At 72.6% G+C, this 41,438-nt stretch carries 39 protein-coding genes (1 of these 39 only partly in view); 29 read left to right on the forward strand and 10 right to left on the reverse strand.

The genetic code is table 11. From position 1 onward, the window contains the following. From FZC61_RS12610 to FZC61_RS12620, 3 genes are all read left to right on the forward strand, one after another. Positions 1-335 carry the 3' portion of a proline--tRNA ligase gene (locus FZC61_RS12610; protein ID WP_148614541.1) on the forward strand. It extends 1,435 nt beyond the left edge of the window, so only the last 335 of its 1,770 coding nucleotides appear in the window; the start codon falls outside the window, past its left edge; the stop codon is at positions 333-335. A 1-nt stretch (position 336) separates the two neighbouring features. Continuing rightward, positions 337-1,047, forward strand: coding sequence for an HAD family hydrolase (locus FZC61_RS12615; protein WP_148614542.1), 711 nt, complete (start codon positions 337-339; stop codon positions 1,045-1,047). A gap of 228 nt (positions 1,048-1,275) precedes the next feature. Further along, positions 1,276-2,223, forward strand: coding sequence for a zinc metalloprotease (locus FZC61_RS12620; protein WP_211357231.1), 948 nt, complete (start codon positions 1,276-1,278; stop codon positions 2,221-2,223). A 351-nt stretch (positions 2,224-2,574) separates the two neighbouring features. Here FZC61_RS12620 and FZC61_RS23085 read toward each other — a convergent pair whose 3' ends face one another. Further along, positions 2,575-2,994 (reverse strand): ferritin-like domain-containing protein, encoded by a 420-nt coding sequence (locus tag FZC61_RS23085; RefSeq protein ID WP_170286095.1) that lies wholly within the window; start codon positions 2,992-2,994, stop codon positions 2,575-2,577. Further along, on the reverse strand, positions 2,991-3,509 hold the full coding sequence (locus tag FZC61_RS23090) for a hypothetical protein (protein ID WP_170286096.1): 519 nt from the start codon (positions 3,507-3,509) through the stop codon (positions 2,991-2,993). Before FZC61_RS23090 ends, FZC61_RS23085 begins: the two co-directional genes overlap by 4 nt. Positions 3,510-3,610: 101 nt before the next feature. Here FZC61_RS23090 and rimP point away from each other — a divergent pair, with 101 nt between their 5' ends. From rimP to FZC61_RS12680, 11 genes are all read left to right on the forward strand, one after another. Next, positions 3,611-4,150 carry a ribosome maturation factor RimP gene (rimP, locus tag FZC61_RS12630; RefSeq protein ID WP_148614544.1) on the forward strand — a complete coding sequence of 180 codons (540 nt, stop codon included), beginning with the start codon at positions 3,611-3,613 and terminating at the stop codon, positions 4,148-4,150. Continuing rightward, complete coding sequence (gene nusA / locus FZC61_RS12635) at positions 4,150-5,130, forward strand: transcription termination factor NusA (protein WP_148614545.1); 981 nt, start codon at positions 4,150-4,152, stop codon at positions 5,128-5,130. The genes rimP and nusA overlap by 1 nt, the downstream gene beginning before the upstream one ends. Next, the gene (locus FZC61_RS23095) at positions 5,127-5,924 is read left to right on the forward strand and encodes an acyl-CoA thioester hydrolase/BAAT C-terminal domain-containing protein (protein ID WP_170286097.1); all 798 of its coding nucleotides are present in this window, start codon (positions 5,127-5,129) and stop codon (positions 5,922-5,924) included. Before nusA ends, FZC61_RS23095 begins: the two co-directional genes overlap by 4 nt. Positions 5,925-5,931: 7 nt before the next feature. Beyond that, on the forward strand, positions 5,932-6,285 hold the full coding sequence (locus tag FZC61_RS12645) for a YlxR family protein (protein WP_148614547.1): 354 nt from the start codon (positions 5,932-5,934) through the stop codon (positions 6,283-6,285). Between the two features lie 112 nt (positions 6,286-6,397). After that, positions 6,398-9,193 (forward strand): translation initiation factor IF-2, encoded by a 2,796-nt coding sequence (gene infB / locus FZC61_RS12650; protein WP_148614548.1) that lies wholly within the window; start codon positions 6,398-6,400, stop codon positions 9,191-9,193. 117 nt (positions 9,194-9,310) lie between these two features. Continuing rightward, entirely contained in the window at positions 9,311-9,775 is a 465-nt protein-coding gene (rbfA, locus tag FZC61_RS12655) for a 30S ribosome-binding factor RbfA (protein WP_148614549.1), read from the forward strand. Beyond that, positions 9,772-10,632 carry a tRNA pseudouridine(55) synthase TruB gene (gene truB / locus FZC61_RS12660; RefSeq protein ID WP_148614550.1) on the forward strand — a complete coding sequence of 287 codons (861 nt, stop codon included), beginning with the start codon at positions 9,772-9,774 and terminating at the stop codon, positions 10,630-10,632. The genes rbfA and truB overlap by 4 nt, the downstream gene beginning before the upstream one ends. Positions 10,633-10,874: 242 nt before the next feature. Beyond that, the gene (locus FZC61_RS12665) at positions 10,875-11,669 is read left to right on the forward strand and encodes a sensor histidine kinase (protein WP_170286098.1); all 795 of its coding nucleotides are present in this window, start codon (positions 10,875-10,877) and stop codon (positions 11,667-11,669) included. A 32-nt stretch (positions 11,670-11,701) separates the two neighbouring features. Further along, entirely contained in the window at positions 11,702-11,884 is a 183-nt protein-coding gene (locus tag FZC61_RS12670) for a DUF1059 domain-containing protein (RefSeq protein WP_148614552.1), read from the forward strand. 42 nt (positions 11,885-11,926) lie between these two features. Next, positions 11,927-12,868 carry a bifunctional riboflavin kinase/FAD synthetase gene (locus tag FZC61_RS12675; protein ID WP_148614553.1) on the forward strand — a complete coding sequence of 314 codons (942 nt, stop codon included), beginning with the start codon at positions 11,927-11,929 and terminating at the stop codon, positions 12,866-12,868. Further along, entirely contained in the window at positions 12,861-13,865 is a 1,005-nt protein-coding gene (locus tag FZC61_RS12680) for a hypothetical protein (protein WP_148614554.1), read from the forward strand. The genes FZC61_RS12675 and FZC61_RS12680 overlap by 8 nt, the downstream gene beginning before the upstream one ends. A 28-nt stretch (positions 13,866-13,893) precedes the next feature. Here the strand turns inward: FZC61_RS12680 and FZC61_RS12685 are convergent, their stop codons facing one another. The 5 genes from FZC61_RS12685 to FZC61_RS12705 all read right to left on the reverse strand — a co-directional run bounded on the left by FZC61_RS12685 (position 13,894) and on the right by FZC61_RS12705 (position 18,842). Then, entirely contained in the window at positions 13,894-14,598 is a 705-nt protein-coding gene (locus tag FZC61_RS12685; protein WP_148614555.1) for a class E sortase, read from the reverse strand. 30 nt (positions 14,599-14,628) lie between these two features. Further along, positions 14,629-14,889: an HPr family phosphocarrier protein gene (locus tag FZC61_RS12690; protein ID WP_148614556.1), complete on the reverse strand. Its 261-nt coding sequence runs from the start codon at positions 14,887-14,889 to the stop codon at positions 14,629-14,631. A gap of 67 nt (positions 14,890-14,956) precedes the next feature. Further along, entirely contained in the window at positions 14,957-17,095 is a 2,139-nt protein-coding gene (locus tag FZC61_RS12695) for a PTS fructose transporter subunit IIABC (RefSeq protein ID WP_148614557.1), read from the reverse strand. Beyond that, a complete protein-coding gene (locus FZC61_RS12700) occupies positions 17,092-18,057 on the reverse strand; it encodes a 1-phosphofructokinase family hexose kinase (RefSeq protein ID WP_148614584.1) in 966 nt (321 codons plus the stop codon). The genes FZC61_RS12695 and FZC61_RS12700 overlap by 4 nt, the downstream gene beginning before the upstream one ends. Positions 18,058-18,074: 17 nt before the next feature. Beyond that, a complete protein-coding gene (locus tag FZC61_RS12705) occupies positions 18,075-18,842 on the reverse strand; it encodes a DeoR/GlpR family DNA-binding transcription regulator (protein WP_148614558.1) in 768 nt (255 codons plus the stop codon). A gap of 86 nt (positions 18,843-18,928) precedes the next feature. Between FZC61_RS12705 and ptsP the strand changes: the two genes are divergently transcribed. Together ptsP and FZC61_RS12715 are read left to right on the forward strand one after the other, a co-directional pair. After that, a complete protein-coding gene (gene ptsP, locus FZC61_RS12710; protein WP_148614559.1) occupies positions 18,929-20,626 on the forward strand; it encodes a phosphoenolpyruvate--protein phosphotransferase in 1,698 nt (565 codons plus the stop codon). Between the two features lie 52 nt (positions 20,627-20,678). Further along, positions 20,679-21,905 (forward strand): molybdopterin-dependent oxidoreductase, encoded by a 1,227-nt coding sequence (locus FZC61_RS12715; protein WP_148614560.1) that lies wholly within the window; start codon positions 20,679-20,681, stop codon positions 21,903-21,905. Positions 21,906-21,917: 12 nt separating this feature from the next. Here FZC61_RS12715 and FZC61_RS12720 read toward each other — a convergent pair whose 3' ends face one another. Further along, complete coding sequence (locus tag FZC61_RS12720) at positions 21,918-24,080, reverse strand: molybdopterin-dependent oxidoreductase (protein ID WP_148614561.1); 2,163 nt, start codon at positions 24,078-24,080, stop codon at positions 21,918-21,920. Between the two features lie 148 nt (positions 24,081-24,228). Between FZC61_RS12720 and FZC61_RS12725 the strand changes: the two genes are divergently transcribed. From FZC61_RS12725 to FZC61_RS12735, 3 genes are all read left to right on the forward strand, one after another. Next, positions 24,229-24,810 (forward strand): TerD family protein, encoded by a 582-nt coding sequence (locus tag FZC61_RS12725; RefSeq protein ID WP_148614562.1) that lies wholly within the window; start codon positions 24,229-24,231, stop codon positions 24,808-24,810. Between the two features lie 71 nt (positions 24,811-24,881). Continuing rightward, a complete protein-coding gene (locus FZC61_RS12730; RefSeq protein ID WP_148614563.1) occupies positions 24,882-25,970 on the forward strand; it encodes a DUF475 domain-containing protein in 1,089 nt (362 codons plus the stop codon). An 87-nt stretch (positions 25,971-26,057) separates the two neighbouring features. After that, positions 26,058-27,272 (forward strand): hypothetical protein, encoded by a 1,215-nt coding sequence (locus tag FZC61_RS12735; RefSeq protein WP_148614564.1) that lies wholly within the window; start codon positions 26,058-26,060, stop codon positions 27,270-27,272. Between the two features lie 149 nt (positions 27,273-27,421). Here the strand turns inward: FZC61_RS12735 and FZC61_RS12740 are convergent, their stop codons facing one another. Next, positions 27,422-27,997 (reverse strand): TerD family protein, encoded by a 576-nt coding sequence (locus tag FZC61_RS12740; protein ID WP_148614565.1) that lies wholly within the window; start codon positions 27,995-27,997, stop codon positions 27,422-27,424. Positions 27,998-28,155: 158 nt separating this feature from the next. On the opposite strand from FZC61_RS12740, the gene FZC61_RS12745 reads away from it, so the two are divergent. From FZC61_RS12745 to FZC61_RS12775, 8 genes are all read left to right on the forward strand, one after another. Beyond that, positions 28,156-29,325, forward strand: coding sequence for an HpcH/HpaI aldolase/citrate lyase family protein (locus tag FZC61_RS12745; RefSeq protein ID WP_148614566.1), 1,170 nt, complete (start codon positions 28,156-28,158; stop codon positions 29,323-29,325). Further along, positions 29,322-30,563, forward strand: coding sequence for a phosphoribosyltransferase family protein (locus tag FZC61_RS23420; RefSeq protein WP_211357232.1), 1,242 nt, complete (start codon positions 29,322-29,324; stop codon positions 30,561-30,563). Before FZC61_RS12745 ends, FZC61_RS23420 begins: the two co-directional genes overlap by 4 nt. Further along, on the forward strand, positions 30,563-31,717 hold the full coding sequence (locus FZC61_RS23425) for a cysteine protease StiP family protein (RefSeq protein WP_211357233.1): 1,155 nt from the start codon (positions 30,563-30,565) through the stop codon (positions 31,715-31,717). The genes FZC61_RS23420 and FZC61_RS23425 overlap by 1 nt, the downstream gene beginning before the upstream one ends. Next, on the forward strand, positions 31,714-32,496 hold the full coding sequence (locus tag FZC61_RS12755) for a Cof-type HAD-IIB family hydrolase (protein WP_148614567.1): 783 nt from the start codon (positions 31,714-31,716) through the stop codon (positions 32,494-32,496). The genes FZC61_RS23425 and FZC61_RS12755 overlap by 4 nt, the downstream gene beginning before the upstream one ends. A gap of 83 nt (positions 32,497-32,579) precedes the next feature. Next, positions 32,580-33,662, forward strand: a complete 1,083-nt coding sequence (locus FZC61_RS12760) for a WD40/YVTN/BNR-like repeat-containing protein (protein WP_148614568.1) — start codon at positions 32,580-32,582, stop codon at positions 33,660-33,662. Between the two features lie 150 nt (positions 33,663-33,812). Then, positions 33,813-34,088 (forward strand): 30S ribosomal protein S15, encoded by a 276-nt coding sequence (gene rpsO / locus FZC61_RS12765; protein WP_148614569.1) that lies wholly within the window; start codon positions 33,813-33,815, stop codon positions 34,086-34,088. A gap of 264 nt (positions 34,089-34,352) precedes the next feature. Beyond that, entirely contained in the window at positions 34,353-36,575 is a 2,223-nt protein-coding gene (locus FZC61_RS12770; protein WP_148614570.1) for a polyribonucleotide nucleotidyltransferase, read from the forward strand. A 75-nt stretch (positions 36,576-36,650) separates the two neighbouring features. Beyond that, positions 36,651-37,967: an insulinase family protein gene (locus tag FZC61_RS12775; protein ID WP_148614571.1), complete on the forward strand. Its 1,317-nt coding sequence runs from the start codon at positions 36,651-36,653 to the stop codon at positions 37,965-37,967. A 66-nt stretch (positions 37,968-38,033) separates the two neighbouring features. On the opposite strand, the gene FZC61_RS12780 is transcribed toward FZC61_RS12775, so the two are convergent. Next, positions 38,034-38,549, reverse strand: coding sequence for a class I SAM-dependent methyltransferase (locus tag FZC61_RS12780; RefSeq protein ID WP_148614572.1), 516 nt, complete (start codon positions 38,547-38,549; stop codon positions 38,034-38,036). A 67-nt stretch (positions 38,550-38,616) separates the two neighbouring features. Between FZC61_RS12780 and dapB the strand changes: the two genes are divergently transcribed. Together dapB and FZC61_RS12790 are read left to right on the forward strand one after the other, a co-directional pair. After that, positions 38,617-39,363 (forward strand): 4-hydroxy-tetrahydrodipicolinate reductase, encoded by a 747-nt coding sequence (dapB, locus tag FZC61_RS12785; protein ID WP_148614585.1) that lies wholly within the window; start codon positions 38,617-38,619, stop codon positions 39,361-39,363. Between the two features lie 165 nt (positions 39,364-39,528). Continuing rightward, complete coding sequence (locus tag FZC61_RS12790) at positions 39,529-41,190, forward strand: M4 family metallopeptidase (RefSeq protein ID WP_148614573.1); 1,662 nt, start codon at positions 39,529-39,531, stop codon at positions 41,188-41,190. The last annotated feature ends 248 nt before the right edge of the window (positions 41,191-41,438 follow it).

Consider the following 41,438-nt stretch of genomic DNA (forward strand, 5'->3'; position numbering starts at 1 on the left):
ACGACGTCGGGCTGTGCTGGCCCCGCAACGTCGCGCCCGCCGACGTGCACCTGGTGGCCGCCGGCAAGGAGGACGCCCTGTACGCCACGGCCGAGGAGATCGCCCGCGAGCTCGACGCCGCCGGCGTCCGGGTCCTCTACGACGACCGCCGCGGCAAGACCAGCCCCGGCGTGAAGTTCAAGGACGCCGAGCTCATCGGCATCCCGACCATCGTCGTGGTCGGCAAGGGCTTCGCCGACGGCACGATCGAGGTCAAGGACCGGCGTACCGGCGAGCGCGAGGACGTCGCCACCTCCGCGGTCGTCGACCACCTGGTCGCCCTGGTGAGGTCCTGACGTGCCGGGTGGCGGTGTCGACGCCGTCATCTTCGACTGGGGCGGCACCCTCACCCAGTGGCACGACATCGACTTCCACGCCGAGTCGCTCGCGCTCGCGCAGGCCGTGACCGGCGTCGACCACGACGTCCACGTCTCCGCCGAGCGGCTGCACCGCGCCGGTGAGGTCGTCTGGGGGCGCAGCCGCGACCACCAGCAGAGCTCGACGGTGGCCGACCTGTTCACCGTGGCCGGCCTCGACCACGACCCCGACCTGCTCGAGGGCTACTACGCCTTCTGGGAGCCGCACACCCTCACCGACCCCGAGGTCGGGCCGCTGTGGGAGGCGCTGCGCGAGCGCGGCCTCAAGGTCGGCGTGCTGTCCAACACGATCTGGCCCCGCTCGGTGCACGAGGGCATCTTCGAGCGCGACGGGGTGCGCCACCTGATCGACGGCGACGTCTACTCCAGCGAGATCCCCTGGACCAAGCCGTCACCCCAGGCCTTCCGGGCCGCGATGGACGCCGTCGGCGCGACCGACCCGAGCCGTTGCGTCTACGTCGGGGACCGGCTCTTCGACGACGTGTGGGGTGCCCGCAACGCCGGCCTGCGCGCCGTCCACGTGCCCCACAGCGACATCCCGCCCAGCCAGGTGGGCCACACCGAGGGCGACCCCGACGCCGTCATCACCACGCTCGCCGAGATCGTCGACGTCGTCGACGCCTGGCGCTGACGCCGCGGCCCACCGTCACCACACGGTGGTCGAGGAGGTTGCGCCCCTCGACCACCGTGGGGTGGCGGTCGGTGGTGGTCTCGTGACGGCTGCCCGGCCGATTGCGAGATCGTGCAGAGCACGAACGTGAAGGGCCCGGGGGGCTGGTGCGGGCGGGCCCCGACCCGCGACACTCCGCTCAGCCGGCACGGACGACCGTCGCAGCCGGACGCTCGAAAGGAACCCCTCGTGCGCTCACCTCGCCACGTCACGCTCCGTCTCCTCGCGCTCGCTGCGGCCTCCGTCACCGCGGCGGCCTTCCTGCCGGCCCCGTCGGCCTCGGCGGCGATCCCCGTCGAGCGGCGCGCGAGCGTCGAGCAGGAGTGCTTCGAGCCCGGGCCCGACCTGGCCACCTCGGCCCGCGGTGGCCAGGCGACCGACCACCGCGACATCACGCGCGCCGAGCAGCGGGCGATCGAGCGGCGTACCGACCGGATCCTGTCGCGCACCTCGGCGCGTCAGCGCCGTGCCGCGGTCGCCGCCCCGGTGCCCGTCTACGTCCACGTGATGGCGGCCAAGAACGGCGCCGGCGACGTCACCGACGCCCAGATCACGCAGCAGATCGCGGTGCTCAACACCGACTTCGCCGGGCAGGAGTCGACGGCGGCCGCCAACACCGGGTTCACCTTCACCCTGGCCGGCACCGACCGGTTCTACAACGACACCTGGCACCGTGACGGGTCCAGCACGACCTACCGCAAGCGGACCCGTCAGGGGGGCGCCAACGCCCTCAACATCTGGCTCGTCGACTTCAACTACCTCGGCATCGCCACGTTCCCGTGGGACTACGCCAAGAACCCCGGCATCGACGGCATCCGCGTGCAGTACTCCTCGCTGCCGGGCGGGTCGATCGCCAACTACGACCTCGGCAAGACCGCCACCCACGAGGCCGGTCACTGGTTCGGGCTCTACCACACCTTCCAGGGCGGCTGCGTCGCCACCAACGACGAGGTGGGCGACACCCCGGCCCAGTCCAGTGCCACCAGCGGGTGCCCCGAGGGCCGCGACTCGTGCACGCTCCCGGGCCTCGACCCGATCCACAACTACATGGACTACAGCTACGACGCCTGCTACGACCAGTTCACCCCCGGCCAGAGCACCCGCGCCAACCAGATGTTCGCCGCCTACCGCGCCTGACCGGCGCCACCGACGCGACCCGCGCCGGCCGCGACCACGCCTCCCGGGGCGCGGTCGCGGCCGGTTCGCGTTGCGGCGGGGACCCGATCACGGACCGCTGCGGCCCGGTGCAGGTCCTTGCAGGATCTTGCAGGTTTCTGCATTGCAGACTTGTGATGGATTGGCTCGGTGTCCCCGGAGGGTCCCCTGTTGCAGACTTCTGCACGAAGGGATGTCCCCCCGGCCCACCCGGTTCCCTTCACCTGGCCTCTGTCCCAGGCCATCAGCGGTCCGCGTACTCGTCCCTCCGGGGAGCATCTCGGGAGTTCCCCGGAGGATGAGTTCGCGGACCGCTCTGTTTTTCTCCCGCCCTCAGCGGCCCGGGAACGCCCGCGGGCTGCCGCCCAGGGCGAGCTCACGCACCGCCGAGTCGAGCACCGCGTCGATCGCCCAGGTGCGCTGCGACCCGGTCGCGCTCGCGACCAGGAAGCCGTACGTCGCCCCGCACGCCTGCTCGACGGCCAGGGCGGCGGCCGACAGGGAAGCAGTCTCGTCGGGCCGCACCGCGGGCAGGTCGTACGACGCCGCCGCGGCGACCGGCTCGCCGCCGGCCTCGCCGACCAGCTCGACGAGCTGGTCGCGCCGGTCGCGGTGGGTCGTGTAGGACTCGCGCAGGGCGTCGTAGAGCCGTGGTGCGCCGGACTGCGACGTCTGCGCCCCGACGTAGCCGACGACGAAGAGGGCCGCGTGCTCGGCGGCCAGGGTGGTCTGCAGTGCGTCGAGGTAGCTCACAGGGTGGTCCGCAGCTGGGCGACGGCCCCGGCCATCGACGCGAGGGTCTGGGCCAGCGCCCCGCTCCCGGCCGAGGTGGCGGCCTCGACGAGGGTGCGCTGCAGCCGCTCCTCGCGCCGACCCAGGCGCGCCAGGGCCTGCGCGGGGGACGCCGAAGGCCCGACCCCGTTCGTGCTGCGGGGCAGGTCGCCGAGCTCGCGGGCGTGCACGAGGTGCAGCCGCTCGAAGGGGCGCAACGTCGCTGCGACCTCCTGGTGCGCCCGGGCGTCGGCGCGGGCCGAGCGATGCGCCACCGCGAGCGCGGCCAGCACGGCGCCGACCAGGGCGGTGTCGTCGACGGCCGCGGGCTCGCCGTCGGCCGACGGGCTGCTGGTGGGGGTGATCGTCGGGTCGTCCGACGTGGGGTCGAGCGAGGACGCCGAGCACCCGGCCGCTGCGACGACCACCGCGCCCACGGCGGCGCCGAGCACGACCCGTCGGCTCAGGGTCGGGGCGGTGGGCGGGGGCGACGGCACCGGGCGACGATATCCGGTCGGACCCGGTCGATGCCCTAGGGTGGGCAGGCACCACTGCACCACCACTGACACAGCTGACACAACTGCACAGGAGGTCGAGGATGTCCGCCACCGAGGCGTTGACCAGCCGCATCCAGGCAGCGCTCACCGACCCCCTGGCCGAGCTCGGGCTCGACCTCGAGGCCGTCGAGGTGAGCGCCGCCGGCAAGCGGAGCGTCGTCCGCGTCGCCGTCGACCAGGACGGCGGCGTCACCATGGACGACGTGGCCGAGGCGACCCGCGTCGTCGGCGACGTGCTCGACACCGACCCGTCGGTGGCGATGGGGCAGCAGCCCTACACCCTCGAGGTCACCTCGCGTGGCGTCGACCGCCCGCTCACCCTGCCGCGCCACTGGCGGCGCAACGCCGACCGCCTGGTCAAGGTCACCCTCGGCGACGACACCACGCTGACCGGGCGCATCGGCGACAGCGACGACACCGGTGTCGAGGTCGACGTCGACGGCGCCGTGCGCCGCCTCGACTACGCCGACGTGCGCAAGGCCCTGGTGCAGATCGAGTTCAACCGCAGGAACGCACCCGCAGAGCCAGCAGCGCTGGACGAAGAAGACGAGGCCGACGAGGCCGAAGGAGACGACGACTGATGGACATCGACCTCAACATCCTGCGACAGCTGGAGCGCGAGAAGGAGATCAAGTTCGACGTCCTCGTCGAGGCGATCGAGCAGGCCCTGCTGACGGCGTACCACAAGTCGCCCGGCGCGATCGACGACGCGCGCGTGACCCTCGACCGCAAGACCGGCCACGTGAGCGTGATGGCGGCCGAGGTCGACGAGGACGGCGTCAAGATCGGCGAGTTCGACGACACCCCGGCCGGGTTCGGGCGGATCGCCGCGACGACGGCCAAGCAGATCATGATGCAGCGGCTGCGCGACGCCGAGGACGAGATCAAGTACGGCGAGTTCTCCGGCAAGGAGGGCGACCTGATCTCGGGCATCATCCAGCAGGGCCGCAACCCCGACGACGTGCTGGTCGACCTCGGCAAGGTCGAGGGCCTGCTCCCGGTCAGCGAGCGCGTGCCGGGCGAGGACTACAGCCACGGCACCCGGATCCGGTGCCTGGTGCTGTCGGTCCGCAAGGGCATGCGCGGCCCGCAGATCACCTTGACCCGCTCACACCCCAACCTGGTCAAGAAGCTCTTCGCGCTCGAGGTCCCCGAGATCGCCTCCGGCGAGGTCGAGATCGCCGCGATCGCCCGCGAGGCCGGCCACCGCACCAAGATCGCGGTCAAGGCCACCGTGCCGGGCGTCAACCCCAAGGGCGCCTGCATCGGCCCGATGGGCCAGCGGGTGCGCGCCGTCATGCACGCGCTCAACGAGGAGAAGATCGACATCGTCGACTACTCCGACGACCCGGCCACGTTCGTCGCTCACGCGCTGTCGCCCTCACAGGTCAAGAGCGTCGAGGTCGTCGACCTCGCCGCCCGCTCGGCCCGCGTCGTCGTGCCGTCGTTCCAGCTGTCGCTGGCGATCGGCAAGGAGGGCCAGAACGCCCGCCTCGCCGCCCGGCTGACCGGCTGGCGCATCGACATCCACGGCGACGAGGAGCAGGCCCCGCGCCGGTGAGCCCGGCCGCGGAGCCGTACGTCGTCGGCGACGGTCCCACCGGAGTGCTGGTGCTCTCCGGCTCGAGCGGCCGCGTCGAGACCGACCGGTGCGACGTGCTGGCAGGGCTGGGGGGCGTGGTCGCGTCGTCGTACCGCTGGTTCGGCGACGCCGTCGACCTGGTGCCGCTGGAGTCCTTCGACGAACCCCTCGCCTCGCTCCACGGACGTTGCGAGCGGCTGGTCGTGCTCGGCACGTCGCGTGGGGCGGAGGCGGCGCTGCTGCTCGGGGCGCTGCACCCGGAGATCGACGCGGTGGTCGGCATCTCGCCCAGCGACGTGGTGTGGGCAGCGCTGAGCACCGACCGGCCGCAGCGCTCGTCGTGGACGCGCGGCGGTGAGCCGCTGCCCTTCGTGCCGTACGACGACGACTGGGTGTCGACGACCGACCCGGTCGAGCACCACGACCACTACCTGAGCGCGCTGGCTCGCTTCGCCGACCGTGTGCCGGCGGCGCGGCTGCCGGTCGAGCGCATCGCCGGCGAGGTCGTGCTGACCGCCGGCGGCGACGACCGCCTGTGGCCGAGCATCCACTTCTGCGACGAGATCGCCCTGCGTCGCGAGGCGGCGGGCCTGACCACCACCGTCATCACGCACCCGGCAGCCGGTCACCGGGTCCTGCTTCCCGGCGAGAGCCCGCCCACGACCTCGCACCTGGTCCACGGCGGCAGCGACGCCGCCGATGCCGAGCTGGGCGTCCTGCTCTGGATGCACCTCGCGCGGGTGCTGGGCGCAGATCCTCCGTCGCCCGGCTGAGTCCCTCATGGTCGTGGCGCATTCGGTGTTGGGCCCGGCGAGGGCTAGACTGGCCACGGTGGTCCAGCAACCGTCTCCCTGTGTGCGTGTCGATCCTGTCCGCACGTGCATCGGGTGTCGCGAGCGGGCCGCCAAGAGCGAGTTGTTGCGGGTGACCGCCGGCTCGGACGCAGACGGCCGCCCGGCCGTGGTGCCCGATCCGACAGCCACCGCACCCGGACGGGGCGCACACGTGCACCCCACCACCAGGTGTTACGACCTCGCGGTGCGCCGAAGGGCGTTCGGACGGGCCCTGCGGTCCGACCCGGGCCTCTCCAGCACGCCGGTGGGCGACTACCTCGCCAGCGCGATCACCAGATGACGACCAGGAACTGGAGCAGCAGCTCATGAGCACTCGATGAGTACTTCCCGATGAGTTTGCAACACCACTAGGTCCGATCACGCTCCCGCGGGTCGGGCCACTAAGGAGAATTGTGGCTAAGACCCGCGTGCACGAACTCGCGAAGGAGTTCGGCGTCGAGAGCAAGTTCGTTCTCGAGAAGTTCAAGGAGATGGGCGAGTTCGTCAAGTCGGCGAGCTCCACCGTCGAGCTGCCTGCGGAGATGCGTTTCCGCAAGGAGGTGGGTGCGTCGCTGAAGGCGGCCGCCCCCGCCGAGGACAAGCCGGCCGCTGCGGCGCCGGCCAAGCCGACCGGCAAGCCCGGCCCCAAGCCCGGCCCCAAGGCCGCGCCGGCCCCCGAGCCGACGCCCGAGCCCACCCCGGCCCCGGTCGCTGCGGCCCCGGTGACCCCGGTGGCCGAGCCGGCCCCGGCCGCCGCGGCCACGCCCTCGGCTCCGGCCGCTGCGGCGCCCGCGGCCCCGGCCGCGGCTGCGCCGTCGGCCACCCCGAAGGCCCCGACCCCGGCCCCGCGCCCGGTCGGTCGCCCCGGTGCCCCGCGTCCGGGCAACAACCCGTTCTCGTCCAACCAGGGCATGGGCCGTCGCCCCGCGGCGCCCCGCCCCGAGCCCAGCGTCGAGGACGGCGACAACCGTCCGCCGCGTCCGCCCGCCGCCCGTGAGGGTGGCGCCGCGCCGCGTCCCGGCATGCCGCGCCCCAACCCGGCGATGATGCCCAAGAACCCCGCCGCCTTCGGCCGTGGCCCCGGTGGTCCCGGTGCCGGCGGTCCAGGTCGTCCCGGCGGTCCCGGTCGCCCCGGTGGTGCTCCGGGTCGTCCCGGTGCCCCCGGTCGCGGTGCGCCCGGTGGTGGCCCCGGTGGTGCCGGAGCCGGTGCGCCCGGTCGTCCCGGTGGCTTCGCCGGTGGCGGTCGCCCCGGTGGCGGCAACCGACCCGGTCAGCGCGGTCAGACCCAGGGTGCCTTCGGGCGCGCCGGTGGTCCGTCGCGTCGTGGTCGCAAGTCGAAGCGCGCTCGTCGTCAAGAGTTCGAGGCCATGGAGGCCCCGACGCTGGGTGGCATGCGCGTCCGCAAGGGCAGCGGCGAGACCGTCCGGCTGGCTCGTGGCGCCTCGCTGACCGACTTCGCCGAGAAGGCCGGTGTCGACGCAGCCCAGCTGGTGCAGATGCTGTTCCACCTCGGTGAGATGGTCACCGCGACCGAGTCGGTCAACGACGCCACGCTCGAGCTGCTCGGTGAGGAGCTCAACTACGTCATCGAGATCATCTCGCCCGAGGACGAGGACCGCGAGCTGCTCGAGTCCTTCGACATCGAGTTCGGCTCCGACGAGGGCGACGAGTCCGACCTGGTGGTGCGGCCCCCGGTCGTCACCGTCATGGGTCACGTCGACCACGGAAAGACCAAGCTCCTCGACGCGCTGCGCAACGCCAACGTCGTCGACAAGGAGGCCGGTGGCATCACCCAGCACATCGGTGCCTACCAGGTCGCGACCGAGGTCGACGGCACTGAGCGTCGGATCACCCTCATCGACACCCCGGGTCACGAGGCGTTCACCGCCATGCGTGCGCGTGGTGCGCAGGCGACCGACATCGCGATCCTCGTGGTCGCGGCCGACGACGGCGTCATGCCGCAGACGGTCGAGGCGCTCAACCACGCCCGCGCCGCCGGCGTCCCGATCGTGGTCGCGGTCAACAAGATCGACAAGCCCGACGCCGACCCGACCAAGGTCCGCGGCCAGCTCACCGAGTACGGCCTGGTGCCCGAGGAGTACGGCGGCGACTCGATGTTCGTCGACGTCTCGGCCAAGTCCGAGCTCAACCTCGACAAGCTGCTCGAGGCCGTCGTCCTGACCGCCGACGCGTCGCTCGACCTGCGGGCCAACCCGACCCAGGACGCCCAGGGTCTGGTCGTCGAGGCCCACCTCGACCGCGGTCGTGGCCCGGTGGCCACGGTCCTGGTCCAGCGCGGCACGCTGCGCGTCGGTGACTCGATCGTCGCCGGTGCGGCCCACGGCCGCGTGCGCGCCATGATCGACGAGCACGGTGACGAGATCACCGAGGCCCTGCCGGCCCGTCCGGCCATGGTCCTCGGCCTCAGCTCGGTGCCCGGTGCGGGTCAGAACTTCCTGGTCGTCGACGACGACCGGATGGCCCGCCAGATCGCCGAGAAGCGCGAGGCCCGCCAGCGCGCGGCCATGCAGGCCAAGAGCCGCGGACGTCGCACGCTCGAGGACTTCATGGCGTCCATGGAGAAGGGTGCGAGCCAGGAGCTCAACCTCATCCTCAAGGGCGACGTGTCCGGCTCGGTCGAGGCGCTCGAGGACGCCCTGTCGCAGATCGACGTCGGCGACGAGGTCAGCATCCGCGTCATCGACCGCGGTGTCGGTGCGATCACCGAGACCAACGTCGACCTGGCTGCTGCCTCCGACGCGATCATCATCGGCTTCAACGTCCGCCCGCAGGGCAAGGCGACCGAGATGGCCGACAAGGAGGGCGTGGAGATCCGTTACTACACGGTCATCTACCAGGCCATCGACGAGATCGAGGCCGCCCTCAAGGGCATGCTCAAGCCCGAGTACGAGGAGTCGACCCTGGGCCAGGCGGAGATCCGTGCGATCTTCTCCAGCTCCAAGATCGGCAAGATCGCGGGTTGCATGGTCACCAGCGGCACCATCCGCCGCAACGCCAAGGTCCGCATCCTGCGCGACAGCAAGGTGGTGGCCGACAACCTCGACCTCGCCTCGCTCAAGCGCGAGAAGGACGACGCCTCCGAGGTCCGCGAGGGCTTTGAGTGCGGTCTGGTGCTGCGCAACTTCCAGGACATCAAGGAAGGCGATGTCGTGGAGGCCTTCGAGATGCGCGAGATCCCCCGGAGCTGATGCTCCCCACCACAGGCGGCCCTCGCTTCGCGGGGGCCGCCTGCGGCGTACCAGGCGTGACGCGGCCCCGCCGTGCTCCTCGTCGTTCGTCCGAACCGGTCTGAGAGAGTAGGAACCATGGCCAGCCCCCGCGTGCGCAAGATCGCCGACCGGATCCAGGTGATCGTGGCCGAGATGCTCGAGCGACGGATCAAGGACCCCCGGCTGGGTTTCGTGACCATCACCGACGTGCGCCTGACCGGCGACGGGCAGCAGGCCTCGATCTTCTACACCGTGCTGGGCGGCGAGGACGAGATGGCCGGCACCGCCGCGGCGCTGGAGTCCGCGAAGGGCATCCTGCGCTCGGAGGTGGCCAAGCAGCTCGGCACCCGCATCGTCCCGACCCTCACGTTCTTCCACGACGCCCTGCCCGAGGAGGCGCGCGCGCTCGACGAGGTGCTCGCCCGGGCCCGGGCGATCGACGAGGCGGCCGCGGCCGCCCGTGGCTCGTCCTACGCCGGCGACGAGGACCCCTACAAGAAGCCGCGCGAGATCTCCGACGCCGACGACACCGGCGACGACGACGAGGCCGAGCGGGAGTGACCGCTCCGGGGCTCGTCGTGGTCGACAAGCCGGGCGGCATCACCTCCCACGACGTGGTGGCGCGCGTACGACGCCTCGCGGGCACCCGCAAGGTCGGCCACGCCGGCACCCTCGACCCCATGGCGACCGGGGTGCTGGTGCTCGGGGTCGACCGGGCCACCCGGCTGCTCGGTCACCTGATGGTCACCGAGAAGCAGTACGACGCCACGATCCGCCTCGGGGTGACGACCACCACCGACGACGCCGAGGGCGAGGTGGTCGCGACGGCGGCGGCCGGCGACCTCGCGGCCGTGACCGAGGAACGGGTGCGCGCCGCGCTCACGTCCTACGTCGGCGAGATCGCGCAAGTGCCCACCGCGGTGTCGGCGATCAAGGTCGACGGCAAGCGCGCCTACCAGCGCGTCCGCGACGGCGAGGAGGTCGATCTGCCGGCGCGCCGGGTGACGGTCCACGACCTGGCGGTGCACGCGGTCGAGGGCGACCTGGTGCGGGTCTCGGTGCGCTGCTCCAGCGGCACCTACATCCGCGCGATCGCGCGCGACGTCGGCCGCGACCTCGGCGTCGGGGGACACCTGACGGCGCTGCGGCGCACCGCGGTGGGGGCCTTCGACCTCGCCTCGGCGCGGACCCTGGAGGAGCTGGCCGACGACTTCGGCGTCGTGCCGATCGCCGCAGCCGCGCGGGCGACGTTCCCGGCCGTCGAGCTCGACGAGGACGAGGCGGCCGACGTCCGGGTCGGACGGCGGCTCGCCCGCCCCGTCGGCGCCCTGAGCGCAGTGTTCGCACCCGACGGGGAGTTCCTGGCGCTCTACGAACCGGCCGAATCCGGGTCGCGGCCGGTGGCCGTCTTCGTCTGACCGATGGCCTGACCGACCCCCGATTCCGCGCCCTGAGACGGGTTCGGCGACGGATTGCTCCTCGATCTTGGCCACAAGCGGAGGAATCGCACCGAACGACATGACTTGTTCACCCGTTACCCCTATCCTCCCCCGCAGGGGAAGGGGCCAAAGCCATGGGTGAGCCGGACGGCAAGCACCCGCGTGTGGGGCGCGTGATCGCAAACAGTCATGACGATGCTCGGGTCCGTGCCGTCCTCGAAGTGCTCGCCGGGGACGACCCCGACGCCGTCGCGGGCCGCTGGGCCGTCGAGCGCGTCCTGCTCGACCGGTGGCTGAGCGCCTTCGTCGAGGCCGGCACCGCCCAGGTCACCCATCGGCCGGTCGGCGACGTCGCCCGCTACCGCGACCGCTTCCTGTCGGTCTTCATGCACGGGTTGCGCAACCCGTTGGCCGTGGCCCAGATGTGGGTCGGTCTGCTGCACGACTCCGCCGTCGACCGTGGCACCGAGGGCGTCGTCGAGGTCGCCACGCACCTCCAGGGCGCGCTCGACGAGCTCGCCGACCAGGCCCGCGACGTCGAGCTGCTGACCGCCGCGATGCTCGGCCGGCTCTCGCTCGACGCCACCTGGGTCACCCTCGGTGAGCTCGTCGCCGCACTCAGCCCGGCGCCCGTGGTCGGTGGGGAGGGGGCCGGCGTCGACGTGCTGGTCGACCCGACGCTGTTGCGACGCGTCCTGCGTGACCTGTGGGTCGCGGCCGGCGCCGGACCCACCGTGCCGGGTGCCGTCGAGGTGTGCGTCGAGGTCGAGACCGTGCCCCCGTGGGTCGAGGTCCGCGTCGTGCGGCTCGGGGAGCCCCTCGACCCGGTGGCCCTGCAGGTGATGTTCGAGCCGTTCGACCGCGACGAGACCCACGAGCGGGTGACGGTGGGTCTCTACCTCGCCCGGGCGCTCACCGTCGTCCACGGTGGCACGATCGGCGTCGAGCAGGACGACCACCGCACGACGTTCCACGTGCGCATCCCCGACGCGCGGCGGGCCACCGTGCCATCCTGAGGCGGCACCCCCCACCTCCCGAGGAGCCCGACATGACCTTCAAGCTGGCCTGTGGCGACGTGATGCCCGGTTGTGCGCAGTCGTTCGACGCCGAGAGCCGGGAGGTGCTGCTGGGTCAGGTCGCCGAGCACGCTGCCGCGCACCACGCGATCACCGAGATCACCCCCGAGGTGCTCGCTGCGGTGTCGAGCAAGATCCGCGTCACGCCGGCGTGACCTGCGATCGGTCGTCGTGGCGGACTCTCTAGGCTGACGGGCGTGACGATCTGGCGCTCCTTCACCGACGTACCGACCGACCTGGTCGCGGCAGGCACCGCGGTGACCGTCGGCAACTTCGACGGGGTCCACCGGGGGCACCGGGCCGTGGTGGCCCGGGCCCGCCAACGCGCCGACGAGCTCGGCTGCCCCCTGGTGACGGTGACGTTCGACCCCCACCCGATGGCGGTCCTGCGTCCTGAGCACGCACCGTCGATGTTGACCACGCTCGAGGAGCGGGCGGCGCTGCTGGCCGAGGTCGGTGTCGACCACGTGTTCGCGCTGCCGTTCGACATGGACGTCGCGTCGTGGACCCCCCAGGAGTTCGTCGACCGGGTGCTGGTCTCGGCGCTGCACGCGCGCGCCGTGGTCGTGGGCGCCAACTTCCGCTTCGGTCACCGGGCCGGCGGTGACGTGGCCTTCCTCGCGGCGGCCGGGGCGGTGGCGGGCTTCGCGGCCGAGGGCGTCCTGCTCGACGGCGGGCCGCAGGTCTGGTCGTCGACCTACATCCGCACCTGCCTGGCCGCGGGCGACGTCGCCGGCGCCGCCGAGGCGCTCGGGCGCCCGTTCGCCGTGCGGGGCGAGGTGGTCCAGGGCGACCAGCGCGGCCGGGAGCTGGGCTACCCGACGGCCAACGTGCCGACCGACGGCCTCACCGCTGCTCCCGCCGACGGTGTCTACGCCGGGTGGCTGCGTCGGCTCGACACCGCCGAGACCTACCCCGCCGCCATCAGCGTCGGCACCAACCCGACCTTCGACGGTGCGCGCTACCGCCGGATCGAGAGCTACGTGCTCGACCGCACCGACCTCGACCTCTACGGCGTCGAGGTCGAGGTCGAGTTCGTCGAGCGGCTGCGCGGCATGGTCACGTTCGACGGCATCGACCCGCTGCTGGAGCAGATGGCCGACGACGTACGCCGCACCCGCGAGCTCCTCGGTGCGTGACCGCGAGGCCCTCGCCCTCGCGGAGGCCTGGTTCGAGCGGCACGGGCTGCCCTACTTCGTCGACGAGACGCGGTCGGTCGTCGCCGACCGGTTGAGCCGGCCCCGGATCGTGTCGGTGGTCCTGGTCGCCCTGCTCCTGGGGGTGACCAGCGGTGTGGCGGTCGGCCTCGCGGCCGGCGACGGCACGCTGGGCCCGCCCACCGGGGCCAGCGTGGCAGTCGTGGTCCTCGTGCTCTACGGCCTGCGTGCGTTGCAGGCCTCGACGATCGCGGCGTGGGCGCTGCGGCGGGCGTTCGGGAGCCTCGGGCTGCTGCTGCCGCTGGCCACCCGGGCGCTGCCGATGCTGCTGCTGTTCATCACGTTCCTGTTCATCAACACCGAGGTCTGGCAGGTGGCCTCCGCGCTGCGCGGCGGCGTGCTGTGGGGCTCGGTGCTGTTCTTCGCCGCGGCCGCCGTGGGGTTCCTCGTGCCGCGGCTGGCCGAGGAGCTCGACGCCTTCGACGACCACGTCCAGGCCGACGACGTGCTGCGTGCGACCGAGGGCACCCCGCTGGCGCAGGTCGCCCACGAGGTGGTCGACTCCGACGTCGACCTGCCCGAGGAGGCCCAGGTCCACGGCCTGCAGATGGTCAACCTCGTGCTGGTGCTCGTGGTGGCCCAGGCCGTGCAGGTCCTCATGCTCGCGCTCGCGGTGTTCGTCTTCTTCATCGTCTTCGGGGCCGTCGCCATCGACGACAGCGTGATCACCACCTGGCTGGGCCCCGACCACCACCCCGAGTACTTCCTGCCCGGGCCCCACCTGGTCAGCCGCGAGCTCGCCCACGTCGCGGTCTTCCTCGCGGGGTTCTCCGGCCTGTACTTCACCGTCGTGGCGATCACCGACGACCTCTACCGCAAGGAGTTCTTCACCACGGTGATGGACGAGCTCGCGCGGGCCGTCGGGGTGCGCGTGGTCTACCGCGAGCTGCGCCGGCGTACGACGGTCGCCCCGGACTGACCGGCACCGCCCCGGCGCGCGACCGACGTCAGCGTGCGACCGCCGAGCGCAGGTGCCCGAAGGCCACCAGGCGGTCGTCGGTGTGGAAGAGCTCGGCGCAGGTGGTGAGCGTGATCAGCCGGTCCTCGCCACCGCGCGGGCCGACCCCGCCGTCGGGGTTGACCGGCTGCGCGTCGACGACCCACCCGGCCGTGAACGGCACCCGCAGCTGAGCGCCGCCGGTGTCGAGGACGTAGGTGTAGACGGTGTCGCGGGTCTCGACGACGACCTCGTCGCCCGCGGCGAGCGCCGGCAGGTCGCGCAGCGGCTCGCCGTGGGTGATCCGGTGGCCGGCGAGGGCGTAGTTGCCGACGTCGCCGGGCCCGGCGGACGACTCGAAGTGACCCACGCCCGCGGCCAGGGCCTCGTCGGCCACGCCCTCGAGCACCGGGACGGCGTAGTCGTCGCCGAAGGCGGGGATCCGCAGGATCGCGGTGGCCGTGCCCTGGGCGGTCTCGACCGTGGCTCGGGCCTGCGGCCCGGGCCCGTCCCACTCCTGCTCGAGCCGGTCGACGGTCTGCTCGTGGCGTCGCTGGGAGACCAGGTTGGTGCCGTAGAGCTGCCAGCCGACCCACGCGAGGACCGCCAGCCCGACGAGCACGAGGGCCAGGCCCGACCAGAGGGTCCAGCGACGACGGCGACGGCGCCCGGCCGGTCGGCCGGACGCCGTCGCGCTCTCGTCCTGGCCGGCCATGGCGCCCAGTCTGGCAGTCGCTCTTCGGCGCTACTCGGCGTCGAGGTCCTTCTCGATCAGGGCGGCGATCAGGTCGACGTCGGCCTGGCTCTCGCCGGACACCTCGACCGTGGCGCCGTTCTCGGCACCCAGGGTCATGATCAGCAGCGACGACCCGGCGTCGACCGGCTCGTCGCCGGGCAGGCCGATCAGCACCTCGGTGTCGAGGTCGCCGGCGGCCTCGCTGATGATCGCGGCGGGGCGGGCGTGCAGGCCGACGGCCGAGCCGACGACGACGTTCCTGGTGGGCATGGGATCTCCTGGTGGTCGCAGGTGGGAGGTGGCGGAGGGTGTGAGGACGGTGTGAGGAGGGTCGAGGTCAGACCGTAGCGAGGTCGGCGGCGACGGGGGTGCGGCTCGACGACTTCAGGGTCACGACGCAGGCCGTCGCGACGGCGACGCCGGCGAGGAGCGCGACGAGGAAGCCGAGGATGTTGCCGACGGCGAACAGCACGAAGATCCCGCCGTGCGGGGCCCGCAGGGTGACGTCGAGCGCCTCGGCCAGGCCGCCGGTGACCGCGCTGCCGAGCATGATCGAGGGGATCACCCGCAGCGGGTCGGCCGCGGCGAACGGGATGGCGCCCTCGGTGATGAACGAGGCGCCCAGCAGCCAGGCGGCCTTGCCGTTCTCCTTCTCGGCGGGGTTGAACAGCGCGGGGCGTACGACGGTGGCCAGCGCCATGGCCAGCGGCGGCACCATACCCGCGAGCATCACGGCCGCCATGATCTTCAGCTGCGGGGCGTCGCCCGTGGCGGTCGCGGCGGCGCTGAGGCCGGTGGTGGCGAAGACGTAGGCGGTCTTGTTGAGAGGGCCACCCATGTCGAAGGCCATCATCAGGCCGAGCACGACACCCAGCACGACGGCGGAGCCACCGTTGAGGCTGTTGAGGCCGTCGGCGAGGCCGTCGGTGAGGGCCGAGAGCGGCTTGGCCAGCACGATCATCATGATCAGACCGCCGACCAGCGTCGAGACGAGCGGGATGATGACCACGGGCATCAGGCCGCGCACGAACGACGGGACCTGGCGCATCGCGATCCAGTGGGCGATGACGCCGGCCAGCACACCGCCGACGATGCCGCCCAGGAACCCGGCGCCGAGCACGGAGTTGGCGAGGTAGCCCATCACGAAGCCGGGGGCGATGCCCGGGCGGTCGGCGATCGCGTAGGCGATGTAGCCGGCCAGGGCCGGGACCAGGAACGAGAACGCCGCTCCGCCGATGGTGAGCAGCAGGGCCGCGAGGTAGGTCAGCAGCGCCCCGTGGCTCAGCGTCGCCGACCCCGCGAGGTCGAAGGCGCCCGGGTCGGGCAGGTTGAAGAGGTTGGAGCCCGAGACGATCTGACCGGCCACGCCGGCGCCGTCCTCGGTGCTGAGGGCGATCTCGTAGCCACCGAGCAGGAAGGCCAGCGCGATCAACAGGCCGCCGGCGGCGACGAAGGGGATCATGTAGGACACGCCGGTCATCAGGATGCGTCGCGTACGCGAGCCCCACGACTCGCCGGCCCCGGTGCCGACGGCACGGTCGGCGGTGCCGCCGGACGCGCCCTCGACGCGCGGGGCGTGCGGGTCGTCGGCGTACTGCAACGCCTCGGCGATCATCAGGTCGGCCTCGTCGATCGGGCGCTTGACGCCCGAGGAGACCAGCGGCTTGCCCGCGAAGCGGGCGCGGTCGCGCACCCCGACGTCGACGGCGAAGATCACGACGTCGGCCGCGGCGATGGTGGCGGGGGCCAGGGGCGTCGAGCCGGCCGAGCCCTGGGTCTCGACGTCGATCGTGACGCCGGCCCGCGCGGCCGCGGCCTCGAGCGCCTCGGCGGCCATGTAGGTGTGGGCGATGCCGGTGGGGCACGCGGTCACCGCGACCACGCGGCGGGTCGCGACAGCCGTCGCGGCGGGGCCCTCGTGGTGCGAGGAGCCTCCGGCCCCGCTGGAGGTGTCGCTGGTGCCGGTGGTGCCGGTGGTGCCGGCGCTGCTGGCGGCGTGGGTGCTGGCGGGCGCGGTGGCCGGCTCCGGGTCGATGACGCTGACCACGAGCGCGACGACCTCGGAGGGCGTGGTGGCGGCGCGCAGGGCGTCGGTGAACTCCTTCCTGACCAGGGCGCGAGCCAGCTTGGTCAGGATCTGCAGGTGCGTGTTGTCGCCCCCCTCGGGCGCGGTGATCAGGAAGGCGAGGTCGGCCGGCCCGTCCTTGGCGCCGAAGTCGACGGCGGGGGAGAGCCGGGCGAAGACCAGGGTCGGGGCGTCGACCCCGTTGGTGCGGCAGTGCGGGATCGCGATGCCGTCCTTGAGCCCGGTGGCCGACTTGGCCTCGCGGGCCAGGGCGTCCTCGACGATCCGCTCGACGTCGGTCGCCCGGTCGGCGGACCCGACGACGGCCGCCAGGGCCCGGATCACGTCGTGCTTCTCGGTGCCGAGGTCGGCGTCGAGGCGGACCAGGTCCGCGGTGATGAGGTCGGTCATCGCTGGTTCTCCATGGGTGAGTGCAGGGCACGGACGACGACCAGGTCAGGTCGCGCCTGTGCGGGCTGCGGAATGGTGGTGCCGGGAAGACCGGCGGCGGCGCTGCCGTAGGCGACGGCCAGCGCGAGACGGTGGGCGGGGTCCTGGCCCCGCAGGACCCCGAGGAGGTAGCCGAAGAGGCTGGAGTCGCCGGCCCCGACGGTGCTGACGACCTCGGTGGGAGGCGGTGTCGCGTGCCAGGCGCCCTCGGCCGTCACCAGGACGGCGCCGTGGCCGCCCAGGGTGGCCAGGACGTCGGTGACGCCGCGGTCGACCAGGGTGCGCGCGGCGGCGGCCGCGGCGTAGGGGTCGGACTCGAGCTTGGCGGCGTCGCCGCCGGTGAAGGACGCGAGCTCGTCGCCGTTGGGCTTCATCAGGTGGGGTGCGGTGTCGTGGCCGAGCCGGTCGACGAGCGCGACGAGCGGCTCGTCGCTGGTGTCGACGGCGACCTTGGTGAGGGTGCGCAGGTCGGCGACCACGTCGGCGTACCAGTCGACCGGGGCACCGGGCGGCAGGGAGCCGGCGAGCACGACCCAGTCCGCCTCGGCGGCCAGCGAGTGCAGGGTGGCGGCGAGGGCCTCGAGGGTCGCGGGGCTGGCCACGGCACCGGGGCTGTTGAGCTTGGTGGTGGTGCCGTCGGGCTCGCTCACGGTGAGGTTGACCCGCACCGGGCCGTCGGGGGTCACCAGGCGGTGGGCGATGCCGGCGGCCTCGAGGTCGTGGACGAACGGGTCGTCGGCGGCGGCCGGGAGCACGGCGGTCGTGGCGATGCCCGCGGCCAGGCAGGCCCGCGAGATGTTGACGCCCTTGCCGCCGGCCTGGGCGAACGCCGAGGCGGTGCGGTGGACGGTGCCGCGCACCAGCGGTCCGGTGAGCGCGACGGTGCGGTCGATGCTGGGGTTGGGCGTGAGCGTGACGATCAGGCCGGGCGTCGGGGCACTCACGAGACGACCACCTCGACGCCGGCCGCCTCGATCGCGCGGCGGTCGCCGGCCTCGATGCCCGGGTCGGTCACCAGGACGTCGACGTCGCCGAGCCCGGCGAAGCTGGTGGTCGACTCGCGGCCGATCTTGGAGGAGTCGGCCAGCACGACGACCTGACGGGCCGACGCGACCAGGGCGCGCTTGGTGGCGGCCTCGTCTGAGTCGGGTGTCGAGAGTCCGTGGCCCACGGTCAGGGCGTTGGTGCCGAGGAAGACGATGTCGGCGCGCAGCCGAGCCAGGGCGGTGACCGTGTCGGCGCCGACGGCGGCCTGGGTCGCGTTGCGGACCCGGCCGGGCAGCAGGTGCAGCTCGAGGGCCGGCAGGGTGGCCAGCCGTGCGGCCACCGGCACCGAGTGGGTGAAGGCGACGAGCCGGCGGTCGTGGGGGATCAGCGCGGCCAGGCGGGCCGTGGTGCTGCCGGCGTCGAGCAGCATCGTCGAGCCGTCGGGCGGCAGCAGGGCCACCGCGGCCTTGGCGATGAGGTCCTTGAGGTCGGTGTTGGTGTGGTCGCGCTCGCCCAGCGCCGCCTCGACCGAGGTGAGGGCGTCGGCCGGCACCACGCCGCCGTGGACCCGGCGGACCAGGCCGAGGCGCTCGAGCCGGGACAGGTCGCGCCGCACCGTCTCGGTCGTGACGTCGTACTCCTCGGCGAGGGCGGACACCGACACCCGTCGGCGTTGCGCGACGAGCCTGGCCATGGACTGCTGGCGTTCCTCTGCGTACACGGTGACCTCCCTCACAATCTTTGTATGTGTTGTTTTATGCCCGAATGTGTTGACTGTCAAGGGGTGCGGGTGAGTAACTTGTGATCGTGGTCACCGACACCAGCGCTTCCCAGCCCGCCGTCCTCCCACCGCTCGCCGGCACCCCGGTGGTCCCGGGCGTCGCCTACGGGCCCGCCGTCCTGGCGCGCGGGGAGGTCTCGGCTGCCGCGATCGCCGCCTTCGGCGACGGGTCGTACGCCGACCCCGAGGCCGCGCTGGCGGCCTACGACGAGGCGGTGGACCTGGTCGCCGACGGCTTCGCCGCCAAGGCCGCGCAGGCCAGCGGTGCGACGGCGGAGGTGCTCGCGGCCAGTGCCGGCCTGGCCCGCGACCGGGGGCTGCGCGGTGCCGTGCGCAAGAACCTGCGCGGGGGCAGCCCGCCGCTGAGCGCCCTGCACGACGCGATCGAGCAGTTCGTCGGCGCCTTCACCAAGGCGGGAGGACTGATGGCGGAGCGGGTCACCGACCTGCACGACATCGAGAAGCGCCTCGTGGCGCGCCTCGTGGGCGAGCCCGAGCCCGGCGTGCCGATGCCGGACACGCCCGCGGTGCTCGTGGCCGAGGACCTCGCGCCGGCCGACACCGCGGGTCTCGACCCGACGGTCGTCCTGGCCCTGGTGACCGAGCGCGGTGGGCCGACCAGCCACACCGCGATCATCGCCCGCCAGCTCGGCATCCCCTGCGTGGTCGGGGTCGCCGGCGCGCTGCTGCTCGAGCCTGGCGCCCCGGTGCTCGTCGACGGCACCACGGGCGAGGTCATCCGGGGAGCCGACCCCGACGAGGCCCGCCGCCTGGTGGCCGCCGACGCCGAGCAGCGGGCGTCGCTGGCGACCTGGACCGGTCCTGGCGTCACCGCCGACGGACTGGCGGTCAAGGTGCTGGCCAACGTCGCCGACGGCGAGTCGGCCCGCTCCGCCGCGGGCGGACCCGTCGAGGGCGTCGGCCTGTTCCGCACCGAGCTCTGCTTCCTCAACCGCACCGAGGAGCCCAGCGTCGACGACCAGGCCGCGATCTACGCCGAGGTGCTCGAGGCCTTCGCGGGCCGCTACGTCGTCGTCCGCACCCTCGACGCGGGCTCGGACAAGCCCGTGGCCTTCGCGACCCTGCCCGGCGAGGAGAACCCCGCGCTCGGCGTACGCGGGCTGCGGCTGTCGTTCGGCAACCCAGGGCTCCTGACCCGTCAGCTCGACGCAGTCGCCTCCGCGGCGCGCACGACCGGCACCGAGGCCTGGGTGATGGCGCCGATGGTCGCCACGGTGGCCGAGGCCGCGGAGTTCGCCGGCGCGGTGCGCGAGCGCGGGCTCAAGGCCGGGGTGATGGTCGAGGTCCCCTCCGCCGCGCTGCTGGCCCACCGCATGCTCGAGGTCGTCGACTTCCTCTCGATCGGCACCAACGACCTCACGCAGTACACGATGGCGGCCGACCGGATGGCCACCGACCTGGCCCACCTCACCGACCCGTGGCAGCCCGCGGTCCTGCAGCTGGTCGCGATCACCGCCGAGGCCGGTCGCCAGGCCGGCAAGCCGGTCGGTGTGTGCGGCGAGGCTGCGGCCGACCCCCTGCTCGCCTGCGCGCTGGTCGGCATGGGCGTCACCTCGCTGTCCATGGCCGCGGCGGCGGCCCGCCCGGTCGGTGCGCGCCTGGCCTCGGTGACCCACGAGCAGTGCGAGGAGGCCGCCGAGGCCGCCCTGGCCGCCTCCGACCCGGCGGCTGCGCGCGCCGCGGTGCGGGCGCTGCTGACCTGACGACCGCTGCGGGTTATTAAGTTACTTAACTTGGTCGTGTTAAGTTGCGGGCATGACCTCGCGATTGGGCGCGACGCGCCGTACCGTCCTCGCCGCTGCCGCCGTCGGACCGCTGGCGGCGACCGCCGTCCAGGCTGCCCGTCCGGCGGCCGCCGGGGCGCCGTCGATCCTCAAGCCGCTGCCGCCCTCCCGGTTCTACGACTACGGCACCAACGCCGAGATGCGCTGGGACTCGGTCGACCCGCGGCGCTACCTGACCCCGCAGGCCGACCTGTTCGTGCGCAACCACACCGTGACGCCCGCCATCGACCCCGCCACCTATGCGCTGCGGGTCTTCGGTGACGGCCTCGACACGCCGCGCGGCCAGGCCGACGCCGTCTCCCTGAGCCTGCGCGACCTGAAGGACCTGCCGCACACGCGACTGACCTCGGTGCACGAGTGCACCGGCAACGGCCGCAGCTTCTTCGGCAGCCAGCAGGGGCGGTCGGCCAGCGGGACGGCGTGGAAGCTCGGCTCGGTCGGCACGGTGCGGTGGGAGGGCGTCCGGCTGCGCCACGTGCTGCGCCGGCTCGGGCTGTCGCCCGACGCGGTGTCGGTCATGGCGACCGGGCTCGACAACGCCTACGTCGACAAGGGCGTCGACTACGGCCGCGTGCGCCGCCCGTTCCCGATCGACAAGGCGCTCGACGACGCCGTCCTGGCCTGGGGCGCCAACGGCGAGGACCTGCTGCCCGACCACGGGTTCCCGTTGCGGCTGGTGCTGCCGGGCTGGGTCGGCATCGCCAGCATCAAGTGGCTGGGCTCGCTCGAGGTCGCCCGCCGCGAGCTCACGTCGCCCTGGAACACCACGTTCTACCGGCTCACCGGAGGTGACTACCCGGCCGACTCGCCGGCCCTCACCGTCAACCCCGTGCGCTCGGCGTGGGAGCTGCCCTTCGGTGCGACCCTGCCGGCCGGTGTCCCGCAGACCCTGACCGGTCGCTCGTGGAGCGGCGCGGCGGCCATCCGGGAGGTCGCGGTCAGCCTCGACGGCGGCGCCACCTGGCAGCGCGCCGACCTCGACGAGAGCGCCGCCACGGGCGGCGCTCTGGACCCCGGCGACCGCGGCTTCGGCTGGACCCCGTGGTCGGTGCGCTGGCCCCGACCGCGGGCCGGCTCCTACACGCTGCTGGCGCGCGCGACCGACCGCGCCGGCCGCACCCAGCCCGACGTGACGCCGTACAACACGGCGGGGTACTTCTTCGACGCCGTGGTCCGCCACCCCGTCACCGTCGCCTGACCCCGGTCGGGGTCACGCGGGGACGACGGTCACCGGCACCCCGTTGAGCGCGGCGTTGCCCGTGACGGCGTCGAGCAGCTCGGGGTCGGTGAGGTCGTTGATCGACACCCCCGCGACGGTGCTCGCGACGCCGAGGCGGGTGCCGGGCAGCTGGTGGCCGTAGCCGTGGGGGAGTGACACGACGCCCGGCATCATGTCGTCGGCCCCGGCGACCTCCACCTCGACCGAGCCGACGCGCGAGCTCACCACCACGGTGCCGCCGTCGGCGAGGCCGCGCGCGGCGAGGTCGTCGGGGTGCATGAGCAGGTGGTGGCGGGCGCGGCCCTTGGTGAGCCGGGTCGTGTTGTGCAGCCACGAGTTGCAGTCGCGCTGGTGGCGGCGCCCGATCAGCACCAGGTCGTCGTCGGCGACCGGGGTCGCCTCGCGGTCGGCCAGCCAGCCCGACAGCCGGCCGAGGTCGCCCACCACGAGGTCGGGCACGAGGTCGATGCGCTGGTCGTCGGTCTGCAAGCGCCCGGGCATGGTCGGCCGCAGCGGCCCCAGGTCGACGCCCTCGGGGTGCTCGACGAGCTCGGCCGCGGTCGTGCGACCGCCGGTGTCGAGTAGCAGCGCGACCAGGTCCGCGGGGTCGGCGGCCAGCTGGGCCGCCGCGTCGTCGGCCAGCGGGGTGCCGAGGCGCTCGGCGATCCGCGTGGCCAGCCCGGCGAAGATCTCCCAGTCGTGGCGCTGGTCGTCACCGCGGGCGAAGACCGCGGGCGTCCAGCGGGCCGTGTTGCGCACCGCGAAGCCGTGGAACACCAGGTCGTACTGGTCGCGCTCGAGCGCGCTGGTCGGCGGCAGCACGACGTCGGCGTGACGCGTGGTCTCGTTGAGGTGGAGGTCGACGGAGACCATGAAGTCGAGGGTGTCGAATGCGGCCGCGAGCGCCCGCCCGTCGGGCGTCGACAGCACGGGGTTGCCGGCCACCGTGACCATCGCCCGGACCTGGCCGTCGCCGGGCGTCGTGATCTCCTCGGTCATCACCGAGGCCGGCAGCTCCCCGGCGAACTCGGCCCGGCCGCGCACCCGGCTGTGCCACCGGCCGTAACGACCAGGCCCGAGGATGCGACGTCCGACCGTGTCGACGGCCGGCTCGGGGAACATCGCCCCGCCAGGCTGGTCGAAGTGGCCCGAGAGCAGGTTGAGGCAGTTGATCGCCCACTGGCACAGGGTCCCGAAGCCCTGGGTCGACACGCCCATCCGGCCGTAGACCACCGCCGCGTCGGGTCCGGCGACCTCGCGCGCCAGGCGCCGGATCGTGTCGGCGTCGACTCCCGAGACCACCGCGGCGCGCTCCGGCGTGAACGGTGCGACCAGCGCGGCCAGCTGGTCGAGCCCGTCGACGTACGCCGGGGGGCGGGCCAGGCCCTCCTCGAACAGCACCTGCAGCATGGCCAGCAGCACCGGCGCGTCGGTGCCGGGGCGCACGAAGTGGTGCTCGTCGGCGATCTTGGCCGTCTCGGTGCGGCGCGGGTCGAGCACCACCATCCGCCCGCCGCGCCCGGCGAGGTCGCGCACCCGCCGGGGGAAGTCGGGCACCGTCATCAGCGAGCCGTTGGAGGCCATCGGGTTGGCGCCGACGACGACGAAGAGCTGCGTGCGGTCGAGGTCGGGGATCGGGATCATGAGCTGGTGGCCGAAGAGCTGCCAGGCCACGAGCTGGTGCGGCACCTGGTCGACCGTCGAGGCGCTGAACCGGTGGTGGGTGCCCAGGGACCGGACGAACCCCGCGCCGTGGGTGCCGAAGCCCAGGGAGTGCGCGTTGGGGTTGCCGAGGTAGATCCCGACCCCGTCGCCCCCGTGGGCCGTGATCGTCGCGGCCAGCCGGTCGGCCACGAGGTCGAGCGCCTCGTCCCACTCCACCTCGACCCACTCGTCGGGGCGGTCACCCTCGCCGGCCACCCGGCGCACGGGACGGCGCAGCCGGTCGGGGTCGGCGTAGACGTCGGCCAACGAGACGCCCTTGGGGCAGATGTAGCCGCGTGACAGCGGGTCGGCGGGGTTGCCCCGGATGCCGGTGACGGCACCGTCGGTGAGCGTCAGCTCGAGGCCGCAGATGGCCTCGCAGAGGTTGCACACGCCGTGGCGGGTGCCGGTGAACCCGGTGGGGACTGGTGGCTGGCTGAGGACGCCCATGGGTCCATGCAACCAGGTGGGGCGGCCGCGGTGGGGAATTGTTTGTCCGCCCCGAAACTGTCAGGACACCTGGTGCGTTTGTAGGGTTGCCACGCAAGCGGGTGCGCAGCAGCGCGCTCAGCCCCAGATCCCAGTGAAGGAAGTCGACATGGTTGTCAGCTTGTCCAAGGGTGGAAACGTCTCCCTGACCAAGGAGGCCGGTCCCGCCGGGCTCAACAAGGTGCTCGTGGGTCTCGGCTGGGACGTGCGCACCACGACCGGCACCGACTTCGACCTCGACGCGTCCGCGCTGTCGTGCAACGAGGCCGGCAAGGTCGTCACCGACCAGCACTTCGTCTTCTACAACAACCTCTCCTCGCCCGACGGCATGGTCGTCCACCAGGGCGACAACCGCACCGGTGAGGGCGAGGGCGACGACGAGGTCGTCGAGGTCAACCTCGGCGGCATGGGCGCCGACGTCGACAAGGTGGTCTTCACCGTCTCGATCGACCAGGCCGACGCCCGCGGCCAGAACTTCGGCCAGGTGACCGGCGCCTTCATCCGCGTCGTCAACGCCGACGACGGCACCGAGCTCGCGCGCTACGACCTGTCCGAGGACGCCTCGAGCGAGACCGCCATGGTCTTCGGCGAGCTCTACCGCAACTCCGGTGAGTGGAAGTTCCGCGCCATCGGTCAGGGCTACGCCTCGGGCCTCGCGGGCATCGTGCGCGACTACGGCGTCAACCTCTGACGCACCACGCCGCGTGCTCGCCCGCACGCCGCACGACCCCCGCCCTCCCTCCTCGAACGTGAGTTGATCCTGTGCTGCTCAAGACCCTTCGCTGGTCTTTCCTGTTCACCGTCATCGGTCTGTTCGTCGCGTTCCTCTACGACGGCCTGACCGGTGTGAGCATCACGGCGATCCTGATCGTGCTCGAGGTGTCGCTGTCGTTCGACAACGCCGTGGTCAACGCCAAGGTGCTCAACCGGATGTCGGAGTTCTGGGTCCGCATCTTCCTGACCGTCGGCATCATCATCGCCGTCTTCGGCATGCGGCTGCTGTTCCCGTTGGTGGTCGTCTTCGTGACCGCCGACCTGTCGCCGGTCGACGCCTGGCAGCTGGCGCTCGAGAAGGGTGACCCCGACACCCCCGGCACCTACGGCTACATCCTCAACGCCGCCCACCCGCTCATCGCCGCCTTCGGCGGGATGTTCCTGCTGATGATCTTCCTCGACTTCGTCTTCGACGAGGACAAGGACCTGCACTGGGTGGGACCGGTCGAGCGGGCCCTGTCGAAGGCCGCGGCGTTCCCGGCGATCACGTCGCTGGTGGCGCTGGTCTGGCTGTTCACCTTCTCGCGGATCTTCCACGAGGAGGCCAACGACATCCTGCTCGCCGGGGTGTTCGGGATGATCCTCTACCTCGCGGTCAACGGGCTCGGCGACTTCTTCGACGGCGGTCTCGACGACGACGAGGACGGCGACGCCGACGGGCCACCGTCGGCCGGCGTCGGCTCGGCGGTGGCGGCGACGGGCAAGGCGGCGTTCTCGCTGTTCCTCTACCTCGAGCTGCTCGACGCCAGCTTCAGCTTCGACGGGGTCATCGGGGCGTTCGCGATCACCTCCGACCCGATCATCATCGCGCTCGGCCTGGGCGTCGGTGCGTTCTACGTCCGGTCGATCACGATCTACCTGGTCCACCAGGGCACGCTGAGCGAGTACGTCTTCCTCGAGCACGGCGCCCACTGGGCCATCGGGGCCCTGGCGCTGCTGCTGTTCATCAGCGTCGGCCCGGAGATCCCCGAGGTCGTCACCGGCCTCATCGGGGTCGCGTTCATCCTGCTGGCCCTGGCGTCGAGCTTCCGCTACAACAAGCGGCACCGCAGCGAGGAGCACTTCGTCCACGTCTGAGGTGCCTCGCCCCCGCGCCGGCCCGTCGTCCTGCTGGACGGCGGGCCGGTGGCGTCGTGGGGTGCGCGGCGCTCGTACAGTGGCAGCGTGGCGAGCCGTCCCCCCGAGTCGCAGCGTGAGGCGACCCGGGCCGCGCTCGATCAGCTCATGCTCGACTTCCAGCACCTCGACAGCTCCCAGCGCACCCTGCGCGGGATGGTCGAGCGCTTCGAGGCCTACCTGCCCGAGCGGGCCGCGGTCTCGGGCCTGGTGCCGCGCTTCCGCGTGCTCGACCGCGAGGCCGACGAGCTCATCGGCGAGTACCTCGCGACCCTCGACCAGCACCCCTTCGACGAGGGCCTGGACGCACGCGCGCTCGGGGCGGCCCACCGGGCCTACGCCGACGTCGGCCCGCGCCTGGCCAAGCACGCCGACGCCCTCGACCAGGTCCTCCTCGACTACGACAACGAGCTGACCCGGATCGGCCGGCAGGTCCAGCGCGGTCGTGAGCTCAAGGAGGCTGCTGCCGCGCACACCGCCCGGGTCGCCGCCGCGGCCGCGACCCTGCGCGGGACCGGTCTCGAGGTGCCCGAGCTCAACGACCTCCTGGCCCGGACCCGCGCCGCCGCCCTGGCCGCCAACGACTGGCAGCCGGCGTCGGGCTTCCCCGTGCTCGAGCAGGCGCGCGCCGAGCTCGAGGGCCTGGCCTCCGCCGCCGAGAAGCTCGCCGAGGACTACCCGCAGCGCGTCGAGAAGGCCCGCACCCGTCGTACGTCGCTGCGCACGGCGGTCGAGGCCGTCGAGTCACGCCTGGACAAGATGCCGGCCGACCTGGCCGTGCTGCGCCGTGAGTTCAGCATCGGCAACTGGCGCGACCTCGAGCCCGGGGAGCAGGTGGTGCGCGAGCAGGTCGAGATCGCGCGCACCCGGCTGCGTGACTTCGACCGCCTGGTCGAGGCCGGTGCCGACTGGACGTTGCCGCTGCGCCTGCTCGACGAGGCCAGGGCCGCCCTCGACGTCGCGAAGGCCCAGGTCGGTGCGCCCGCGGCACGGCTCGCCGCGCTGCGCGAGGTCAAGGCCGACCCCGAGGCCCTCATGCGCACCGTGCGCTTCCGCCTGCGCGACGCCCAGCTGCTGGTGACCAACACCCCCAAGCCCGGCCGCGAGTCGGTGGCCCGTGAGCTCGACGCGCTCGCCCGCCGTCTCGACGGGCTCCGCTCCGGCCTGCAGGGCCCCCACCCCGACTACTGGGCGCTGCTGCAGGAGGCCGACCGGATCACCGCCGCCGTCAGGGCGCAGGTGGATCGCTACCGGGGACTCTGACCACTCGGACTTCTGCGACAGAACTCCCACTTGTGAGACGAAGGTTCGTCGTAGGAGTGGGAGTTTCACCGCTGGAGCGGTGAAACTCCCACCGCGCTCGGACCCCTACGGGGGAGACCGACCGTACGGCGGGCGCGCCGGTCGTGGCCCTACAGCGTCACGCCGTAGTTGCTGATGATCCCCTGCAGGCCCGAGGCGTAGCCCTGGCCGATGGCGCGGAACTTCCACTCGGCGCCGTTGCGGTAGAGCTCGCCGAAGACCATGGCGGTCTCGGTGGAGGCGTCCTCGGAGAGGTCGTAGCGGGCGAGCTCGGAGTCGTTGCTGGTGTCGACGACGCGGATGTAGGCGTTCTTGACCTGGCCGAAGCTCTGCCCGCGGGTGTCGGCCTCGTGGATGGTGACGTTGAAGACGACCTTGTCGGTCTGCGGGGTCAGGTGCGACAGGTCGACCTCGATGCTCTCGTCGTCACCGGCAGCGGCCCCGTCGCGGATGTCGCCCTTGTGGCGCACGGTGCCCTCGGGGGAGACCAGGTTGTTGTAGAAGATGAAGTGCTGGTCGGAGAGCACCTTGTCGCCCTCGCCGCAGACCAGCGCGGTGGCGTCGAGGTCGAAGTCGGCGCCGTCGGTGCTGCGGGCGTCCCACCCGAGACCCACCCGCACGGACTGCAGGGACGGAGCCATCTTGGTGAGGCTGACGTTGCCACCCTTGGACAGCGAGACGGGCATGTTCTCTCCTCGAGAGCTGGGGGTGTCGGCTGGACAGCCGCTGTTGGAGCGCAGGCTACTCGGCGGAGGTTTACGGTAAACCTCGCCGACCTATCCTGTGCCCGACCAGCGGATGCGTCCCCCACGCGCCCGACCCCCATGAAGAGAGCGGGACGACGGTGCGCCAGTTCCACTTCCTCGACAAGGCCGACCGGGCCACGCTGTTCCACCGTGAGCCGGCCGACCTCGGCCGCGACGAACCGCTGGAGCTGCTCGCCCACGGTCTCGGTGCGACCCTCTACATCCCGGCGACGCGCGACGACCTGGCCGCCGACGTGCTGCGGGTGGCCGGGCTGGGCGTCGCCAGCTGCGTGATCTGCCTCGAGGACGCGATCCCCGACAGTGCCGTCGAGTACGCCGTGACCCACGTCGCCGAGGAGCTCGCCGGGCTGCGTGGGCGCGACGACCTGCCCCTGGTCTTCGTGCGGGTGCGCACCCCCGACCAGCCGGGGCGACTCGCGGCCCTGATGGGCGAGGCCGCCGACGTCGTCGACGGGTTCGTGCTGCCCAAGTTCTCGACGCTGCACGGCCCCGAGTTCCTCGACGCGGTCTCCGACTGCGAGGCGACGGTCGGGCGCCGGCTGCTGGTGATGCCGGTGATCGAGACCCCCGAGATCATGTACCGCGAGACCCGCGTCGACGAGCTGCTCGGCATGCGGGCGCTGCTGGCCAAGCACTCCGAGCGGGTGCTGGCGGTGCGCATCGGTGCGACCGACATGGCCTCGGTGTTCGCGCTGCGTCGCCCGCGCGACCTCACCATCTACGACGTCCGGCTGATCGCGGCGGCCGTCGGCGACGTCGTCAACGTGTTGGGGCGCCCCGGCGGCCACGCGGTCACCGGTCCGGTCTGGGAGTACTTCACCGCGCCCGACCGGCTCTTCAAGCCGCTGCTGCGCGAGACGCCGTTCGCCCGCAACGACGACCGCGAGCTGCGCGCCCGGCTGCTCGCGCGCGACCTCGACGGCCTCATCCGCGAGGTGCTCCTCGACCGCGCCAACGGCCTCATCGGCAAGACCGTCATCCACCCCAGCCACGTGCCGGTCGTGCACGCCCTGTCGGTGGTCTCCCACGAGGAGTACGACGACGCCCTCGGTGTGCTGTCGGCCAAGGAGGACGGCGGGGGAGTGGCGCGGTCGTCGTACCGCAACAAGATGAACGAGGCCAACCCCCACCACGCCTGGGCCCAGCAGCTGCTGCGCCGCGCCGAGGTCTTCGGGGTGGCGGCGCCCGACGTGACGTTCGTCGACCTGCTGGCGGCGGCGACCCACACCGACCAGGCGCTCCTGTGACGCCACGACCTCCCGTCGAGACGGTGTGGAGCGGTGACTGGGTCTGTGCGCACGCTGGCGTCGAGCTGGTCAGCCGCGAAGGCAGCGCGCCCGTCGAGGAGCTCGTCGGCCTCGCCGTACGCCGCAACCCGCGCCGCGTGCACCTGGTCGTGAGCACCGTGCTCGCCAAGCACGTGCCGGTCGCGCCCTCGGTCGCGCGCCGGCACGGCTCGGACCTCGGTGGCCTGGTCGAGGACGCCCTGGACGGCGCCCGCGCCGAGCTCGTGCTGGGCTACGCCGAGACGGCCACCGGGCTCGGCCACCTGGTCGCCGACCGGCTGGCCGCCACCGCCCTGCACTCCACGCGCCGCCCCGGGTGGTCGGCGCTGAGCTTCGAGGAGGAGCACAGCCACGCCACGACCCACCGGCTCCAGCCCCGCGACCTCGGGCTCCTCGACGGGCGCGGTCCGCTGGTCCTCGTCGACGACGAGCTGACCACCGGCCGCACCATCCTCAACACCGTCCGCGAGCTGCACGCGATCTCACCGCGCCCGGCCTACGTCGTGGCCGCCCTGGTCGACCTGCGCCCCGACGCGGCCCGCGCCACCGCGGCCGAGGTCGCCGCCGAGCTCGGCACCTCGATCACCTTCGTCGCCCTGCTCGAGGGCGAGGTGCGCACCGTGCGCGAGCCCGACCACGAGGTCCGCGCCGCGGTGGCGGCCGACCCCGCGCCCGCGACCTCGGCCCCCGAGCGCGCGGTCGAGGTGGCGACGACGTACCGCTGGCCCGCGGGGGTTCCCGACGGCGGCCGTCACGGCCTGGGCCCGGCCGACGCCGACGGCTTCGAGACCGCCGTCGTCGAGCTGGGCGAGGAGGTCGGCCGGCTCGTCGCGGGGTCGGGCTCGGTGCACGTGCTCGGCACCGAGGAGCTGATGTACCTCCCGCACCGCCTCGCCGAGCACCTCGAGGCCACGCGGCCCGCGCTGGCCGTGACCGTCTCGTCGACCACGCGCTCGCCCGTCGTCGTGCGCGACGACCCGGCCTACGCCGTGCGCCACGGCCTCACCTTCCCGGCCCACGACGGCGCCCAGGACGGTCGGCCGCGCTTCGCCTACAACCTCGAGCCCGGCCGCTTCGACACGATCGTGCTCGTCCTCGACGAGGCCACCCCGGTCGACGGGGCCGTCGAGCTGCGCGCCGCGCTGCGCACGATCACCGACCGGCTGGTCGTCGTCCGGGTCGCGGGGGCCGGCGCCTGATGCCGACCCCGCTGCACGGACCCGCCTTCGGGTCCTACCCCGCCGACGACGTCACCTGGCTGCTGAAGGACCTCAGCGACGTCGAGCTCGAGGCCCCGGTCGAGGAGCGCGAGGAGGCGATCCAGGCCGGTCGCGCCCACTACGCCGAGTCGCTGCCGGTCGAGTACCAGCCCGACGACGACTACTACGCGCTGTTCGACAAGGCGCTGGCCGAGCAGTCGCGCCGGGTGGCGCTCGCCGTCGCCACGCTCGTGCACCTCGTCGTCGACCTGCGCGGGCCCGACGCGGTGCTGGTGTCCCTGGCCCGCGCCGGCACGCCGATCGGCATCCTGCTGCGCCGCTACGCGCGTCGCCTCGGCCTCGACCTGCCGCACTACACGATGTCGATCGTGCGGGGGCGGGGCCTCGACGCGGTCGCGCTGGCCCACCTCGCCGGCCACCACCGGCCCGAGGACGTCGTCTTCGTCGACGGCTGGACCGGCAAGGGCGCGATCTCACGCGAGCTGACCGCTGCCTGTGCCGAGATGGAGCAGCGCCTGGGCCTGCGCTTCGACCCGTCCCTGGCGGTGCTGGCCGACCCCGGCTCCAGCACCGACGTCTACGGCACCCGCGACGACTTCCTCATCCCGTCGGCCTGCCTCAACTCCACCGTCTCGGGCCTGGTCTCGCGCACCGTCCTCAACGACCGGCTGATCGGGCCGGACGACTTCCATGGCGCGAAGTTCTACGCCGAGCTCGCGCCCGCCGACGTCTCGATGTCGTACGTCGAGGCCGTCGAGGAGCACTTCGACGGACCCGGTGGCGTGGCCGCCGAGGCCCGCGCCGAGGCGACCCGCCTGCTGGCCACCGACCGGACCCCGACCTGGTCGGGCTGGGCCGCCGTCGAGGAGGTCAGCGCCGCCTACGGCATCGGCGACGTCAACCTCGTCAAGCCGGGGGTCGGCGAGACCACCCGCGTCCTGCTGCGCCGGGTGCCCTGGCGGGTGCTGGTGCGCCCCGACCGGCGCGACGAGCTCGGACACGTCGAGCTGCTCGCCGAGCAGCGCGGCGTGCCCGTCGAGGTCGTCGACGACCTCGCCTTCTCCTGCATGGGCCTGATCCACCCCGGCTTCGCCAGGAGCGGTCCGGGCGGGTCTGAGGGGAGCGCCCCGTGATCGCCAGCGACATCGACCGCACCCTGCTGTGGTCCCACCAGCGGGTCGGCGACGTGCCGCTCGAGCAGCTCGCCTGCCTGGAGGTGCTCGACGGGCGCGACTGGGCCTTCGTGACCAAGCGGGCGTGGGACGTGCTCGCCGGCCTCGCCGCGGACCACCCCGACTCGCTCGTGCTGTGCACGACCCGTACGCCGGCGCAGGTGCTGCGGCTCGCGCTGCCGTCGTACCGCCGGGTGCTCTGCCTCAACGGCGGCGCCCTGCTGGTCGACGGCGTCCCCGACCCCGACCACGCGCGCTCCACGGCCGCGCTCGTGGCGCAGCGCCGCCCGATGGCGGAGTTCGCCGACCGCGTCGCCCATCTGGCGGCGGCCCCGCACGTGCGCGGCCTGCGTGACGCCGACGGGGCCTTCGGCTACTTCCTGCTCACCGGCGACCCGGTGCCCGGCGAGTGGACCGAGGAGCTCGCGGCGATCGCCGCCGACGACGGCTGGCGGCTGACCCACGAGCAGACCAAGGTCTACGCGATGCCCGACACGCTGACCAAGGAGTCCGGCCTGGCGCGGCTGCTCGAGGGCACCGACGACGAGCTCGTCGCCGCGGCGGGCGACTCCCTCCTCGACGAGGGCATGCTGCGCATGGCCCGGCACGCCCTCGTGCCGCAGGGCGCCTACCTCGCGTCCCACGGCTGGGACGGCGACGTCACCGAGGCGTCCGGCGTCCTGGCGGGCGAGGAGATCGCGACGTGGCTCCAGGGCCACCACCACTCGCGTCGTCCGTGAGCCGATGAGTTCCGCCGCGTCCGCCGGTCTACCCGTGCGGTGAGCCGTGCCAGGGCGGTGCCGGCGAGACGAGGGAGAAGCAGATGAGCACGGTGCTGATGATCGGGACCCGCAAGGGGCTGTGGATCGCGACGTCCGACGACGACCGCATGGACTGGTCGCTGACCGGGCCGCACCACGACATGGAGGAGGTCTACTCCTGCCTGGTCGACACCCGCGGGGACAGCCCACGGCTGTTCGCGGGCGCCTCGTCGTCGTGGCTGGGCGCCCGGGTGCGGTGGTCCGACGACCTCGGCGCGACGTGGCAGGAGGACCCGTCCGGCGGCCCGCGCTTCGAGGCCGGCCTCGGTACGTCGGTGGAGCGGGTCTGGCAGCTCGTCGCGGGCAGCGAGGACGGCGTCGTGTGGGCCGGCACCGAGCCGGGCGCGGTGTGGCGCTCGGTCGACCACGGTCGCACCTTCGCCCTCGAGGAGGGCCTGTGGAACCACCCGCACCGCCCGGGGTGGGGAGCCGGCTACGGCGGGCAGGCCTTCCACACGATCCTCCCGCACCCGACCGACCCGGCCTCGGTCACCGTGGCGATCTCCACCGGCGGCGTCTACCAGACCGCCGACGGGGGTGCCTCCTGGAACCCCCGCAACGAGGGGATCCGCGCCATCTTCCTGCCCGAGGGCCAGCAGTACCCCGAGTTCGGGCAGTGCGTGCACAAGGTCGCCCGGCACCCCTCGCGACCCGAGCGGCTCTTCCTGCAGAACCACGGCGGCGTCTACCGTTCCGACGACCACGCCGCCTCCTGGCAGCCGATCCACGACGGGCTCCCGGTCGACTTCGGCTTCCCGGTCGTCGTCGACCCCCACGACCCCGACGCCGTCTACGTCTTCCCGATCGGTGCCGGCGAGAGCCGCTACCCGCCCGAGGCCCGCGCGCGGGTGTGGCGCTCGCCCGACGCCGGGGCCACCTGGGAGGCCCTCGACGACGGCCTGCCCGACCACTTCTACGTCGGGGTCATGCGCGACGCGATGGTCGCCGACGACCACGACCCCGTCGGCCTCTACGTCGGTGCGCGCAACGGCGCCGTGTGGGCCTCGGCCGACCGCGGTGCCTCCTGGCGCCAGGTCGTCGCCAACCTCCCCGACGTGCTGGTCGTCCGCGCGGCGTCGTACTGAGCCGGGCCGAGGCCGGGCCCACGCGTTTTGGGGGTGCGTCTCCCCGGTTGGTAGCGTGACCCAGTTGCCGTACAACGGCCGCGGATCGAGAGTGCCCGGGAGAACAGGCCCCGGCGCGCCGCGCAGCGATCACAGACAAGAAGGAGCCGCATGTCCATCGGGACCGACGCAGCGACGAAGAAGAAGATCATCGCCGAGTACGCCACGACCGAGGGCGACACCGGCTCGCCCGAGGTGCAGATCGCGCTGCTCAGCCACCGCATCGCCCACCTCACCGACCACCTCAAGACGCACAAGCACGACCACCACAGCCGTCGTGGCCTGCTGCTGCTCGTCGGCCAGCGTCGTCGGCTGCTCAACTACCTCAAGAAGACCGACATCGAGCGTTACCGCTCGATCATCGAGCGCCTCGGTCTGCGCCGCTGACCTGTCGTCGGGATCCACCCTCGGGTGGGTCCCGACTACTGTTTCACCAGCACCCCACAGCTCGCACAACTGAAAAGACACCACTCACAGGAGCGATCCGCGCCCACCGTCAGGCCCGGTCCTCGGTAGTGATCTTCAGGAGCACGCACCTCGGTGTCGGCGTCCCTGCGGGTCTCGATCGAAGATCGGCCACCGTCCCCCGCACGATGCGAGGGCCAGGTGCGCGGGAGTCGCGGATCGCTACCGCGAACAGAGAGATCTAACGTGACAGAACCCGTCATCAGCGCCGTCGAGACCGTTCTCGACAACGGCAAGTTCGGCACCCGCACCGTCAAGTTCGAGACCGGGCTGCTGGCCCGACAGGCCGCCGGTTCGGTGACCGCCTACCTCGACGACGAGACGATGCTGCTCTCGGCCACCACGGCCGGCAAGCACCCCAAGGACCACTTCGACTTCTTCCCCCTGACGATCGACGTCGAGGAGCGGATGTACGCCGTGGGCCAGATCCCCGGCTCGTTCTTCCGCTCCGAGGGTCGCCCGGGCGAGGACGCCATCCTCACCTGCCGCCTCATCGACCGTCCGCTGCGCCCGACCTTCAAGAAGGGTCTGCGCAACGAGGTCCAGGTCGTCATCACCGTCATGGCGCTCGACCCCGACCAGCCCTACGACGTCCTGGCGATCAACGCCGCGTCCATGTCGACCCAGCTCTCCGGCCTGCCGTTCTCCGGCCCGGTCGGCGGCGTGCGCGTCGCCCTCATCGAGGGCCAGTGGGTCGCGTTCCCCAGCCACAGCCAGCTCGAGAACGCCGTCTTCGACATGGTCGTCGCCGGCCGCGTCACCGACTCGGGCGACGTCGCGATCATGATGGTCGAGGCCGAGGCCCCCGAGAACACCTACGAGCTCGTCGCCGGTGGCGCCACCGCGCCGTCGGAGGAGATCGTGGCCGGTGGCCTCGACGCCGCCAAGCCCTTCATCAAGCAGCTGTGCGACGCGCAGGCCGAGCTGGCCAAGCAGGCCGCCAAGCCCGTGCAGGAGTTCCCGGTCTTCCTCGACTACGAGGACGACGTCTACGACGCCGTCGCGGCCGCGGTCTCCACCCAGACCGCCGAGGCCCTGGCCATCGTCGGCAAGCAGGAGCGCGACGAGAAGCTCGACGACGTCAAGGCGTCGCTGCTCGAGCAGATCGGGGCCCAGTTCGAGGGTCGCGAGAAGGAGATCGGCGCCGCGTTCAAGTCGGTCACCAAGCAGCTCATGCGCGAGCGCGTGCTGCGCGACAAGGTCCGCATGGACGGCCGCGGCCTGGCCGACATCCGCGAGCTGCACGCCGAGGTCGGCGTCATCCCGCGCGTGCACGGCTCCGCGTTGTTCGAGCGCGGCGAGACCCAGATCCTGGGCGTCACCACGCTCAACATGCTCAAGCTCGAGCAGCAGCTCGACACCCTGAGCCCCGAGAAGCACCGCCGCTACATGCACAAGTACGTCTTCCCGCCGTTCTCCACCGGCGAGACCGGTCGTGTGGGCTCGCCCAAGCGCCGCGAGGTCGGCCACGGTGCGCTCGCGCGCCGCGCGCTGCTCCCCGTGCTGCCCGACCGCGAGACGTTCCCCTACGCGATCCGCCAGCTCTCCGAGGCCATGGGCTCCAACGGCTCGACCTCGATGGGCTCGGTCTGCGCCTCGACCCTGTCGCTGCTGCAGGCCGGTGTGCCCCTCAAGGCGTCGGTCGCCGGCATCGCGATGGGCCTCATCTCCGGCGAGGTCGACGGCGAGACGCAGTACGTCGCGCTGACCGACATCCTCGGCGCCGAGGACGCCATGGGCGACATGGACTTCAAGGTCGCCGGCACCCGCGAGTTCGTCACCGCGCTGCAGCTCGACACCAAGCTCGACGGCATCCCCGCCGAGGTCCTCGCTGCGGCCCTGACCCAGGCGCGCGACGCCCGCCTGGCGATCCTCGACGTGATGGCCGAGGCCATCGACGCCCCCGACGAGATGTCGGTGCACGCGCCGCGCATCATCACGGTCAAGGTGCCCGTCGACAAGATCGGCGAGGTCATCGGCCCGAAGGGCAAGATCATCAACCAGATCCAGGACGACACGGGCGCGACCCTGTCGATCGAGGACGACGGCACGGTCTACATCGGGGCGACCAACGGCGAGGCGGCCGAGGCCGCGCGCGCCGCGGTCAACGCGATCGCCAACCCGATGATGCCCGAGGTCGGCGAGCGCTACCTCGGCACCATCGTCAAGACGACCAACTTCGGTGCGTTCGTCTCGCTGATGCCGGGCAAGGACGGCCTGCTCCACATCACCAAGCTCCGCAGCCTGGTGGGTGGCAAGCGCGTCGAGAACGTCGAGGACGTCGTCTCGGTCGGCCAGAAGATCCAGGTCGAGATCGCCGAGGTCGACGACCGCGGCAAGCTCTCGCTGATCCCCGTCGTCGAGGACGCCGAGGCCCCGGCCGACGCCGAGGTCGACGCCGAGGACTGATCCACCCCCGCTGACCCGTCGTACACGTACGACGGGTCAGCGCCTTTTTCAGGGCCGTGCCAGGCTCGAGGAGAGATGACCACCATGCAGAGATCCGGGACGACCCGCACGCTGTCCACGCTGCGCGACAGCGGGGGAGCAGTGACCTCACGGGTGCGGCGCACGGTGCTGCCCAGCGGGCTGCGGATCGTGACCGAGCAGATGGCCGGCGCCCGCTCGGCGACGATCGGGGTGTGGGTCGACGTCGGCTCGCGCGACGAGACCACCCGCCTGCACGGCTGCTCCCACTTCCTCGAGCACCTGCTCTTCAAGGGCACCCGTGAGCGCTCGGCCCTCGACATCTCGGTGGCCCTCGACGCGGTCGGTGGCGAGTTCAACGCCTTCACCGCCAAGGAGTACACCTGCTTCCACGCCCGCGTGCTCGACGAGGACCTCCCGCTGGCCATCGACGTCCTGGGCGACATGGTCACCTCGTCGGTCATCACCGACGAGGACGTCGAGGCCGAGCGCGAGGTGATCCTCGACGAGATCGCCATGCACGACGACGACCCCGACGACGTGGTGCACACCCTGTTCGCCGAGCAGGCCTGGGGTGCGACGTCGCCGCTGGGTCGCTCGATCGCCGGCACGGCAGAGTCGATCACCGCGCTCGACCGGGCCCGGATCTGGCGCTTCTACCAGCGCCACTACCGCCCCGAGCACATGGTCGTCTCGGTCGCCGGCAACCTCGACCACGCCGCCGTCGTACGGCACGTGCGTCGCGCCTTCGGCCGCGGCGACTGGCTCAGCGGCGACGCCGAGCCCGTCGGGCCGCGCCGCGGCGGGCGCCGGGTCAGGGTGCGTCCCGGCGAGGTCGAGACCACCCGCCCGTTCGAGCAGGTCAACGTCGTGCTCGGCATGGAGGCCTTCGGTCGTGAGGACGACCGCCGCTTCGCCCTCGGCGTGCTCAACACCGCCCTGGGCGGCGGCACGTCGTCCCGGCTGTTCCAGGAGATCCGCGAGCGCCGCGGCCTGGCCTACTCGGTCTACTCCTTCACCTCCCACTACGCCGACTCCGGCGTGGTCGGGGTGGCCGTCGGCTGCCTGCCGGCCAAGCTCGACGAGGTGCTGACCACCGTGCGCCTCGAGCTCTCGCGCGTGGCGGCCCACGGCATCACCGACGACGAGCTGGTGCGGGGCAAGGGTCAGCTGCGCGGCGGGCTGGTCCTCGGGCTCGAGGACTCAGCGTCGCGGATGATCCGCCTGGGCAAGGCCGAGCTGGTCCACGACGAGCTGCTCGAGATCGACGAGGTGATGGCCCGCATCGACGCCGTCACCCTCGACGAGGTCCGCGACGTCGCGGCCGAGGTGTTCTCCCGCAAGGAGATCCTCGCCGTCGTCGGCCCCCACTGACGATAGTCGTGGACCTTCTGCACCGGCGTACGTCGTGTGCAGAACGTCCACGACTATCGTGGTGGGTCAGCGGCGACCGATGATGCCGACGACCGCCGGTGACTTGTTGTCGATGACCGAGACCCGGAAGCCACCGCCGCTGAGCGCGGCGGAGGCGCCCTTGACGATGCGCGGCACGTCCTCGGGGATCTTGGTCTCGAAGAACAGGTGCACCGCGCCACCGGGCACGACCCGCTCGTGCAGCAGTGCGATCTCGTCGGCGCACTCGCGCACCCAGAACAGGTTGACGTTGAAGGCGAAGACCTTCGTCAGCCGCTTGACCGGCACGCGCAGCGTCGCCAGGTCGATCTGCCGGACGGTGAGCCGCCCGGCCTTGATCGCGTCGGCGTTGCGGCGCTTGGTGCGGTCGACGCCCGACTCCGAACGGTCGATGGCGAACAGCTTGCCGGTCTCGAGCCGGGAGCAGATCAGCTCGGCGGCCGCACCTGCACCGCAGCCGATCTCGAGCACGTGGTCGGCGGGCTGGGGGTCCATGAAGTCCACCGCCCAGCGGATCCGGGCCGGAATCTGTTGCGCCACCATGCGTCCACCCTGCCAGAACCGGGGCCGGCATTCACTCACCGCCACATAAGGTGCCGTGGTGGACCAGATCACAGTGGGCGTCCTGGGGGCGCACGGCAAGGTCGGATCGGCGGTGTGCCGGGCGGTCAGCGAGGCGCACGACCTCGCGCTGGTGGCCGAGGTCGACCAGGGCGACGACCCCCGCAGCGTCGTCGAGGCGGGCGCCGCCGTCGTCGTCGACTTCACCCACCCCGACGTGGTGATGGACCACCTGGCCCTGTGCGTCGAGCACGGCATCGACGCGGTCGTGGGCACCACCGGGTTCGACGAGGCCCGGCTGGCCCGGCTGCGCGAGCAGCTCGGCGACCAGCCGCGCAGCGGCGTCCTGGTCGCCCCCAACTTCTCCATCGGCGCGATCTTGATGATGCGGTTCGCCGCCCTCGCCGCGCCGCACTTCGAGTCGGTCGAGATCATCGAGCTCCACCACCCCGACAAGGCCGACGCGCCCTCCGGGACCGCCCGTCGTACGGCGGAGCTCGTCGCCGCGGCCCGGCGCGGGGCCGGCGTCCCCGCGGCGCCCGACGCGACCTCCACGGCCCTGCCGGGCGCCCGTGGGGCCGACGTCGACGGCGTCCCGGTGCACTCGGTCCGCCTACGCGGCCTGGTCGCGCACCAGGAGGTCGTCCTGGGCGGGCCGGGGGAGACCCTCACCCTGCGCCACGACTCGCTCGACCGCTCCTCCTTCGCCCCCGGGGTCCTGGCCGCGGTGCGCGCGATCGGCGGCCGGCCGGGGCTCACGGTCGGCCTGGAGCACCTCCTCGACCTCGGAGGCTGACCGACCGAGGGCGCGCTGCGGGCCGAGATCCCGACACGGTGTTGCACAAACCTGCGCTGCACAGAAGTGCAGGGCCGACATCGTCGACCCGCGGCCGGTGTCTGCGGAAGGCTTCCGCACACGGCGTCCGGCTCCGGGCGCTGCCGTTTTCCGAGAGGGTTCTCCATGCGCACATCTCTGGGTCTCGCCGCGGCGTCGGTCCTGGTCCTCGGCACGCTCGGTGTCCAGGTCGCCCCCGCGACGAGCGCCGTGGCGGGCAGCGGCACCGGCCGCACCGCCAGCTCCGCGGTCACCACGAAGGCTCCCGCCCGACCCACCGTCGACCAGGTCGCCGCCCGCGCCCTGCGGGCCCTGGCGACCCACCCCGTCGCCGCCCGCGCGAGCGTCGAGCAGGAGTTCACGCCCACCGCGACGGCGACCGACGCCGACGGCACCACCCACGTCCGGCTCCAGCGCACCTACCGCGGCCTGCCGGTCCTGGGCGGTGACCTCGTCGTGCACCAGGCGTCCAACGCCTCGCTCGAGGGCGTGAGCCAGACCCTCGCCGCGCCGCTGAGCCTCTCGGCCGAGCCCGCGCTGGCCGCCACCCGCGCCCTCGCCCGCGCCCTGGCCCCCGCCCGCGCCACCCGCAGCATCGACCACCTGCGCGCCGCCCAGCAGGCCCCCCGCCTGGTCGTCGACGCGCTCGGCGCGACCCCGCGGCTCGCGTGGGAGGTCCAGACCCGCGGCCGGCAGGCCGACGGCACCCCCAGCCGCCTGGCGACGTACGTCGACGCCCGCACGGGCACGGTGCTCCGCCGGATCGAGTCGATCCACACCGCCGACGGTCAGGGCACCTCGCTCTACAGCGGCACGGTGCCGCTCTCGGTGACCCTCAGCGGCTCGTCCTACACGCTCACCGACGCCGCCCACGGCAACGCCAAGACGACCGACATGCAGAACAAGCAGGACAGCACGGTCTGCCAGCTGTTCGGCAGCTGCACCAACGGCGTGGCCTACACCAGCGCCGACAACCTGTTCGGCACCGGTTCCAACGCCAACCGCGAGACCGCCGCGGTCGACGCCCACTACGGCGGCGCGATGACGTTCGACTACTACAAGAACGTCTTGGGCCGCAACGGCATCTTCGGCAACGGCGTCGGGGCGCCCAGCCGCGTCCACTACGGCCGCAACTACGTCAACGCCTTCTGGGACGGCGCCAAGATGACCTACGGCGACGGCGACGGCAAGTCCTACGGTCCGCTCGTCTCCCTCGACGTCGCGGGTCACGAGATGTCGCACGGCGTCACCGAGAACACCGCCAACCTGACCTACTCCGGTGAGTCCGGCGGCCTCAACGAGGCGACCTCCGACATCTTCGGGACCATGGTCGAGTTCTACGCCAACAACCCCAACGACCCGGGCGACTACTACATCGGTGAGGAGTTCGACCTGGCCAAGGGCGTCGGCTTCCGGCGGATGGACAACCCGATCTCCGACGGGTCCTCGCCCAACTGCTACAGCACCAACACCAAGAACCTCGACGTCCACTACTCCTCGGGCGTGGCCAACCACTTCTTCTACCTGCTGGCCGAGGGTTCGGGCACCAAGACCATCGGCGGCAAGGTCCACAGCTCGACGACCTGCAACGGCTCCACGATCGCGGGCATCGGCCGCGACGCGGCCCAGAAGATCTGGTTCCGGGCGTTGACGACCTACTTCACGTCCGGCACCACCTACGCCCAGGCCCGCACCGGCACGATCAGCGCCGCGCGTGACCTGTTCGGGGCCGGCAGCACCCAGGAGGCCACCGTCGCGGCCGCGTGGAGCGCCGTCAGCGTCAACTGACCCCCCACCCTGATCGGGAAGGCCCGTGCCGGACGGAACCGGCGCGGGCCTTCCTGTGTCTGATTCGTCCCGGACGGATCGGCTCGAGCCGCGGCCCGCGTCGCTTCTGCCTGCTGCCGCCGGTCTGGTGCGGCGTGCCTGACCGGCTCGGCGGCCGATCCGCCGTGACGTGCGCCGTGTGGTCGCCTCGTGGTGTGGCCCGGGCGCCTCGGTGTGGTCGGGTCCCGGACGGATCGGCTCGAGCCGCG

Source organism: Nocardioides rubriscoriae (assembly GCF_008087085.1).
Taxonomy (GTDB): Bacteria; Actinomycetota; Actinomycetes; order Propionibacteriales; family Nocardioidaceae; genus Nocardioides; species Nocardioides rubriscoriae.

What these genes read in the sequence shown, in the direction of transcription:
- rimP (WP_148614544.1), top strand. Translation starts at nt 3,611, where the DNA reads ATGTCCGCCACCGAGGCGTTGACCAGCCGCATCCAGGCAGCGCTCACC.
- nusA (WP_148614545.1), top strand. Translation starts at nt 4,150, where the DNA reads ATGGACATCGACCTCAACATCCTGCGACAGCTGGAGCGCGAGAAGGAG.
- FZC61_RS12645 (WP_148614547.1), top strand. Translation starts at nt 5,932, where the DNA reads ATGGTCGTGGCGCATTCGGTGTTGGGCCCGGCGAGGGCTAGACTGGCC.
- rbfA (WP_148614549.1), top strand. Translation starts at nt 9,311, where the DNA reads ATGGCCAGCCCCCGCGTGCGCAAGATCGCCGACCGGATCCAGGTGATC.
- FZC61_RS12670 (WP_148614552.1), top strand. Translation starts at nt 11,702, where the DNA reads ATGACCTTCAAGCTGGCCTGTGGCGACGTGATGCCCGGTTGTGCGCAG.
- FZC61_RS12685 (WP_148614555.1), bottom strand. Translation starts at nt 14,598, where the DNA reads ATGGCCGGCCAGGACGAGAGCGCGACGGCGTCCGGCCGACCGGCCGGG.
- FZC61_RS12690 (WP_148614556.1), bottom strand. Translation starts at nt 14,889, where the DNA reads ATGCCCACCAGGAACGTCGTCGTCGGCTCGGCCGTCGGCCTGCACGCC.
- FZC61_RS12695 (WP_148614557.1), bottom strand. Translation starts at nt 17,095, where the DNA reads ATGACCGACCTCATCACCGCGGACCTGGTCCGCCTCGACGCCGACCTC.
- FZC61_RS12715 (WP_148614560.1), top strand. Translation starts at nt 20,679, where the DNA reads ATGACCTCGCGATTGGGCGCGACGCGCCGTACCGTCCTCGCCGCTGCC.
- FZC61_RS12720 (WP_148614561.1), bottom strand. Translation starts at nt 24,080, where the DNA reads ATGGGCGTCCTCAGCCAGCCACCAGTCCCCACCGGGTTCACCGGCACC.
- FZC61_RS12725 (WP_148614562.1), top strand. Translation starts at nt 24,229, where the DNA reads ATGGTTGTCAGCTTGTCCAAGGGTGGAAACGTCTCCCTGACCAAGGAG.
- FZC61_RS12740 (WP_148614565.1), bottom strand. Translation starts at nt 27,997, where the DNA reads ATGCCCGTCTCGCTGTCCAAGGGTGGCAACGTCAGCCTCACCAAGATG.
- FZC61_RS23425 (WP_211357233.1), top strand. Translation starts at nt 30,563, where the DNA reads ATGCCGACCCCGCTGCACGGACCCGCCTTCGGGTCCTACCCCGCCGAC.
- FZC61_RS12760 (WP_148614568.1), top strand. Translation starts at nt 32,580, where the DNA reads ATGAGCACGGTGCTGATGATCGGGACCCGCAAGGGGCTGTGGATCGCG.
- rpsO (WP_148614569.1), top strand. Translation starts at nt 33,813, where the DNA reads ATGTCCATCGGGACCGACGCAGCGACGAAGAAGAAGATCATCGCCGAG.
- FZC61_RS12775 (WP_148614571.1), top strand. Translation starts at nt 36,651, where the DNA reads ATGACCACCATGCAGAGATCCGGGACGACCCGCACGCTGTCCACGCTG.
- FZC61_RS12780 (WP_148614572.1), bottom strand. Translation starts at nt 38,549, where the DNA reads ATGGTGGCGCAACAGATTCCGGCCCGGATCCGCTGGGCGGTGGACTTC.
- FZC61_RS12790 (WP_148614573.1), top strand. Translation starts at nt 39,529, where the DNA reads ATGCGCACATCTCTGGGTCTCGCCGCGGCGTCGGTCCTGGTCCTCGGC.